Annotated in this window: 52 protein-coding genes; 30 read left to right on the top strand and 22 right to left on the bottom strand. The window is 39.5% G+C overall.

Annotated features, from left to right (window positions below; translation table 11 throughout):
* Positions 1-2 precede the first annotated feature (2 nt).
* Positions 3-428 (bottom strand): thioesterase family protein, encoded by a 426-nt coding sequence (locus RMZ41_RS07820; RefSeq protein ID WP_322645350.1) that lies wholly within the window; start codon positions 426-428, stop codon positions 3-5.
* Positions 429-658: 230 nt separating this feature from the next.
* On the opposite strand from RMZ41_RS07820, the gene RMZ41_RS07825 reads away from it, so the two are divergent.
* On the top strand, positions 659-811 hold the full coding sequence (locus RMZ41_RS07825) for an element excision factor XisI family protein (protein WP_409874916.1): 153 nt from the start codon (positions 659-661) through the stop codon (positions 809-811).
* A gap of 19 nt (positions 812-830) precedes the next feature.
* Here the strand turns inward: RMZ41_RS07825 and RMZ41_RS07830 are convergent, their stop codons facing one another.
* From RMZ41_RS07830 to RMZ41_RS07840, 3 genes are all read right to left on the bottom strand, one after another.
* Positions 831-1,043 carry a histidine phosphatase family protein gene (locus RMZ41_RS07830; RefSeq protein WP_322645348.1) on the bottom strand — a complete coding sequence of 71 codons (213 nt, stop codon included), beginning with the start codon at positions 1,041-1,043 and terminating at the stop codon, positions 831-833.
* Between the two features lie 26 nt (positions 1,044-1,069).
* Positions 1,070-1,375 carry a histidine phosphatase family protein gene (locus RMZ41_RS07835; protein WP_322645347.1) on the bottom strand — a complete coding sequence of 102 codons (306 nt, stop codon included), beginning with the start codon at positions 1,373-1,375 and terminating at the stop codon, positions 1,070-1,072.
* A gap of 80 nt (positions 1,376-1,455) precedes the next feature.
* Positions 1,456-2,190, bottom strand: coding sequence for a DUF1995 family protein (locus tag RMZ41_RS07840; protein ID WP_322645346.1), 735 nt, complete (start codon positions 2,188-2,190; stop codon positions 1,456-1,458).
* A gap of 349 nt (positions 2,191-2,539) precedes the next feature.
* Here RMZ41_RS07840 and RMZ41_RS07845 point away from each other — a divergent pair, with 349 nt between their 5' ends.
* On the top strand, positions 2,540-3,862 hold the full coding sequence (locus tag RMZ41_RS07845) for a D-alanyl-D-alanine carboxypeptidase (protein WP_322645345.1): 1,323 nt from the start codon (positions 2,540-2,542) through the stop codon (positions 3,860-3,862).
* A gap of 522 nt (positions 3,863-4,384) precedes the next feature.
* Entirely contained in the window at positions 4,385-5,602 is a 1,218-nt protein-coding gene (locus RMZ41_RS07850) for an HhoA/HhoB/HtrA family serine endopeptidase (protein ID WP_322645344.1), read from the top strand.
* Positions 5,603-5,881: 279 nt separating this feature from the next.
* On the opposite strand, the gene RMZ41_RS07855 is transcribed toward RMZ41_RS07850, so the two are convergent.
* The 6 genes from RMZ41_RS07855 to RMZ41_RS07880 form a co-directional block, all read right to left on the bottom strand.
* A complete protein-coding gene (locus RMZ41_RS07855) occupies positions 5,882-6,784 on the bottom strand; it encodes an MBL fold metallo-hydrolase (protein WP_322645343.1) in 903 nt (300 codons plus the stop codon).
* Between the two features lie 11 nt (positions 6,785-6,795).
* Positions 6,796-7,179: an aspartate 1-decarboxylase gene (panD, locus tag RMZ41_RS07860; RefSeq protein ID WP_322645342.1), complete on the bottom strand. Its 384-nt coding sequence runs from the start codon at positions 7,177-7,179 to the stop codon at positions 6,796-6,798.
* A 108-nt stretch (positions 7,180-7,287) separates the two neighbouring features.
* A complete protein-coding gene (locus RMZ41_RS07865) occupies positions 7,288-7,800 on the bottom strand; it encodes an inorganic diphosphatase (RefSeq protein WP_322645341.1) in 513 nt (170 codons plus the stop codon).
* A 328-nt stretch (positions 7,801-8,128) separates the two neighbouring features.
* The gene (locus RMZ41_RS07870) at positions 8,129-8,332 is read right to left on the bottom strand and encodes a hypothetical protein (RefSeq protein WP_322645340.1); all 204 of its coding nucleotides are present in this window, start codon (positions 8,330-8,332) and stop codon (positions 8,129-8,131) included.
* A gap of 1,000 nt (positions 8,333-9,332) precedes the next feature.
* Positions 9,333-10,304: a DUF362 domain-containing protein gene (locus RMZ41_RS07875; RefSeq protein ID WP_322645339.1), complete on the bottom strand. Its 972-nt coding sequence runs from the start codon at positions 10,302-10,304 to the stop codon at positions 9,333-9,335.
* Between the two features lie 106 nt (positions 10,305-10,410).
* Complete coding sequence (locus RMZ41_RS07880) at positions 10,411-11,832, bottom strand: aspartate ammonia-lyase (RefSeq protein WP_322645338.1); 1,422 nt, start codon at positions 11,830-11,832, stop codon at positions 10,411-10,413.
* Positions 11,833-12,024: 192 nt separating this feature from the next.
* Between RMZ41_RS07880 and pgsA the strand changes: the two genes are divergently transcribed.
* Both pgsA and RMZ41_RS07890 read left to right on the top strand, forming a co-directional pair.
* Positions 12,025-12,543 (top strand): CDP-diacylglycerol--glycerol-3-phosphate 3-phosphatidyltransferase, encoded by a 519-nt coding sequence (pgsA, locus tag RMZ41_RS07885; RefSeq protein ID WP_322645337.1) that lies wholly within the window; start codon positions 12,025-12,027, stop codon positions 12,541-12,543.
* Positions 12,544-12,635: 92 nt separating this feature from the next.
* Complete coding sequence (locus RMZ41_RS07890) at positions 12,636-13,541, top strand: LD-carboxypeptidase (RefSeq protein ID WP_322645336.1); 906 nt, start codon at positions 12,636-12,638, stop codon at positions 13,539-13,541.
* A gap of 31 nt (positions 13,542-13,572) precedes the next feature.
* On the opposite strand, the gene RMZ41_RS07895 is transcribed toward RMZ41_RS07890, so the two are convergent.
* Complete coding sequence (locus RMZ41_RS07895) at positions 13,573-14,352, bottom strand: class I SAM-dependent methyltransferase (RefSeq protein ID WP_322645335.1); 780 nt, start codon at positions 14,350-14,352, stop codon at positions 13,573-13,575.
* A gap of 529 nt (positions 14,353-14,881) precedes the next feature.
* Here RMZ41_RS07895 and RMZ41_RS07900 point away from each other — a divergent pair.
* The 4 genes from RMZ41_RS07900 (at position 14,882) to RMZ41_RS07915 (ending at position 19,093) form a co-directional block, all read left to right on the top strand.
* Positions 14,882-15,988: a class I SAM-dependent methyltransferase gene (locus RMZ41_RS07900; protein WP_322645334.1), complete on the top strand. Its 1,107-nt coding sequence runs from the start codon at positions 14,882-14,884 to the stop codon at positions 15,986-15,988.
* Positions 15,989-16,015: 27 nt separating this feature from the next.
* Positions 16,016-16,984, top strand: coding sequence for a glycosyltransferase (locus RMZ41_RS07905; RefSeq protein WP_322645333.1), 969 nt, complete (start codon positions 16,016-16,018; stop codon positions 16,982-16,984).
* 126 nt (positions 16,985-17,110) lie between these two features.
* Positions 17,111-17,764, top strand: coding sequence for a glycosyltransferase family A protein (locus tag RMZ41_RS07910; protein WP_322645494.1), 654 nt, complete (start codon positions 17,111-17,113; stop codon positions 17,762-17,764).
* Positions 17,765-17,782: 18 nt separating this feature from the next.
* Complete coding sequence (locus RMZ41_RS07915) at positions 17,783-19,093, top strand: ABC transporter substrate-binding protein (RefSeq protein WP_322645332.1); 1,311 nt, start codon at positions 17,783-17,785, stop codon at positions 19,091-19,093.
* A gap of 409 nt (positions 19,094-19,502) precedes the next feature.
* Here the strand turns inward: RMZ41_RS07915 and RMZ41_RS07920 are convergent, their stop codons facing one another.
* The gene (locus tag RMZ41_RS07920; protein ID WP_322645331.1) at positions 19,503-20,243 is read right to left on the bottom strand and encodes a hypothetical protein; all 741 of its coding nucleotides are present in this window, start codon (positions 20,241-20,243) and stop codon (positions 19,503-19,505) included.
* A gap of 215 nt (positions 20,244-20,458) precedes the next feature.
* On the opposite strand from RMZ41_RS07920, the gene hemE reads away from it, so the two are divergent.
* From hemE to RMZ41_RS07935, 3 genes are all read left to right on the top strand, one after another.
* The gene (gene hemE, locus RMZ41_RS07925; protein ID WP_322645330.1) at positions 20,459-21,520 is read left to right on the top strand and encodes a uroporphyrinogen decarboxylase; all 1,062 of its coding nucleotides are present in this window, start codon (positions 20,459-20,461) and stop codon (positions 21,518-21,520) included.
* Positions 21,521-21,726: 206 nt separating this feature from the next.
* A complete protein-coding gene (locus RMZ41_RS07930) occupies positions 21,727-22,683 on the top strand; it encodes an NAD(P)-dependent oxidoreductase (protein WP_322645329.1) in 957 nt (318 codons plus the stop codon).
* Positions 22,684-23,146: 463 nt separating this feature from the next.
* A complete protein-coding gene (locus tag RMZ41_RS07935; protein ID WP_322645328.1) occupies positions 23,147-24,745 on the top strand; it encodes a B12-binding domain-containing radical SAM protein in 1,599 nt (532 codons plus the stop codon).
* A gap of 154 nt (positions 24,746-24,899) precedes the next feature.
* On the opposite strand, the gene RMZ41_RS07940 is transcribed toward RMZ41_RS07935, so the two are convergent.
* Both RMZ41_RS07940 and RMZ41_RS07945 read right to left on the bottom strand, forming a co-directional pair.
* Complete coding sequence (locus RMZ41_RS07940; RefSeq protein ID WP_322645327.1) at positions 24,900-26,168, bottom strand: tetratricopeptide repeat protein; 1,269 nt, start codon at positions 26,166-26,168, stop codon at positions 24,900-24,902.
* Positions 26,169-26,455: 287 nt separating this feature from the next.
* A complete protein-coding gene (locus RMZ41_RS07945) occupies positions 26,456-27,124 on the bottom strand; it encodes a 2OG-Fe dioxygenase family protein (protein WP_322645326.1) in 669 nt (222 codons plus the stop codon).
* A 240-nt stretch (positions 27,125-27,364) separates the two neighbouring features.
* Between RMZ41_RS07945 and sfsA the strand changes: the two genes are divergently transcribed.
* On the top strand, positions 27,365-28,090 hold the full coding sequence (sfsA, locus tag RMZ41_RS07950; RefSeq protein ID WP_322645325.1) for a DNA/RNA nuclease SfsA: 726 nt from the start codon (positions 27,365-27,367) through the stop codon (positions 28,088-28,090).
* 155 nt (positions 28,091-28,245) lie between these two features.
* Here the strand turns inward: sfsA and RMZ41_RS07955 are convergent, their stop codons facing one another.
* Positions 28,246-28,647: a fasciclin domain-containing protein gene (locus tag RMZ41_RS07955; protein WP_322645324.1), complete on the bottom strand. Its 402-nt coding sequence runs from the start codon at positions 28,645-28,647 to the stop codon at positions 28,246-28,248.
* Between the two features lie 789 nt (positions 28,648-29,436).
* Here RMZ41_RS07955 and modA point away from each other — a divergent pair.
* The 7 genes from modA to RMZ41_RS07990 all read left to right on the top strand — a co-directional run bounded on the left by modA (position 29,437) and on the right by RMZ41_RS07990 (position 34,300).
* A complete protein-coding gene (gene modA / locus RMZ41_RS07960) occupies positions 29,437-30,243 on the top strand; it encodes a molybdate ABC transporter substrate-binding protein (protein ID WP_322734352.1) in 807 nt (268 codons plus the stop codon).
* A 66-nt stretch (positions 30,244-30,309) separates the two neighbouring features.
* Positions 30,310-30,927, top strand: coding sequence for a DUF642 domain-containing protein (locus RMZ41_RS07965; RefSeq protein WP_322645322.1), 618 nt, complete (start codon positions 30,310-30,312; stop codon positions 30,925-30,927).
* Between the two features lie 257 nt (positions 30,928-31,184).
* Positions 31,185-31,874: a DUF642 domain-containing protein gene (locus RMZ41_RS07970; RefSeq protein WP_322645321.1), complete on the top strand. Its 690-nt coding sequence runs from the start codon at positions 31,185-31,187 to the stop codon at positions 31,872-31,874.
* Between the two features lie 334 nt (positions 31,875-32,208).
* Positions 32,209-32,427, top strand: a complete 219-nt coding sequence (locus tag RMZ41_RS07975; RefSeq protein ID WP_322645320.1) for a hypothetical protein — start codon at positions 32,209-32,211, stop codon at positions 32,425-32,427.
* 72 nt (positions 32,428-32,499) lie between these two features.
* Positions 32,500-32,910 carry a 2TM domain-containing protein gene (locus RMZ41_RS07980; RefSeq protein WP_322645319.1) on the top strand — a complete coding sequence of 137 codons (411 nt, stop codon included), beginning with the start codon at positions 32,500-32,502 and terminating at the stop codon, positions 32,908-32,910.
* A gap of 466 nt (positions 32,911-33,376) precedes the next feature.
* The gene (locus tag RMZ41_RS07985; RefSeq protein WP_322645318.1) at positions 33,377-33,700 is read left to right on the top strand and encodes a phasin family protein; all 324 of its coding nucleotides are present in this window, start codon (positions 33,377-33,379) and stop codon (positions 33,698-33,700) included.
* Between the two features lie 78 nt (positions 33,701-33,778).
* Positions 33,779-34,300: an FKBP-type peptidyl-prolyl cis-trans isomerase gene (locus tag RMZ41_RS07990; protein WP_322645317.1), complete on the top strand. Its 522-nt coding sequence runs from the start codon at positions 33,779-33,781 to the stop codon at positions 34,298-34,300.
* 72 nt (positions 34,301-34,372) lie between these two features.
* Here RMZ41_RS07990 and dnaB read toward each other — a convergent pair whose 3' ends face one another.
* From dnaB to gloB, 3 genes are all read right to left on the bottom strand, one after another.
* Positions 34,373-35,716, bottom strand: coding sequence for a replicative DNA helicase (dnaB, locus tag RMZ41_RS07995; protein WP_322645316.1), 1,344 nt, complete (start codon positions 35,714-35,716; stop codon positions 34,373-34,375).
* Positions 35,717-35,829: 113 nt separating this feature from the next.
* Entirely contained in the window at positions 35,830-36,288 is a 459-nt protein-coding gene (rplI, locus tag RMZ41_RS08000; protein WP_322645315.1) for a 50S ribosomal protein L9, read from the bottom strand.
* Between the two features lie 229 nt (positions 36,289-36,517).
* The gene (gloB, locus tag RMZ41_RS08005) at positions 36,518-37,291 is read right to left on the bottom strand and encodes a hydroxyacylglutathione hydrolase (protein ID WP_322645314.1); all 774 of its coding nucleotides are present in this window, start codon (positions 37,289-37,291) and stop codon (positions 36,518-36,520) included.
* A 490-nt stretch (positions 37,292-37,781) separates the two neighbouring features.
* Here gloB and RMZ41_RS08010 point away from each other — a divergent pair, with 490 nt between their 5' ends.
* The 9 genes from RMZ41_RS08010 to RMZ41_RS08050 all read left to right on the top strand — a co-directional run bounded on the left by RMZ41_RS08010 (position 37,782) and on the right by RMZ41_RS08050 (position 48,469).
* Positions 37,782-38,705: an alpha-1,2-fucosyltransferase gene (locus tag RMZ41_RS08010; RefSeq protein ID WP_322645313.1), complete on the top strand. Its 924-nt coding sequence runs from the start codon at positions 37,782-37,784 to the stop codon at positions 38,703-38,705.
* A 53-nt stretch (positions 38,706-38,758) separates the two neighbouring features.
* The gene (locus RMZ41_RS08015; protein WP_322645312.1) at positions 38,759-39,601 is read left to right on the top strand and encodes a putative nucleotide-diphospho-sugar transferase; all 843 of its coding nucleotides are present in this window, start codon (positions 38,759-38,761) and stop codon (positions 39,599-39,601) included.
* A 25-nt stretch (positions 39,602-39,626) separates the two neighbouring features.
* The gene (locus tag RMZ41_RS08020; RefSeq protein WP_322645311.1) at positions 39,627-40,793 is read left to right on the top strand and encodes a glycosyltransferase family 4 protein; all 1,167 of its coding nucleotides are present in this window, start codon (positions 39,627-39,629) and stop codon (positions 40,791-40,793) included.
* A gap of 231 nt (positions 40,794-41,024) precedes the next feature.
* Entirely contained in the window at positions 41,025-43,346 is a 2,322-nt protein-coding gene (locus RMZ41_RS08025; protein WP_322645310.1) for an ABC transporter ATP-binding protein, read from the top strand.
* A 5-nt stretch (positions 43,347-43,351) separates the two neighbouring features.
* Positions 43,352-44,563: a glycosyltransferase gene (locus tag RMZ41_RS08030; RefSeq protein ID WP_322645309.1), complete on the top strand. Its 1,212-nt coding sequence runs from the start codon at positions 43,352-43,354 to the stop codon at positions 44,561-44,563.
* A 17-nt stretch (positions 44,564-44,580) separates the two neighbouring features.
* The gene (locus tag RMZ41_RS08035) at positions 44,581-45,543 is read left to right on the top strand and encodes a glycosyltransferase family 10 domain-containing protein (protein WP_322645308.1); all 963 of its coding nucleotides are present in this window, start codon (positions 44,581-44,583) and stop codon (positions 45,541-45,543) included.
* 3 nt (positions 45,544-45,546) lie between these two features.
* Positions 45,547-46,524 (top strand): Npun_R2821/Npun_R2822 family protein, encoded by a 978-nt coding sequence (locus RMZ41_RS08040; RefSeq protein WP_322645307.1) that lies wholly within the window; start codon positions 45,547-45,549, stop codon positions 46,522-46,524.
* Positions 46,525-46,527: 3 nt separating this feature from the next.
* Entirely contained in the window at positions 46,528-47,418 is an 891-nt protein-coding gene (locus RMZ41_RS08045) for an Npun_R2821/Npun_R2822 family protein (protein WP_322645306.1), read from the top strand.
* A gap of 16 nt (positions 47,419-47,434) precedes the next feature.
* Positions 47,435-48,469: an Npun_R2821/Npun_R2822 family protein gene (locus RMZ41_RS08050; protein WP_322645305.1), complete on the top strand. Its 1,035-nt coding sequence runs from the start codon at positions 47,435-47,437 to the stop codon at positions 48,467-48,469.
* Positions 48,470-48,523: 54 nt separating this feature from the next.
* Here the strand turns inward: RMZ41_RS08050 and RMZ41_RS08055 are convergent, their stop codons facing one another.
* From RMZ41_RS08055 to RMZ41_RS08070, 4 genes are all read right to left on the bottom strand, one after another.
* Positions 48,524-49,405, bottom strand: coding sequence for a hypothetical protein (locus RMZ41_RS08055; RefSeq protein ID WP_322645304.1), 882 nt, complete (start codon positions 49,403-49,405; stop codon positions 48,524-48,526).
* Between the two features lie 387 nt (positions 49,406-49,792).
* Complete coding sequence (locus RMZ41_RS08060; RefSeq protein WP_322645303.1) at positions 49,793-50,161, bottom strand: hypothetical protein; 369 nt, start codon at positions 50,159-50,161, stop codon at positions 49,793-49,795.
* Between the two features lie 28 nt (positions 50,162-50,189).
* Positions 50,190-51,914, bottom strand: a complete 1,725-nt coding sequence (locus tag RMZ41_RS08065) for an AarF/ABC1/UbiB kinase family protein (RefSeq protein WP_322645302.1) — start codon at positions 51,912-51,914, stop codon at positions 50,190-50,192.
* Positions 51,915-52,545: 631 nt separating this feature from the next.
* Positions 52,546-55,212 (bottom strand): M1 family metallopeptidase, encoded by a 2,667-nt coding sequence (locus tag RMZ41_RS08070; protein WP_322645301.1) that lies wholly within the window; start codon positions 55,210-55,212, stop codon positions 52,546-52,548.
* 553 nt (positions 55,213-55,765) lie between these two features.
* On the opposite strand from RMZ41_RS08070, the gene RMZ41_RS08075 reads away from it, so the two are divergent.
* Entirely contained in the window at positions 55,766-57,451 is a 1,686-nt protein-coding gene (locus tag RMZ41_RS08075) for a DUF3352 domain-containing protein (protein ID WP_322645300.1), read from the top strand.
* Positions 57,452-57,671 lie beyond the last annotated feature (220 nt).

Genomic DNA, 57,671 nt, shown 5'->3' on the forward strand with positions numbered 1-57,671 from the left:
TTTTAGGTTGTAACACCTGGATTTTTGATTTGCAAAAATTTGTCTAACATGATACTGGGAATTGGTCGTGGGCGCATTGTCTGTGCATCCACCCAAACCCACAGCGCCTCTGCCGTTACTAACAAATCATCTTGGTTTTGTTTACGAATCTCGTAGCATCGGAAGGCACGAGTCCCGCGCATTTCTTTCAACCAGGTAGTAACTTCCAGGGTATCGCCTGCTACTGCTGGACGTAAATAGTCAATTTCTACTCGCCGCATGACAAATACGCCGCCTACTTCCCGATATACATCCAAAGTTAAGCCCAGGTATTCTGAATGCTCAATGGCTGCTTGTTCGAGATAATTTTGGTAAACGGCGTTATTTACATGCCCAAGGGCATCCATTTCATAGTGTCGGACACGTAGCAGAGTTTTGAACGGTTGCATTGGTTAGTTGGTAGTATGGCAATACTTGTCGGTTAAAGGGAAAAGGGGAAGGGGAAAAGGGAAAGAAAAAACCTTTAACCTTTTCCCCAAATCCAATTCCCAGTTAAAAATGCTTTACCCGAGCAGTATTGGATAGTATGGCACTGTTTTTTACACTTCAGCATAACTAATGCGATCGTCAAAATGCTTCAGAATCAACGCCATTAAATTGCTATGCGTCACGATTGCAATTGTGTTTATTTTTTTCTGTAATACTTCATCGGAATGGTACACAAGAGAATGTAGGCGAGCAACTAGCGGCGATGGGAGTACCAAAGCATGATATTGCAGTCCGGTTTCATCCGCCCTATATCCGGCAGTATACAGATTATGCTGTAAGTTAAAGGCTTGTTATTAAACTACCTATAAAAATCTCATTGGCTCTAGGTGTTTTGCACCATTGAGAAACTGTACGCGATACACATCTGGATTGCTCAGTTTTTCCCATTCAGCATAACCAATGCGATCGTCAAAATGTTTCAGAATCAACGTCATTAAATTGCCATGCGTCACGATCGCAATTGTGTTTGTTTCTTGCTGTAATAGTTCATCAATTACAGCTATGCCACGCGCCATAGCAATACGACTTGACTCACCACCATCTAGAATAAATCAAGATTGGTAAATGACTCAGCCAATCGCTCACGCCAATCATCAAGCGGTGTTGCACACAGTACGCGCTCAATAAGTCGATTATCAGTCTCAATTGAGAGGCTCAGACGTTCAGCGAGTGGAGCAATTGATTGATATGCTCTCATAAATGGACTCGAGATAACCCGCTCTATCCCCAAACCGAATAACAAATCAGCAAGAGCCATCGCTTGGAGATTGCCTTCTGATGTAAGAGGCGCGTTAGGTTCCTGTCCAACTGCTTGGCAATGTCGCACAATATACAGTGTTTTCAGCATCAAGTTTCTGTTTTGAGAAATAAAAAACTCAAAATGAGGCAGCAGACGCTCGAGTTTCCTCCTGCTACCTCTACCTTCCGCTAACTACTCAAAGCCTTTAAAAAGCGTTGCAAACTTTTAAACACATTGGGTTTTTTCGCAGGTGCAGTGTCCGTTGTTGTTTGCGGTTGTCCTTTTAAAAAGATCAGATCCAACTCATCACCCGATGGTTTTGTGGGTAATTCGGCAATTCTTTGATATTCGCCGCCAGTTTCTAGCCAAACTTCCCACTGTCCTGGGTAGGAGCGATATAAGGCACTTTGATCGTCTATGGGGCGCAGATAATAACAGGATTCAATGGTATTGATTAAACGCAGGCGAATTTGTCTTGCTGCATAACCAATGCCTACAGTTCCAGAATCTTCTAGACGGGGATTTAAAAAGACTACAGGGCGATCGCCTATTACTTCACACAACTTTTCCACCTGCGGTACTTCTACGGAAGTGGGAGCAATGAATAAGAAAATTTCATCCTCTGGCTGAATTTTTGTTTCCAAGGAAGCAGTCCTTCCCGTACCAATATCTACAATTTGAAATGGTGCGTCAGCCCAATTGCGGCGGGCTAGGGCGGCAGCACCAGCGTCAGCAAAGAAAATCTTCAAACGGGAATCATAATCCGTAAACACGGGCAAAAATTGTTCCGCCACGGGCATAAACTTGAGTTCTGGGAACAGGAACTCAACCTGCAAGCGAGTACAACCATCTGCAAGGGCAGCTTGGACAGCTACACGAGATTGGGCGATCGCATCTTCAAGACTGTTAGGAAGTTCACTCATAGTTTATGATGTCGCTTTAGCATTATTCCTATTGTTTCAGTATTGGCTCTGATTGAGTAGTCAGACGACGAGGATCAACTAAACATGGATGTCAGAATCAAGATGACAAAAAAGCTATTTCCAGAAGAGAAAAACACCAATTATCGAAAATTAAAGGGTTTAAGACCCCTACCTCTAAACTTAGCCTCATTTTCAGTCGGGGTTTAAATCACCGTCTGAAAATGTCTTTAATTTTGAACTTTGAATTTTGAATTTTGAATTGTTAATATGGCTCAGTACTGATTATCGTAAAAAGCCTTGTATATTAGCACAGTAAACAAACGATCATATCCTGACAGAGGAATAAAATATGCTGGAATTATTGGGTTCAGGTTTGGTGTCACTTTGGCTAGAAATGGCCGGGGTACAAATCAAGCCTCAAGATGCCTTAGATGCTTTGACTTGGCAAGGTAGCCCTGGTTTGGTTCTTGCCCCCGATCCCAATCCAACTGGGGCAACCACGGTGCAGGAATATCTGAAAAAGCTGATCGCATCGAAAGTAGTGGGGCAAAATCTGGCTGAGAGTCAGGGTATTTGGATGCAGTCAGGGCCGATGCTGATGGCAAATCACCAAGGTACGACACCTCTGCCGGCTGCCTCTTTAACCAAAATTGCTACTTCATTAGTTGCTTTGAAAACTTGGGGCCCAGATTACCAGTTTGATACTTTGGTAAGTATCACCGGGCCAGTGGTAAATGGAGTTGTGCAAGGCGATTTGGTGATTACAGGCGGTGGCGATCCGATGTTTGTTTGGGAAGAAGCGATCGCTCTTGGTAATACTCTCAATAAAATGGGCATCAAGCAGGTAAAAGGGAATTTAATCATTAATGGCAGATTTGCCATGAATTTCCAACGGCAGCCGATGCTGGCGGGTATGATGCTCAAGCAAACCCTAAATCGTGCAACTTGGGGTCGCCCTGCTATTTACACACACTCAATCATGCCCAAGGGAACGCCCAAGCCTCAAGTTGTGATTGCGGGTACGGTGAAAGTTGAGGCGCAACCAAACCCTCAACAAAATTTGTTACTGCGTCATCGATCGCTACCCTTGAAGCAACTGCTCAAGGAAATGAATGTTTACAGTAACAACGATATGGCAGAGATGCTAGCAGAGTCCGTGGGAGGAGCAACTGTAGTCCAATCCACTGCTGCTAACCTTGCAAGAGTGCCACAAGTAGAAATTCAGTTAATTAATGGTTCTGGACTAGGCCCGGAAAACCGTATTTCCCCCAGGGCTGTTTGTGCGATGTTGATGGCTATTCAAGGAGAGGCATCTGCCCATCAGCTAAATCTGGCTGACTTGTTCCCGATGTCTGGGTTCGATCACCGGGGAACACTACACTCCCGACATATTCCTCTCTCTACTGTAATCAAAACTGGCACTCTTAGGGATGTCAGCGCTTTAGCTGGAGTCATGCCCACACGCGATCGCGGTTTGGTTTGGTTTGCTATTATCAACCGTGGGGCAAATGTTTGGGGTTTGCGAACTGAACAAGACCAACTCTTGCAAAGTGTTGTAAAACAATTACAATTACCTCTAACCGTTCCTACTGCCCTGACTCCCCACTCAGCCATCAATTCTTTACCGCAGTTAGGTGCAGCTAGTCGGAATGAAATTTTATTCAAAGGTTAGTTCATTATCCGCTTGGGTTTTGAACCAAAAGTGAACATAGGTTTCCAGTATCTCTTTTTTATCGGTGTTAAACAATTTTGGATTTGAGATTGATTCTAAGAGTAAATCTACTGATTCTGTAAGATGAAGGAATAATTAATAACTACTTTGAAAATTGTAGTATTGTTAGCAATCTAAAACTTTTATCGATGGGTAAGAACCGAACTTGTAAAGGGTAAATGTCCATAATAGCTTTTGGGCTAAATTTTCTATTAACTTGATTACAGGTAGCTCGTAAAATGCCCTAACCACAGTATTGGAAAGAGCAGGCTAAACCTGAAGTAAAAATAACTGTAAATAGATTTGTCACATCAAGAGGACAGAAAGCAGAGGAGCAGGGAGTAGGGGAGAAGACCCCAGATATAAATGTATTGGCTCTGAAACCCTTGATTTCAAGGAAATTTTAGAATCTTTCTTCCCTGCTCCCTCTCACTCTTTGGTCACGACTAAGCAACAACTAGCCTTATAAATTAGGTTGTGATTATGCGATTTCTCAAATTACCCAGGTCTTCACATCAATTCAGTACTCATGTTTTAGCGATCGCGCTAGGAGTATTGTTAACCGTTAGTACATTACAAGTATTACCCTCCCAAGCCGAACCCGCACCCTTAGTAACTGCTGGTGATAATTCACAACTGATTGCTCAACGACAATCACCAGCGACGGCTGCGATCGGTAGTACTAGTTTTGTTACAGCAGCAGTGAATCGTGTTGGTTCAGCAGTTGTTCGCATTGATACTGAGCGGACAATTACTCGTCGCGTCGATCCATTTATGGAAGACCCCGTTTTCCGTCGGTTTTTCGGTGACGGTTTCTCTCAACAGATGCCGCCTTCTGAGCAGTTACGTGGTTTAGGCTCAGGTTTTATTATTGACAAGAGCGGCTTAGTTATGACTAACGCTCATGTGGTCGATAAGGCTGATAAGGTAACAGTCAGACTCAAAGATGGTCGTACCTTTGAAGGGAAAGTTCAAGGTATTGATGAAGTCACAGATTTGGCAGTTGTCAAGATTAACGCCGGTAACGATTTACCAGTCGCACCTTTGGGTTCTTCTAGTAGCGTACAAGTAGGAGATTGGGCGATCGCAGTTGGTAATCCTTTAGGATTTGATAATACCGTTACTTTGGGAATTGTCAGTACTCTCAAACGTTCCAGCGCTCAAGTCGGCATTAGCGACAAACGCTTAGACTTTATTCAAACCGATGCCGCCATTAACCCAGGTAACTCTGGCGGGCCGCTATTAAATGGTCAAGGTGAAGTCATTGGCATTAACACAGCCATTCGTCCCGATGCGATGGGTATTGGGTTTGCCATTCCTATTGATAAAGCGAAAGCGATCGCAACGCAACTGCAACGTGATGGCAAAGTTGCTCACCCTTATTTAGGTGTGCAAATGCTAACTTTAACACCCGAACTGGCAAAGCAAAATAACACCGATCCCAACTCTCCGATTCAGATACCAGAAATTAGTGGTGTTTTTGTTATGCGAGTTGTCCCCAATTCTCCAGCCGCATCTGCGGGTATCCGGCGCGGCGATGTAATTCTGCAAGTTGATGGTAAAGCTATTACTAGTGCTGAACAATTGCAGAACGTTGTAGAAGATAGCCGTCTTGGTCAAGTATTACAGGTAAAAGTGCAACGGGGGAATCAGACACAGCAGCTTTCAATCCGCACAGCTGAGTTGCAAAATGCTTCATAGAGAGGCACATCTATATCTGTTATTGGTGTAAATTTAAGGGGTGCATAGCTAGCTGTGCTACCCTACTGCGCTTTGTCTGCAAACGAGATCCGCTAAAATATAACAAGGGACTGGGGACTAGGGACTGGGTGAAAAGTCTTTTTGTGTCTAAGTTTCATCATCTGTTGATGTCCTAACCACCAAGGCTTGTGCTATACCTCATAAATGTAAAAACTGGATAGTTTTTGCGGTATTTTACTCTCCTGGGTTCCCCCTTAGCGATGCTCTTGCAAACGAAAATCACTTACCAACAGTTAATACTAGACCTTCATGGGCTAATAGTGTTTCAGGGAAAGCAGATTTAACATGCCCTTGAACCTGGTCAAGAAAATCATCATGGTCATCAGGGTGATGATGAGAAATAGCTAACCGTTTCACACCCGCATTCAAAGCTGCATTCACCGCAACTTGCCAGAGTAAATCAGCAGAATCATGGTTGTGAGAAGTCGGGGGAGTATAAGTGGCATTGGCAATCAGCAAATCAACACCTTTAATAAACTCTAAAATTCGCTCTCGCTCTACTTGATCGGCATTTTGGTGCAAATCTGTGACATAAGCAACACTATAGCCTTCCCAAGTAACTCGGTAGCCAACTGAGCGCTGAGTTTGATTGATTAATGCCATTGTAATTGTGACATCATCTAGCTTTACATCACTGTCTGGAGTCAGATTGTAAAACTGCAATTCCGACTGCATTACCTGCAAAGGATAAGGAAAGTGTGGCTGGAGCATCTGATCGTACAGACATTGTTTGATTGAGGCTCCATTTGAGGCAGCTGTGCCGTAAATATGAAAGGAATTTTCCAGAGTAAATGCGGGAGCAAAAAAGGGAAACCCTTGAATTCGGTTTGATTGGCAGTTGGTAAAAAATAAATGGGCTTGGATTGGCTGTTGTAGTTCTTGCCAAGTTTTACCTAGTATGCGTAAACCAGTACCGCCATCAAAAATCAAGCGTTTCCCACCTACAGCCATTTCTACACAAGCGGTATTACCACCATAGCGGTGGGTGCTGGTGTCTGGGGTGGGAATCAAACCCCTTACACCCCAAAATTTCACAATAAATTCACCTGCTGGGCTACTTGGCAGGGTAGTAGACTTTTCAGGTATGTAGCTCTGGGAATCCGACAACTCAAAATTTGACATTTTCCTTGAAATTAGACCTTCACGAGCAGGTCATCGTAGCGTCGAACTTCCAACAACCTGTTTTTTTCGTCCACAATAACTACTGTAGGAGAGTAACTTTTTAACTCTTCTGGAGTGAACTGCCCGTAAGTCATTATAATCAAGCGATCGCCAATAATGCCTAGACGTGCTGCACCCCCATTTAGCTCAATTACTCCTGAATGGGCTGGAGCCGGGATCGCATAAGTAATAAAGCGTTGACCGTTGGCACTATTAACTACTTGCACTTGCTCATAAGGTAAGATACCAGCTTTTTCCAAAAGCATTTCATCAATGCTGATACTACCCACGTAGTTGAGATTTGCCCCCGTCAGGGTGCAATTATGAATTTTTGCCAAAAGGAGAGTCCGCTGCATTTTGGTTTAGGATTGGTGGCAGTTTTTGCGATCCGTAACAGGAGAGACGCGATTAATCGCGTCTATACAGGAGTTAGGAATAAAAATTCATAACTCCTAACTCCTCTATTATCCTCTATAAGCTTTGACGGATTTTTCTACTAAAGCTGCAACCTTGTCTACATCTTGCCAACCGAGAATTTCAGTCACCTTTTTTTCCAAATTTTTATAACTACGGAAAAATTCGGCAATTTCTTCTAAGCGGTGTGGTGCTAGGTCATTCAGGGATTTAACCTGAGTGTAACGTGGATCTTTGTCAGGAACACAAAGGATTTTCTCGTCGCGATCGCCACCGTCAATCATCTCTAAGAAGCCAATCGGACGTGCAGCAATAATACAACCTGGGAAAGTTGGCTCATCAATGATGACCATACCATCTAGGGGATCGCCATCATCAGCCAAAGTATTGGGTACAAAGCCGTAGTCATAAGGATATTTTACCGAGGAATAAAGTACTCGGTCTAGAGCAAAAGCTTCTAGTTCCTTGTCGTATTCGTATTTATTTTTACTTCCACCAGTAATTTCAATCAGAACGTTGATTAGACCGGGTTTCGGTTGGGCAGGAATACGAGATAAATCCACAAAAAAGTCCTCTGATAACAGTGAATCATGGGGGCACTTTGTCAGCTTCGCTCCCCGTGTAGAATTTTAGGGCAATATGGATCTCTGATGGGGAATTGGGAATGGGGAATTGGGAATGGAGAAGAGAATTGTTCAATAATTCTTCGTCTCCCTTGTCCTCCTCATCTCACCACTCCTCTGAAAAATGGAAAAAGCGTTGCGAATTTATTTCGCAACGCTTTTCCAGGAGGGTATTATTTTCTTACACCTTTGTATTGCTGTTTGAGGGATTTATGCCCTTACTCTGTCAAAACAACTGACACCTGGAGTCACACAATACAAATTCAGGTTATTCCTGATTAACTACATTCACACCTACAGAGGTATTTTGGATCAAAGGTTGTTGATTATTTTGAACATTAGTTGAAGAATAGTGAGCTATGACAAATACGGGTAGGGTAAGAGTCAATAGAGCGATCGCAGTTCCCACAATGTCTGCCAAACGTTGGGAATATGTGTCGGTAGAATTGGCAGACTGGCTATTTGAATTCATACAAAATTGAAGTTCTTCGTAACACTGTATGGGTCTACTCTCTGATTGAGAGCCTTAATGATATGTTAGCTATGTTTAAAATGTAAAATGTGTAGCATTCTACAACTTAAACCAGTTCTATAACTGTCATAATAGCCTTTTTATACATGGAGTTCTTAATACAAAGTTACAAGTAAACAAATTATGTTTTCTTTTGTAATTAATATTTTGAGATGTTTCCCTGTATGGTGTAATCATTCGCATACGCAAAGCCAAGTTAGACAGCATCATGAATTACATTTTTCCGCTGTTTAAAGATTAATTAGCAAAACATATTTGTTCGATACTTCATGATTATAACATCCTAAAATACCTTTGTTAATGTCATTTTACTGTAATTGCTAATTTGTGATATAGGACACAAAACCGCAAAAGCACTGAATATCTATCCGTGCTTTTGATTGTTAATACAGTAGTTATACACATAAATATTTGACACCAGAGAATAAATGGTGGAATAATTTTTGTAACCAATCATAACTACCGAATAAATACAGATACCTCGACTATATTGTTCAACATGAATTCAGCAATCTTACTAAAGAAATATTTAAGAATTTCAATTTTCTAATTTGTGTAGTATCACAGTCTTTTTGTCAATCTATATATAGGTAGAGTAAAGAATATTTTAGAAGGTGGCGTAGAGGGTTATTGTCAAACTTTGCTCATATCTCAACGAAATACCCAATCCCAATTTCCACATAGGAAATCTGTATAACTTTTGCGATCGAGCAAAATCTAAGAACAAAAATTGTCTAACAAATTCATTGGTTAAAAAAACCGCCACTAATATAGTAGGGCGGTCTGGTTAAGCAATCGGAGGGTAATTACAGATTACTCTGCTAATAAATGAAATTGCTGTAACGAAGTTTGCACTAAATTGGGGGTTGGGAATTGGGAATTGGGGGTTGGGAATTGGATATGGTTATTCTCTTTTTCCCCAGTCCCTAGTCCCCAGTCTCTAGTTTCTTCCGTAAACACTAATTGGTTCTTTGATAAATCTGGTGTAAAGATGCTTAAACGTAGACTTAATTACGCGGGGCATACCAAAATCAATGGGCATCAACTTGTCTGGTAGCCGCCAATCTTCTATTTTTAATAAGTCGGGATTTAAATGTGGAAACTCGATAGCAGCAAGTTCTGGACAAACTCCTAGTCTCTGGGAAGCTGCAACTGTGGGTACTTGTTCGGGAGGAACATTGAGGATTTCTACCATTGCCCGATCTAAGGCAAATATATCTGATGCGGCTGCTAAAATTCCTAGTTGGCGAGGTTCTCCATTACTCGGGCCATTTCCTTCATGACCGATGATGCCATCTAATATGGTTAAGTTAGGGTTAATTGCCCTAGCAGTTTCTACTAACATTTCACCAAATCTATTCGCATCTTTTCCAGCTTCCATGTGCCACCAAGCTTTCATTTTGCCGGGGACGCAACCAAACAAGTTTTTTACGCCTAGTGTTAATGTCAACTGGGCATGTGATTTTACTTTGGGTAGGTTAATCACTACGTCTGCTTCCATTGCTTCTTTAGATAGTCGCAGATGGTTAAAATTATCACTGACGGTTTGATAACGCTGACCTTGAAAATCTACGATGGGAAGATTGAGTTCTTCTAAAATAGGCAGATAGCCGTTTGCGACTGCTACGCCCTTGGCACTGCCAAAAGCAGGACTATCGCCCAAAAATGGCTTACCGCCAACCTCAATTACCATCTGGGCAACTTCGTAAACTAGTTCGGCACGGGTGATACACTCTTTACCAGGACGCGACCCTGTAAGTAGATTGGGTTTGAGTAAAACGCGATCGCCTTTTTTTACAAATGCTGCTATTCCTCCAAAAGGTTCTAGGAGAATGACTAAGGATTCTCGTAAAGCCTCTCGTTCGTAAGATGTAGCCCGAATGAGACTAACAGATGGTTTTTGAGTTTGCATAGATTGGAATGGGGAATGGGGAATGGGGAATGGGGAATAATTATGCCCGATTCGCAATTGGCAATTCCCAATTGGCAATTATCAATTCCCAATTCCCCATAATCTATTATTCTGTTTTGAGCGGTAAGATACCACTCATTTGTTTTAGATTTAACACTGTGGCTAAGTCTGTTTCACTCATCAATCTGCGTTCTAGAACAATTTGCCGCAGGGATTTACCAGTTTCTAAAGATTCTTTCGCTACAGCAGCAGCATTTAAATAACCGATGTGGGTATTTAGTGCGGTTACTAAAGCTAAACTACCTTCGGCATAAGCTAAACAACGTTCCTCGTTTGCAGCAATTCCCTTGATGCAACGTTCGGTGAGTGCAGCGATGGTATTGCCGAGAATTTCGATACTGTGAATCAAGTTATAGGCAATCAGGGGCATCATCACATTTAATTCTAATTGTCCGGCTTGTGCGGCTAATGCGATCGCACTATCGTAACCCATCACCTGGAAACACACCATTGATGTCATCTCTGCCATGACGGGGTTATATTTCCCTGGCATAATCGAGGAACCGGGTTGCACTGGGGGAAGTTGAATTTCTTTTAAGCCTGTTTTTGGCCCCGAATCCATCAGCCGCAAATCATGGGATATTTTGGCTAAATCCTGCGCCAAGTTGCGTAAAGCACCGGAAACGTTTACAAATGGGGCCATACTCTGCATAGCTGCCATGAGATGGGGCGCAGGTTCTAAAGGAGTATCAATCAATTCTGAAAGAACTTCTACCACACGGGCGCGATACAAAGGATGAGTATTTAACCCTGTACCAGCTGCACTACCTCCTAAACCCAGCACCATCAAATCACCAGAGGCGGTGTAAATCCGGTTTTGATGTTCTGTAAGAATTTGCGCCCAAGCCCGAAAATTCTCACCCAAACGCACGGGTACAGCATCTTGTAAGTGGGTTCTGCCAGATTTGACGATATCTTGAAATTCTACAGCTTTATTTTCTAAGGCTGCGATCGCATCATCTATTGCTGGGTGTAATGTCTTGGATAATGCCAATAATCCACCAATCCGAATGGCAGTCGGAATCACATCATTGGTAGACTGTCCATAGTTAACGTGATCGTTAGGACTAACACGTTTATAGTTGCCCTTTTCTTCACCCAGAATTTCTAAAGCGCGATTTGCCAGAACTTCGTTGATATTCATGTGGTGGGATGTTCCAGCACCCGCCTGATAAACATCCACGACAAATTGATCTCGGAACTTCCCAGCCAGAATTTCATCAGTTGCTTGGATAATCGCCTGACTAATATCTTGGGGAATGCAATTTAGCTCTCCATTCACGATTGCTGTAGCTTTTTTAATGATTAATCCAGCATCTACGTAAGTAGGTAAAGGCTTGATACCGCTAATGGGAAAGTTTTCGATTGCCCGTAGTGTTTGAATGCCGTAATAAACGCTACTAGGAATTTGGCGATCGCCCATCGAATCGCGTTCGATGCGAAATTGGTTGTCTGTGTGTTCAGTCATAGTATTGTTTTAAGAGAGCTACAGAAAACAGATTTTCCCATGCAGGCACACTCAGATACACTAATCTGCATAGATTTTGCATATTTGCTTGACTGCTTGTTGCTTTACACTTGTTAATTTTGAAGTTTTATTTATGAATTACGAATTACGAATTACGTTAGCGAAGCGGGGCGTAGCCCATTACGAATTATTATGACCATACCCAACTGGATTACGTTCTCTCGCCTATTGGGGATACCATTTTTGCTTTACGGTTTATATAATCCTACACCTCAAGCTCAGTGGATATGTTTTGCGATTTTTCTCGTTGCTGCATTAACTGATTGGCTAGACGGCTATTTGGCGCGGAAACTCAACCAAATTAGTGAATTGGGCAAATTTCTCGATCCCTTAGTGGATAAACTTTTGGTACTTGCGCCGTTGCTGGTTTTTATTGAACTAGGAAAAGTGCCAGCTTGGGGAGTGTTTTTGATTTTAGCGCGAGAATTAGCGATCGCTGGTTGGCGGGTGAATCAAACGACGATTACCGGTGCGAATATTTGGGGTAAACTCAAAACTGTTAGTCAAATAGTTGCGATCGCACTTTTGATTGCACCTCTAGCTGAAGTGTGGCGAACTCCCTCTTTGATTGCCTTTTGGGTTTCTGTGGCCCTGACTTTAATCTCTGGAGGTATTTATCTTTTGCCTCAAAAAGCTAGCACTGCTAATTGAAAACACTTACACAGACACGATGAATCGCGTCTCCTGACTCCTTGTACAGACGCGATTCATCGCGTATCTCCTCCTCACCCCTAACTTTTTTCATGCCATCCCCAATCTTACCACCCCCCCTAAAATCTGGAGACTTACTACGAATAATTGCCCCTAGTGGTGCTTTGCGAGAATTTGAGGCATTTGAACGGGGTGTAGAAATTTGGCGATCGCGCGGCTACCAATTAGAAATCAGTCCTCAGATAGATGACAAATGGGGTTATCTAGCAGGAACAGACGAAACCCGCCGTCACCAATTAGCAACAGCATGGCAAGATCCCGATTGTCGCGGTATTCTCTGTTCTAGAGGCGGTTTTGGCAGCACCCGCATTTTAGAAAATTGGAATTGGCAACAAAACTCAGCCCTTCCCAAGTGGCTTATAGGCTTTTCTGATATCACAGCTTTATTGTGGAGCCTTTACATAGCAGGAATTTCCGGCGTTCATGCTCCTGTGCTGACAACTTTAGCAGATGAGCCAGATTGGTCACTTGAGCGATTATTTGATTCGGTAGAAGGTCGTCCTCTTGCGCCTCTCAAAGGTTACGGGTGGGGTGGCGGCGTAGTGACTGGTACTTTATTACCAGGTAATCTCACAGTGGCTACTAATCTTTTAGCTACACCAATCCTGCCACATCTGGATGGTGTAATACTGGCGTTGGAGGATGTCACAGAAGCACCTTATCGCATCGATAGGATGTTGACACAATGGCGTTTGAGCGGTGCTTTGTCTCAAGTCTGCGGTATTGCTTTAGGCGGTTTTACTCGCTGTGAAGCGCCGCCAACGATATCTAGCTTTAGTGTAGAAGAAGTATTGCGCGATCGCTTGGGTGATTTGGGTATTCCCATTGTCTCTGACTTACCTTTTGGACATGATAATCCCAATGCAGCCTTGCCAGTAGGTGTAGAGGTAACTTTAGATGGGGATGCGGGAATATTAGCGATCGGGCATCCCCATTAAGTTAAAATCAGATCCGCATCTGATTGAACACTTATAATCCACTCACAGAATAATGTTGTAAATGCTCTGGTAAATTCCAATTAATTTTGGGATCAGGCTGATGTTTTACTGGTTCAACATTCCCACGCCAAGCAGCACCCATAATTTGCATAGTTTGGTAAACGATTGTATTCCAACCTTTTTCCTTTAAATAATCTAAGCCTTGCGCTACATCAGGGGAAGTTAAATCATGAAATAAAATTAAAGCATCGTCCTCTGCCAATGGTTCACAAACAATCGTATCATTGAGTGGCGCTGGTGATTCATGATCGCCATCAATGAAAATTAATGACCACTTGTATTGTAATTCTTTAGCTAACTCTTCTACCTTTTGTGGGCTATAACCAGCTACTAAATTAACTGAGTCGAGAACATTAGCCATTCGTAGGGAATTACTAACACTTTCATAAACATCTTCTCTGGCTAAAAAAGGATCAATTACATCTAATTCCACGCCACCTAATGCCAGATGACAAGCAGACCAACCCCGCAAACAACCAATTTCTAAAGCTTTTTTCCCGGCAAATTTGAGTGCTGTATTATATAAAATATGCGCTTCATCTCGATTAAGGAACCCTATAAACGGTTCATCTCTATCCACATACCATTTATGGGGAATATCTCGACGTAAATAAGACCAATAACAGTTATTGATGTCTCCAATAATCATATTGGGGAAAAATGAATCAGGATAAACTATCTCAAATTCAGGTGAAATATAGTCCCAACTAGACAAAGAGATACTTGGAACAACTTCATTAGTTTTTGCCATTATTTATTTTTCTCCAAAGATTATTAATTATGTACTATTTTTATTAACTTTACCAATTAAATTACGTAATTTAGGATTAACAATAACATACTATACGAATCCGGTTTGATTTAGAGAAAATATCCGTAGGATGTGTTAGCGATAGCGTAACGCATCAAACCCTTGATAATAGTGCGTTACGAACTCCGTTCTAACACACTCTACAATACCTAATTCCGTTCAAAAATCAAATAGTAATCCTTATATGGTTCAATAGTTAATACTGAGATCAACTCGAATATCCAAGGTAATCGCTCTAGTATGTCCCTGAAACAATTAGAAACATTGCCCGATGGACTGCTAGAGAAGGCAAAGCAACATTAGCCTCTTTGAAACGTAGGGAAGTTGAGAAAGAGATTTTTCCACGATTGCTAAATTGGTATTCTAGATTCGGGTGAAAATAAATGCGATGCAATTATAGATAAAATCCAAAATAGCTTATAATACCCAAGTTATCCTCCTTATTAGAAAATTTTGAGTTATTAACTATATGCCAAAACAATATGTACCCAATGCCTTTTTAAAAATTGAAGATTCACAGTTATATGCGATTTTTGCTTGGAGTCAGCGAACCGCAGAAATTATTCCATCCAAATCATGGTTGACAATCCTGGAAATATTTATCCACGAACATTCATTAGAAACAGCTTACCAAATATTTCAAAAAATTAAATCAGAACCTATAGTAGAAAAAGTGATTCAGGAGATAAAAAAATATGAGCAACTTCTTCAAAATGCTCTAGTTTTTTTAGCAGATGGTAGCCTGACAATTTTTGGTAAAGGCTTTCGGAGTTTTATCGAAAAGGAAATGCAATATGAACTTGGTTCATTAAGTAGAGAAACTTACCAAGTCTTGCCACAGTTATTTTCTCAATATAAATTAGAAGATGACTTAGAATCTATTGAGAATATAGAAGACTTTCGTAAATTAGTAGAACGTCTAGAAAATCTTGGTTTACTATCTCCTGCTACAGGTTCAATAGATTGGGGTGATTTGAAAAAACCAGTTCCCATTTGTCAAGCATTTGGATTAACAAGAGGAACACCCGTCGATAGATACTACCTCAGCAAATTTATTAAAGAAATTCAAACTCAAATTGGTGGCAATATCTTAGAAATAGGAGGAACACCAAAAGATAAAGATTTTTATCAAATTAATCAAGGCGCATCATATCAGATTCTCAACTTAGAAGCAGGCCCAGGAGTAGATATAGTTGGGGATGCTCACGATGTATCTGTTATTAAACCAGAATCTCTTGATTCAGTAATCATTTTTAACGTCTTAGAACACTGTTATGCTCCCTGGGTAGTGGTGGAAAACATCCACACTTGGCTAAAACCTGGTGGAAAATGTTTTGCGATGGTACCAAGTGCAATTAGAGTTCATGCTACTCCTGTTGATTATTGGCGACCTTTACCTGATGCTTTCGCCTGGATGTTTAGAAACTTCTCACAACAGAAGTTGTATGTTTATGGCAATCCTACCACTGTAATAGCTAGTTATCACGGAATAGCCGTAGAAGAATTGACATTAGAAGAACTAGACGCTTATCATCCAGATTATCCTGTCGCAACTTGTATTTTGGCTGAAAAGTAAATCTAAATGTGTGAGGAGAAATTCTTTATGAAAATTGCTCTTGTCGCTTGGGGCTATGTCCCTGAGCCTCCATTATCGCATTCTGTTTTAACTGTAATCAATGAATCCAAAAATTTTTTAGAGAAAATTGGGCATCAAGTCGATATCTTAAATGAGAAAGATGTTAATGCAGTCATAGAATATATTAATAATAATAATTATGACTTTGTGCATTTACACGCATACAGCTTTGTGAGCGAATTTAATCAAAAACTTAAACAAAAGTATTGCTTTACCTGCCATGATGGTTATTTGTTTAAAACAGATAAATGGAATGAAGAATTTAGAGATGCATTTCAACATTATTTTGCTGCACCTGGGATAATTGCTCTTTCTCATTTAACAAAAGATTTTTTACTAAAAGCAGGCTATTCTGGATACATATCAGTGCAAGTGAACGGTATTGATACTCAAAAAGTAAATTTTCAAGCTAAAGGTAATAATAAAGCTATTTGTTTAGGTTGGATTCAACCAAGAAAACAGCAGAAATTACTAGCAAAAATCATAGATGGAAAGATTGCAATAGATTTTGTCGGACCTCTAGATGATCCTGATTTTGTTGAAGGAACAACGACAAAATATTTAGGTGTATGGAGTTTAGAAGAAGTTTATTCTCGGCTCACAGATTATAGCTGTTTAGTTTTAATTAGTGAAGGAGAAGTTGCACCACTCGTAGTATTAGAAGCAATGGCAGCGGGTTTATGTATCGTTGTTTCTGAATCTGCTAGTGCCAATTTACATCACAAAAAATTCATTAGAATTTTGCCAGATAATATTTTAGCCGATACAAGCCCAGAAGCTAAACAAATTGTTACTGATACAATTAGCGAGATGATTGAGAAAAACCAATATTATCGCCAAGAAATTTTAGAATATATTCGAGAAAACTTTGATTATAGCCGGATAATTTATAATTATAATGATATTATGCACGACTTTATAAATTTACACACTTAAGGAGTAATTTTCAGACCGCTAATAAATTTGCTATGTTCAAAACAGCTTAATATTTTGCTCCTCAATAATTAAAAGTCCCTCTTTTATTAGTGGGATTTATGTATGAACAATTATGATGATTTAACAATGGAAACTGTAGTTTTTGATTTCAATCATGAAGTATCAATTATCCTCTGTACTTACAATCGAGCAAAATATCTAAATAATTGCATTGATAGTGTTATTGCTCAAAGTTTTAAAGATTGGGAACTGATTATAGTTGATGATGGCAGCCAAGATAATACTTTTGAAATTGTCAATCCTTATATTCAAAAATTTCAAAACATCAGGTATTTGAAACATCAAAATAGGAAGCTATGGTATGCTAAAAATGCTGGTATTCAAGCATCCTTTGGTAAATACATAACATTTCTGGATAGTGATGATGCATACGAGGTAAATCATCTGGATGCGCGAATTGAATATATGAAAGCTAATCCAGAAGTTGATTTGATTGAAGGTGGATTCGCAACAGAAGAAGAGGTTTTAGTTGCAGATTATTTTCAACCAGGAAAAACAATTAATCTCAGAGAATGTGTTTTAGGCCCAACATTTTTTGGTAAAAGACACGTATTCTTTGAGGTAAAAGGATTTAATAATATTGCTTATGGAGAGGATACAGACTTTTGGTATCGGGCAGCAAAAATCTTCAGAACTGAAAAAATAAGTGAACCTCAAACTTATATTTATACAAGAGCAGAAACTAGTATTACCAAAAGTGTTTTAGAGAATATTTCTTAATCTTATTAACTACCTGGTATGAAAAATATCCTTTTTCCATCCCAAATGAGCCATTATTTGCGCCGGGTTATTGCTTCTGCTTGGCAGAGATTACTTCTAGGGATTGTCCTAATAATATTTTTATCTGGTTGTCAGGGAATAGCACAGAAGGACGATGGAGTAACTCATTTAACTTTATGGCAAGCAATAAATCCTCCGGCAAATCGGGATGTGTTTGAAAAACTGGTAGACAAATTTAATCAGACTCATCCTAATATCCAGGTAGAATCTGTTTTTTTAGCTCAACCACAATTGCCAAAAATATTAACAGCAGTTGTGGGTAATGCGCCTCCAGATATCCTGGCATTCTATCCGCAAATTACAGGTCAGTTAGCAGATTTAAGAGCAATTATACCTTTAGAAGATTGGCTAGAAAAATTGCCGTTAAAATCAGAAATTAGACCTAACCTACTTGAAGAATTGCAATTAGACGGGCATCTTTGGTCAGCCCCATTATATACAAGCAATATAGGCATTTTTTATAGACCTAAGCTTTTTGAAGCTGCGGGAATTACGCAAATGCCTAAGACTTGGGAAGAGTTGAAGCAAGTTGCTAAAAAGTTAACCATAGACCGCAATGGCGACAAGCGACCAGAACAGTACGGAATTGTACTACCTTTGGGGAAGGGAGAATGGACAGTTTTTAGCTGGTTCCCTTTTTTATTGAGCGCTGGGGGAGAAGTACTAACAAATAACCGACCAGATTTAACAAATGCTGGAGCGTTGAAAGCTTTACAATTTTGGCAAGAGCTATTAAAAGATGGTTCAGCAATGCTTTCTTCTCCAGAACGGGGTTATGAAGAGGATGCTTTTATAGCGGGTCGCGTTGCTATGCAAATTACGGGGCCTTGGACTTATATCACTAAATCTAAAGTTGATTACGATGCATTTCCCATACCTGCAAATGTTGATAAAGCTACGGTGACAGGTGGCGGAAATCTCTATGTGATGAAGACAACACCAGCAAGAGAAGAAGCCGCACTCAAGTTTTTAGAATATGTTTTGAGCGAAGAATTCCAAAAAGAATGGAGTATTGGAACCGGTTTTTTACCAATTAATCTTAAAGCTGCTGAAAGTGAAGCTTATCAGCAATTCATGAACCAAAAGCCTTGGTTAAAAGTATTTATGGAACAAGTTCCCTTAGCTGGCGCTCGACCTATTATTGCTGGATATAGCCGTCTTTCTGACAGTCTTGGTCGAGCTATTGAGGCTACATTACTGGGTGAGTCTCCCGAAAAAGCTCTCAAAATAGCACAAGAACGTTTAGAGACTATTTGGGATAGAAATTAAATGGGACTGTGGGATGAATTGGGGCAAAGGGAGGAATTTAAAAGTTGCTAAATCATGCCGCAAATATGCAACGCCATAATTAACTATTCCCATTATACTTACTAATATTCCCATTATACTTACTAAATTTATAACTTTGACCTTTTTTTAATTAACAATTAATTAAAAATTATTATTATTTTTAATTAATTTAGGGTACAAGCCCCAACTGAATCTTTGATTGAGTGGTCTATAAGACGCTCTTAGACTCGCTAATGCTACGCAATCAGTAGGGGGTTCAAGCCCCCACTAATTGCAATTTTTAATTAATAATTTTTAATTTTTAATTTGGAGCGAAGCGACTTGGCCGGGTTGGAGAATGCGCGGGCGAGTCATAAATATTAAAATTATGGGAATATATCGACAAAATTCAGGGAGAAGTTCCAGTTTTGCGATGTAAATTTCTTTTCAATGTACATAAACCAATTGCTGGTATAGCTCCCAGAATCGCTGCTGTTAGTCCTTGTCCACTCCAATATAATATGGGAGTCCGGTAGGTTTCTGGAATCACATTTTGCAGAATAAACAGCAACCAAACCAAAATAGTAATCAAGAAGAAAGAGATTGAGGGTAAGAAATTCCACCACCAAATATCTGTTGTATATCGCCTCAATACCAGCCACTGGCAAATACCTAGCCAAATACCAGAAATTATATATGCGATCGCAGACAGAAACCCAAAAATAAAAGTTTCTTCAGGCGATGATGATAAGGCAATGGTTGAAATGTAGTTAATCCAGGCTGTAGAAACGCCGTTAGCAATCAGCCAACCAACGCTAGTTGCAAATAGCCATTGCAAACCTGGTAAATATCGATAAAGGACAAGGCTCTGGTCAGCAGCAAAAATCACAGCAAATACAACATTACTGAGGCTTCTCACCAAAATGCTTAATGTTTGTGGTTGGATAGCAATGCTAGATGAAAAACTTTGAAGAATAATTTTCTCTAAGGCGATACTGGCAACTCCACCCACAACCCATCCGATGAGCGTCATTAAGGTAAACTGAATAAAGAACATCTGTCGCTGCGATCGCGGAATCAAAAACTTTCCTGGGTTAGGCTCATTATTAGCAGATGCAAGGTGATCGGGACTGTTAGAGTCAGTTTGCATATTAGGGGATTAGGGATTGGGGACTGGGGATAGGGAGATGGGGAGAAATAATCAATGCCCAATTCCCAATTCAATATTGATTCCTGTTTTATCCTATTTCCCCCTTCCCAGTCCCTAGTCCCCAGTACCCAGTCCCTTTTATTCTGAAAAAGCGTAATCCCGGAATGATAAGCTAAACAGTGGCATAAAAATTGTGACTTAGGATGAAGTGATAAATGGGTGTTTCATCAACAACTCCTCATCTCTTACGGGCTGCTCGTGGTGAAGTAGTAGATCGTCCCCCTGTATGGATGATGCGACAAGCGGGACGATATATGAAAGCATATCGAGACTTAAGAGAAAAGTATCCTTCGTTTCGCGATCGCTCGGAAATTCCAGATGTAGCAATTGAAGTTTCCTTGCAACCGTGGAAAGCATTCCAACCAGATGGAGTAATTTTATTTTCTGATATTGTCACCCCACTACCTGGTTTGGGTATTGACATGGATATCGCCGAAGGTAAAGGGCCAATCATTCACTCGCCACTCCGCACTCAAGAGCAAATCAATGCTCTGCATCCCTTAGAACCAGAAGCAGCTCTACCATTTATCAAGACAATTTTGCAGGCGTTGCGTTCCGAAGTCGGCGATAAATCTACGGTGTTAGGTTTTGTGGGTGCGCCGTGGACTTTAGCAGCTTATGCAGTGGAAGGAAAAGGTTCTAAAACCTATTCCATCATCAAAAATATGGCATTCTCAGACCCGACGATATTGCATCAACTGTTATCTAAATTAGCAGATGCGATCGCCATCTATGCCCGCTATCAAATTGACTCCGGCGCTCAAGTTGTGCAAATGTTCGATTCTTGGGCGGGTCAATTGAGTCCTCAAGATTATGACACCTTTGCTCTACCTTATCAAAAGCGGGTTTTCCAGCAAATCAAGCAAACGCACCCCGATACACCTTTAATTTTGCTAGTTAGCGGTAGTGCGGGTGTGTTGGAAAGAATGGGGCAATCTGGCGCTGATATTGTCACTGTAGACTGGGCAGTGGATATGGCAGATGCACGAGCCAGATTAGGCAAGCAAATGAAAGTTCAAGGAAATCTCGATCCTGGCGTGTTATTCGGCTCTAAACAGTTTATCCGCGATCGCATCCTCGATACCGTTCGCAAAGCTGGCAATTGGGGTCATATTCTCAATCTCGGTCACGGTGTCTTACCAGAAACTCCCGAAGAAAATGTTGCTTTCTTCTTTGAAACCGCAAAGGAATTGAATCTTGCAGGAGTTAAGAGTTAGGAGTTATGAGTTATGAGTTAGGAGTTAGGAGTTATGAGTAGAGACGCGATTAATCGCGTCTGTACAAAAGTTATCAGTTGCAAGATGCAGAGTTATTTTTAACTCATCATTTTTAACTTCTAACTTGATTCATAACTTCTGATTCGGAACTTTTAACTTTATTCTTAACTCTTTAGTTTTAACTCCTTACGTTTAAAAAACTTTCTATGAGCCAGAAACGGATTTTAGTGACTGGTGCAAGTGGTTGTGTAGGTCATTATTTAACAGAAGCCTTAATTAAGGAAACAAATCACGAACTATATCTGCTAGTCAGGAATTCAAATAAACTGCAAGTTGATATTAAGGCACGTTCGGGTATCAACGTTTTGCAAGGTGATATGCAAAATATTCGTCAGTTTGCCGATTTGCTATCTACAATTGATACGGCGGTACTCACAGCCACAGCTTGGGGTGGTGATAATACATTTGATATTAATGTCGTTAAAACTATAGAGTTGTTGGAACTGCTAGATCCAGAACGTTGCCAGCAGGTGATTTATTTTTCTACAGCTAGCGTTTTGGATCGCAACAATCAACCATTAAAAGAAGCCGGGGAAATTGGGACAGATTACATCCGTTCTAAATATGAGTGCTTAGAGAAAAAAGAAAAATTAGCGATCGCACCCAAAATTACCACAGTATTTCCCACTGTAGTATTGGGCGGTGATGCGAATAAACCCTATTCTGCTGTCACATCTGGTATTACAGAAGTTACCAAATATATTAATTTGATTCGTTTCTTAGAAGCAGATGGCAGTTTTCACTTTATCCACGCACAAGATATTGCCACTGTAGTTCAATATTTAATCGAGCATCCTGCCAAAAACGATCAACCACGTTGGCTGGTTTTAGGTCAAGCACCATTAACCGCTAATCAAGCAGTGAAACAAGTTTGTACTTATCTGGGCAAAAAAATTTACTTTCGCATTCCCATATCTATAGCATTGGCTAATTTAATTATTGTTCTGTTTCGCATTAGAATGGCTGCTTGGGATAGATTTTGCATGAACTATCGGCATTTCACTTATGAAAAATTCATCAATCCCGATAGTTTCGGCTTGCCAAATTATTGTGCAACCATGAGTGATGTTTTAAAAATTAGTGGCGTTAAACGTGCTGATTAATAAAATATCTATTACTTGCTAATGATGGCGATCATTTCTTGCAAAGGTAAGCCCACACAAGCTGCCAATTCTTCTGCCTAAGTCCTAGTACGGTTCGGATAAGGTTTTTTGATGACACGCTCTAGATGACAAAGACACGATTTATCGCCGTCTTTACAATAATCAGTCCTTTGTAGAGACGGCGATTTATCGCGTCTCTTGCCTTAACCAAACCGTACTAGCCTAAGTCCTACTGAGATGAATTTAGTTTGCAGCCTGGTGGTAGTTAGAGAAACCAGAAATTAAGAGATTTCTGTTTCAATATGCTTTTATTTTTGCCGATTAGCTGCAAGAATTCCAGTCGCTAGCCGCTTATAAAAGGGAAAAATATCAGTGGTAAGATAAAACAACTTTAATAAAAAGTCAATAGCTCTTAATTTTCGTTAGAGTGGGATAACAATCAAAGTGTGAGGATTGATACTACATGCGAATCTTGTTAGTGTATCCAATATTTCCCAAAACCTTTTGGTCTTATGAAAAAATCTTAGAATTAGTCGATCGCAAGGTTTTATTACCACCTCTAGGTTTAGTAACAGTAGCAGCGATTCTACCCCAAGAATGGGAATTTAAGCTAGTCGATCGCAACATCCGCCCAGCAACAGAGGAAGAGTGGGCATGGGCAGACATAGTAATCCTCTCCGCGATGATTGTCCAGAAACAAGATTTACTTGACCAAATCCAAGAAGCCAAAAAACGGGGCAAGTTAGTTGCAGTTGGCGGCCCTTACCCTACCTCTGTACCTCACGAAGTTGAAAATGTTGGGGCAGATTTTCTAATTCTGGATGAAGGGGAAATCACTTTGCCCATGTTTATTGAGGCAGTTCAACGGGGAGATACATCTGGAACTTTCCGCGCCACAGAAAAACCTGATGTCACAAGCACACCAATACCCCGCTTTGATTTATTAGAATTAGATGCTTATGATATGATGTCGGTGCAGTTTTCGCGTGGGTGTCCCTTCCAGTGCGAATTTTGCGACATTATTGTTCTATACGGGCGCAAACCACGCACCAAAACTCCAGCACAACTGTTAGCAGAGTTAGATTGCCTCTATAACTTGGGTTGGCGGCGGGGTGTATTCATGGTAGATGACAACTTTATTGGCAACAAACGAAATGTGAAATTGTTGCTGAAAGAGTTAAAAGTCTGGATGGCAGAACACAAGTATCCTTTCCGATTTGACACTGAAGCTTCAGTTGACTTAGCGCAAGACGCAGAAATGTTGGAGTTGATGGTTGAGTGCGGTTTCTCGGCGGTGTTTTTGGGAATCGAAACACCGGATGAAGATAGTTTGCAAATGACTAAGAAGTTTCAAAATACTCGCAGTTCTCTAGCTGAGGCAGTGCAAACCATCACCAAAGCCGGATTGCGCCCAATGGCTGGGTTTATTATCGGTTTTGATGGCGAAAAAGCAGGTGCAGGCGATCGCATTGTCCGCTTTGCAGAACAAGCAGCTATTCCCTCAACTACCTTTGCCATGTTGCAAGCGTTACCCAATACTGCCCTTTGGCATCGCCTGAAAAAAGAAGGACGACTGCGGGAAAACGAAAGTGCCAACATCAACCAGACAACATTGATGAACTTTCTCCCCACTCGTCCTTTAGAAGAACTTGCTAGAGAATATATTGAAGCGTTTTGTACTTTATACGACCCAGTAAATTACTTGGATCGTACCTATCGCTGTTTCTTAATGATGGGTTTGCCGAGTTGGAAAGCGCCAACGAAAATGCCAGAGTGGGTGGTTGTAAAAGCCTTGTTGATTGTGATTTGGCGACAAGGAATCAAACGGGAAACCCGTTGGAAGTTCTGGCATCATTTATTCAGTATTCTCAAGCGTAACCCTGGAGTGATTGAGCATTACATCTCTGCTTGCGCCCACAACGAGCATTTTCTAGAATATCGCCAAATTGTGCGCGATCAAATTGAAAGTCAGCTAGCAGAATATCTAGCACAAGGGACTGAACAACCTTATGTGCTAGTGAAAGAAAAAGCCGAGGAAAAAGCTGAAGCGGTAGTTAGTTAAGTGTTTTGACGATGGAAATCGACAAATGATTGATCGCATTTTCACCCGTATAAATAAGTGTACGGGTGAATTTACGTATATAGTTAGTGGCATTTACGAATGAAAGCAGTTCTTGCAGAGGCGAATTTTCCCCTGCCCCCTGCCCCCTGCCCCCTCATCTCCCGCGATCGCGTTCTAAATCATCAATAACTCTTTGCAAATACCACTCGTCTGACATTCCAGGGTGATAATCTTGTTTCTGCTGAATCAATCTTTCAGCAATTTCCCAATATCCCCCAACCATTCGCAAAAGTCGCTGATGTAACAGGTTATATTTTTGCTTTGTTGACTGGGGGCTAAATTTTTGGATCTTTTCTAGACTACTTAAAACTTGTTGATAATTTCCCCAGTCTTCTTGTTCGCAAAAAATACTTGCCGCCCGTTGATAATCTTCCACAGCATTTTGCATTTCTTCTAAACAAGTATAGGCAATGCCGCGATTGTAATAAGCTTGAGCATCATCAGGATTTATTTGCAACGCTTGGGTGTAATCTTGAATTGCACCAAGATAGTTACCCGTTGTCCGATAGGCATTACCTCTGGCGATATACACTAGAGGATCTTGTGGTTGCATCTGGAGTGCTTGGTTAAGATCCGCGATCGCACCTTGATGATCTCCTAATATAGAACGGGCTTTACCTCGGTTGCGGTAGACAATGGCATCTTGAAAATTTAATCGCAATGCTTGATTAAAATCTGCGATCGCTTCTCGATAATTTCCCATCTTACAACGCACAACCCCACGACAGCAGTAAGCTTGGGCATCTTGCGAATCGGCTTTCAATACCCAGTTTAAATCTGCCAATGCTTCTTGGGTATCCCCCTTTTCAGCCTTTTCTAATAATTGCGTGAAATAATCATTGGTGGATAAAACTGGTGCATTGGTAGAACGCGATTGTTGTACAACAGGTAATTCTTGGGGTTGTAGTTGTTTAATTCGTTCCAAACACAGACGACAATTCTCTTTATCTTGTTGTTCTAAATATAACCCAGCAGCTTTTTTAAAATTAGCGATCGCATCTTGAATATAACCCTGTTTGCGCCGCACTATTCCCCGCAGATTATAAGCCGCAGCATAATTTAGATTGAGACGAATAGCGCGTTCAACATCTTCTAGCGCCCCCGGTAAATTTTTCAGCGCCACCCTAGCCAATGCACGACAATAATACGCCTCCACACTCTCAGGATTAAGTTTCAGAACTTCGGTATAATCCGAGACAGCCTTAAGGATTGCTCCTGAGTCATAATATGCCAAACCCCGTTGCAAGTAAGCTTCGGTAAAGTAAGGTGTTAGTTGTAAAGCATGGTTAAATTCCTCAATTGCTCCGGCGTAGTCTTTTTGCCTAGCCTTTTCCAATCCTCTATTGTAGAATTCGTCATTCATAGCATTTTAGTTAGTTGAATTCCAGCAAGCTTGCTTCGTAGCCTAACCTATCCACTCCCTCTTAATATTTTAAGTATTCAGCATGGCTTTGGTTGATTTCGGATTTGCAGCGAATTAAACGAACAATCCCGGAAATTTTATCAGAGGGATATACAGCAAAGTTACCATATCAGTTAATAAATCACTATCAGCCTGATTATTTCCAATTCCAAATAAAAAATTGGGGAAATGATTAGATTCAATTCCCCATATCTCATAAATTGTCAAATATTTGCAGTTAACTAGAATTATTCTGAAAGTAAGCTAGGAGAAGTCAGTACAAAAACATCCCAACTTCCTTGAGCGTCAGTTTGTGGTTTTATGGGATTGGCAAAGTGGAAAAACTCATGATCGTTAACTAATAAAAGTTCCCCCGGATTTAGAACTTTGCTAAATACAGGTTTTTCTTTTTTGGCGGTATATAAATGTGTTTCTCCACCTTGAATATTATCTCTATTTACTGAAAATAAGCCAATAAAATCAGTACCATCTTGATGGATACCTTCAGGCGCTGGATTACTAAAATTGTCTGGCGAACAACTAATCCTAATTTGATGAACTCCGATTTCAGCTTCAGGATGAAGTTTACAAGAATCACTAAATGCTAAGACAAGATTTCTAAAAATATCAAGCTCTATGAGTGCATCATCTAATTCTGCAAACTCTCTTTTTATGTCGCCCACTAATGGATTATATTCTTTACTTTGAAAGAAGTAGCCATGAGGTAATTTGATTAACCCATTTCCAGAAACTATGAACCGAGATAATCTTCTGGAACGATAATTGCCTTTGATATAAGGGTCAACAGGCATATTACTAAAAAATGGCTTAAAACCTTCGAGATTGATTGAATTTACCTTTCTTAGAGTAAACAGAAAAGCATATTCTAATTCCGTCGCTGTCCAGACTTTTTGCATAGGATTTACCTCCTTGCACGTTGAAAGTCTCCCGGATTTTTTATGGGAGGCTTATAATCCTTAGTGTATGCTACTTTTTATTACTATGTTGTCAATTTGACTACAAAAGTTGACAATTCATGATATGTAAACTTGCTTGATTTCTGACATAGGGCGGAGTCGCTGCTAAAGAGATTTGCTGTTGAGAGTTAGGTGTGTAAGGAATCAGCGTATATTTACTAGCAGCAACAAGGTTTTATAATGACAGATTGGCTTTATCGTTACCCGCCTTTGTATCCTGGTATTTTACTCAAGCGTTACAAGCGGTTTTTTGCTGACGTTCAACTTACTTCTGGCGAAATAGTGACAGCACATTGTCCCAACACAGGGCCAATGACTGGAGTATCAACTGTGCAAAGTGCTGTACAGCTTTCTAAAAGCGATAATCTTAACCGCAAATTGGCTTACACTTTAGAATTAATTCAGGTACATGACAATGAGCCAACTTGGGTAGGCATAAATACTTTTTTACCCAATCGGGTGGTAAAGTTAGCTTTGGCGCAACATCTTTTCCCGGAATTGGGCGAATATAGCCAAATTAAGGGTGAAGTGGTTTATGGGCTAGATAAAAAAAGTCGAGTGGATTTTTTCTTGACGGGGAGTGATGAGGAACGCCCGATTTATTTAGAAGTGAAAAATACAACTTTGTCTGAGGGAAGATTAGCTTTATTTCCCGACACGGAAACTACAAGAGGACAAAAGCACTTGCGAGAACTAATGGTGCTACTACCTCTAACTCGTGCGGTGATGCTTTACTTTATCAATCGCGGTGATTGTACAGAGTTTTCCCCTGGCGATCGCACAGATCCTGTCTATGGTAAATTATTACGGGATGCGATCGCTCTTGGTTTAGAAGTCTTACCTTGCCGTTTTGACATTTCCCCCGAAGGTATCCGTTATCTGGGTTTGGCAAAACTAAAAATTTGATTACACTTAATTAAACAATAAATCCATCTAGATATTGTCTAGATGGATTTGTTGGTAGTTGGTGTTTACTAAAAAACATTCAACCAGATTTTAATAAAGAAACGACTATAGGTAGTCGCCGCCCCAGAAATAGCATTTGCTATTCTGAAGTTTGCTTATGCAGGAATTAAAACTGTGTCAATTACGTGGATGACACCGTTATCAGCAGCAACATCTGGTGTTGCAACTGTTGCATCATTGATTTTTACACCATTAGAAGCGTCAATTTTTACATCTGAACCTTCAACTGTTGTAGCTGTCTTCAGTTTAACTACATCAGCAGCCAGTACTTTACCTGAGACTACATGATAGGTCAAGATTTTCTTCAACTTTGGAATATCTTGAAGTAATGCGTCTACTGTACCTGCTGGAAGCTTGTTAAACGCTTCATCAGTGGGTGCGAAGACGGTAAATGGGCCATCACTGTTCAGTGTATCTACTAAACCAGCTGCTTGGATTGCTGCAACTAGAGTAGTGAAAGAACCATTATTAGTAGCAGTGTCAATTATCTTGGCCATGTGCTTTACCTAGTTCTGTGTAACTTGTTACAAATCTAAACTATTTGTTTAATAAAATCTATCTATCGTTGGGCGTATGCAAAATCAAATTTTTTATTGATAACATAAAAGTTTATATATATTTTTATACCAATAGAGAATTATGTGTAGTTAGTTTGGGCGGATGAGTTAAAGCATTTCGGCAAGCTCAATGACCTCACTAAGTATTACTTTTTTTATATACATCGGTAGGTGCGATCGCACTTCACTAGTACCAACCAGTCCTGAAAATACCAACATAATTAGTTAAACGCAATAGTTATGTTGGTAATCATAAATTTTTAGATATTTTCTTTACGTTTGGGTATTTTACAAAAAACCTATATAAAATAAGCCTTTTTGGGTTTTATAAAATTTAAGATGCCCTCGCATAGCTTTTTGTCAGGATTTATTAACCAAAAATGTTGGTAATAAATGTATTTAACTGATATTATTTCATCACTAAATACATTTCACTTTCTGTTTGTGTAATTTTACTTGGAAATAATAAACGGCTCATTACACCAATGCTTTTAGCAATTGCGATCGGCCATTTATTTCCAGAAATTTGTCATGCGTAGAAATTACGCCAAAATCCTCTCTAGCTCAGATTTATCCATATCCTCTGCATTCTGTGTAGTTGATTTTTCTGTTGCCTGTGCGTAAGTCAGGTATGTCAAAAATGAGACTTTTAGGTAATATTTTCCCCAAACTATAACTTTCATGAACAGAAGAAGACTTATTGCTTGGATTGCTACAGCAGTTACTAGCATGATGCTAGTAATAGGCTCCCAGTTTATCAATTTATCGCCAGCAAACTCTGTAACTACCCTTAGAGTGTTTGCGGCTGTCAGCTTGACAAACGCACTTAATGATATAAAGACTCAGTACCAAACCGCTAACCCAAGTGTCAGCATTGTTTATACCTTTGGTGCTTCTGGTACTTTACTTAGCCAAATACAAGCAGGAGCAGCAGCAGATATTTTCATTTCTGCTGCCACCGACCAAATAGATGTCTTGCAGGATGCAACCCCAAGTAAATTGGTTGCAGGTAGCCGTAAAAATGTTGTCAAAAACCGTCTAGTTTTGATTGCTCCTACAACACCTCCTGTTAGTGCTGGTAGTGCTGCTCTCACTAGCTTCAATGGTTTAACCAACGCCAACATTACTGGTATTGCCATAGGTGATTACACAGGTACTCCCCCACTTGTGCCTGCGGGAAATTATGCCAAACAAGTTCTTACTAGCCGAGGTATTTTCACCACTGTTAGTCCTAAAACATACCTCGCTAGCAATGTGCGTAATGTTTTAACTGCTGTTGAAAATAAAACTCTTGTAGTTGGAGGCGTAAGTAAAACTATTGATGCAGGTGCTGTTTACAAAACCGATGCCGCCATTTCTACCAAGGTAAGAGTCGTAGAAACTGCCCTAACAACAGAGAGCGATCCGATTGTCTATCCACTGGGCATACTCGCCAACACTACAGTTTTATCGACAGCACAGAGTTTTTCTACCTACTTAAGTGGTACTACTGCCCAGAATATCTTCAAAAATACTTACGGGTTTATCTTGCCTTAATCACCACAAAGTAAATCAATCAAGTCCTCGCTGTCGTTAATTTTGAACTATTTGGAGTTATGTCTTGTGAAGTTCACCAAAAAACTCTCAATTATTTTTTGTAGTTTGACTACTGCTCTCCTTCATACTGCTGTGATTACCAATACTTATAAGTCAGCAGCACAAGCAGAAGGACAAGAACTAATTACTAACGGGGGATTTGAAAACGATCCACTCGTAGATTCTAATAATCCCAACGCTACAAATCCTAATATTACAGGATGGGTTAAAACGGGCGATCCGATTGATACATCAGGTACTAGAATTGACAATTTTTCTAACACTGGTAATCAAGGTTTATCGCTTGGTGGATTTTCAGCCTTGAGTTACATATCACAGACTATCCCTACAGTTGTTAATCAGCGCTACAAACTTACTTTCTATTTCGCATCCACAGAGGAAGCACCTGATCTGGATAATAAATTTAAGGTTTTTATACGTGGAGACAGAGTTTGTTGGAAAAAAAATACTTCTCACCAACCCTACACGCTATACACGTTTTATTTTAAAGCGAAAGAAACATCCACCGAGATAAAGTTTGCTTCCAGAGCCAAGTATGCATTTTTATATCTGGATGATGTGAGTGTCAAATCTACAGAACAACAAGGGGAAAATTCTGTGTGTGACGATCTTCAGAACGAATAAACTACAGATCGCAAGCTAATCCTCATCTCTTAAAATCCCAAGCCATATCTGGCTCTATAGTGTTGATAATACCATTTAATTTAATCTAATTAAAAAACTCCATCATCGGTTTATGGATAGATTATATATGGTGAATAGTAACTCTTATCAACCTGGATAAAGTGTTTATTTTTTTTGACACCAATTAGAGCCAGTATAAATGTAACTATCAACTCGTTTGAATTGTCCTAATCTGGAATTATTTGGAGTCAATTTTCATGAAATTAACTAAAAAACTTTCAATTATTGTTTTTAGTTTTACTACTACCTTAGCTAGCAATGCTGTGATTACTAGTACTTATATTCCAGTAGCACAAGCACAACAATATAATCCTAACTATGTTCAAGATCCTCAAGACCGTGTTTTTAACGGAGGATTTGAAGTTGATCCCCTCGTAGATCCTAATAATCCCAACACTACAAATCCTAATATTACAGGATGGAATAAATCTGGTGATCCGATTGATACATCAGGAATTAAAATTAGCAATTTTCCTCAAAGTGGTAATCAAGGTTTAGCGATTGGTTCATTTGTCAATCCTGCTTACATATCCCAGAATTTGACCACAACTATCGGTACTAACTATAATCTCAGTTTCTCTTTAGGAACGGATGAAGATAGCAGTCAAGTTGATAATATATTTCAGGCATTTATCGATGAAAGTGAAGTTTTTGAGAAGACAAATAGTATAAATGTTGCTGGAAATCCCTTCACACAATATGACTTGAGTTTTGTGGCAACAAAATCATTTACAGAGTTGAAATTGGGTGGTAGAGCTAGTTATGGTTTTTTATACTTAGATAGTGTGAGTGTAAAACCTGTGCCTGAACCATCAGCTATTGGAGGAATAGCAGTTACTGCTGGGTTATTGGGAATATGCCTGAAGAGAAAGAAGGCAATTAGCTAAAAAGAATAGTTCTTTTTTGTCATCGGAAAACAATAGAGCGTAGACGCATAGCGACTTGTCGTTAAACATCGCTACACAATCTTAATGGAAAAGGTGCGATCGCTCTATTGTTTCTATAGTTCACTCAAATTTGATAGTCTAATGCAACTAAAACTCTGCCAAAATGCTCATTTGCAGGTAAAACTTCCAGAATTTTTTTCTGAAAATATGCGTAGAATGCGTTACGAACTCCATTCTAACACACGCTACAATACCTAATTTTCGTTCAAAAATCAAATAGTAATCCTATATTTATCTAAAACTTATGTGTCTATTGCATCAAAATCCGATGCAAATGTCGTGGTTTTTAATTAACATCAAAAACACCCTTTCAAAAGCGATAATTTCACCTCTGCAATTGTCAATATTTTCTGACACTACGAGCATTCAACTTTATAAAAGCAATATAGAGGTATTGACAAATACAGTAGCCCTAAATCAGTTATGGGAAAATAATAAGGTTGTGAATGTCACTAAGTATTGGGTGCAAAATGTGGAGGCGATCGCTAACTGAATTTCACGAAGCCTATCGAAAACTTCATGAAATCAAAAGCGCATTTACACACAAACTTATAAGGGAATTAAAATGACTTACGATTCAGAAGATGTGCAAAAAATCCTTGAAATAGCACTCACTCGTAAACAAAAAGGAGAATTTTCACGAGAACAGCTTATAGAAATGGCATCTGAGTTAGGTATTTCTTCTGATATTTTGGAAAAAACTGAAAAAAAGTGGTTAGTTCAACAAGAAGAGGAACGGTTGCGACACACATTTAATACTTTCCGACGAAGAGCTTTTTGGGGGCATTTTGTTTCCTTTTTAGCAGTGAATTTATTCCTCATTCTCTTGAATTTAATCACTAGTCCTAGTTATTTTTGGGCTATTTTCCCAGTATTAGGATGGGGGTTAGGACTATTTTTTCATTGGTGGAGTGTTTATCAGAGTAAATCAGAGGATTATGAGATAGCCTTTCAAAAATGGAAATCACAAATTTAGCTAAAAGTCAAGTTAAATTGCGATAATTTTTTGTGGCGATCGCTTCACGAGTCACTGTGGCAGAAGTTAAACTACCCTTCACAAGCTGTTCAACTAGGGGCAATTAATGAATTGCCCTAAGAAAAAATCAGGGTTCTGGCTATTATTTGCGTAAGTTCTGTAGTTCATTCATATAGAGCGAACTGCATAACTTATGTGGGGTTGAGGCTATTGCCAACCTCTTTAGGGAACTCCAAAAAATAAATTATCCCATTTCTGGACTTCACTAGGACTTTCCTTCCCCCTGACCCTAAATCCGGGGCATCCTGAAACTTGAGTCCTTCTATAATCACACCTGTAATCTGTGTGTTTGCTAATTTGCCAAAATAGAGATGTAGGCTAGAAGAACTAGGCTTTTAGCATAGCTTGATTGCCTACACTCAGAAGCAAAGGTCGGCTGGTTTGAAACAAGTAAGAGGAAGGGAATATGGATAACAGCAACTGGTTGCAACAGTTAATGATGGTGGGTCTTGGTACAACGTCTTTAGTAGCGGACAAACTGCGCCAAGTTAGTGATGACTTAGTTAAAGACGGTAAGCTTAATCCTGAGCAAGCCAAGGCAGTTATAGACGATCTTGCCCAGCAGTTAAAGTCAGAGCAAGGAAACTTTGATGTCCAAATGCAACGACAAATGCGAAATATGATGCAAGATTTGGGCGTAGCTCGACAATCGGAAGTGGACGAACTGCGGGGTAGAATTGACCGTTTAGAGCGTCAATTGCGCGATTTAGAAAATAAGCTTTGGCGTTAAGATGTCCTTTGTGATTTAAACTAATTGTGTCCTATTGGTAATCTTTTTGCCAGGATACCTAAGTAAGGAGAACTGATTTTGAAACCAATTTTCCTCAGCGTGGCGTTCATGCTGGTGTGTGTTGTGCTTTTGGTTGTAGGGCAAGTAAGCAGTAAACAGAATACTGCCATTGCTGCTCAGTTAACCCAAACGCCGCCAGAGGCCACAACTGTAACTGAAAACAATATCTTAATTGCGAGTAATCCTATGTCTGATGCTAATGCCGTAACCACTCCCTCTGGATTAAAGTATGTTGAGTTAAAAGAGGGAACTGGGGCGACTCCTCAACCAGGACAAACGGTTGAAGTTCACTATATCGGCACTTTAGAAAATGGTACTAAGTTTGATAGTTCACGCGATCGCGGCCAACCCTTCAGCTTTAAAATTGGCATTGGACAGGTAATCAAAGGTTGGGACGAAGGACTTAGCACTATGAAAGTAGGCGGCCGTCGTAAGTTAATCATCCCCTCTGAGTTAGGCTATGGCGCGCGTGGTGCTGGTGGCGTGATTCCACCTAACGCCACTCTGCTGTTTGATGTGGAATTGCTCGGAGTTAAGTAAAAACTAGGGAATTGGGCATGGGGCAGAATTAAAATTATCTCTTTTCCCCATTTCCCATTCCCAATTCAAAGGCTAAATTTTTAAATTTTGAAACTTTGTAAACTGGGGATTAAACAAAAGTTTCGCTGTGCCTGTAGGGCCGTTGCGGTGTTTAGCTATAATGACTTCTGCGATGCCGCGATCGGGAGTATCAGGAGAGTAATATTCGTCACGATATAACATTATTACTAAATCTGCGTCCTGTTCGATCGAACCTGATTCTCTCAAATCTGACAACATCGGACGCTTATTAGTACGCGCTTCCACCCCGCGGCTCAACTGAGATAAAGCAATGACTGGTACAGATAATTCACGCGCTAAACCTTTGAGTTGACGGGTAATTTTTGATAATTCTTGTACGCGATTATCGCCTGCTCCTTCCATCAATTGCAAGTAATCTATTACAATTAATCCTAATTCAGTTCCAACTTCAGCTTGTAGTCTTCTTGCCTGACTACGCATTTGTGTAACTGTAATATTCGGCGTGTCGTCAATATAAATCGGCATCTCGGAAAGGATACCAATAGCACGGCTTAGAGGTTCCCACTGTGTTTGACTGAGGCGACCAGTTCGCAGATAACTACTTTCAATTTGCGCTTCACTAGCTAATAAACGTTGCGTCAGTTGCTCTTTAGACATTTCTAAACTGAAAACAGCAACTGGTAATTTATAAGAAGCGGCGATGTTATGAGCAAGGTTTAGGCAAAATGCTGTTTTCCCCATTGATGGGCGACCAGCGACAATAATCAAATCAGAACGCTGAAAGCCACTGGTCATGGCATCTAAATCGTAAAATCCGCAGGGAATTCCAGGTAAGGCAATACCTTGATTTCGATCTTCAATATCCTGGAAATTATTAATTAGAGTATCAGAAATATGAACTAAACCCGATTGGGGACGCTCTTGAGTTACGCCGAATACTTTCTGTTCTGCTTGATCTAAAACAGTTGGTAACTCGGTTTCTGTCTCGTAACCAAGATGTACAATTTCATTGCCAGCTTTAATTAACTGTCGCCGCAGGTATTTTTCCATCACCAACCCTGCTAAGGCATCAATGTTCACGGCTGACACTGTGCGGTCTACCAGAGTTGCTAATTTATTTCTGCCGCCTATGCGAGCAAGCATTTCATGATCGGTCAGCCAACTTGTGACTGAGAGCAAATCTGTGGGTTTACCTTGGGTGTGGAGCCTCACAGCTGCTTGATAAATATCTTTGTGAGCGCTAATGTAAAAAGCTTCAGGAAGGAGGCGATCGCTAACTCGACTAATCGCTTCTGGATCTAACAAAATACCCCCCAAAATCGCTTCTTCCGCCTCAATATTTTGTGGGGGGAGGCGATCGCTACCATCGCCTTTAAAATTCAGTTCTTCAGCCATAAACGATTTTAGTTTTGACGATTTTGCTAGAGACGCGATTAATCGCGTCTGTAGAGGAGTTAGGAATATTATTCACTCCCTCATCCCCCTCATCTTTGCGTCCCCCTTCTGAGTTAACTAGCGACGACTTGAATATCGATTTGTGCTACTACATCAGAATGCAGCTTGATTTCGGCTTGATAAGTACCAAGGTGGTTAATATCAGGGATGGTAATTCCACGCCGATCCACTTCTTGACTGGTGGCTGCCTTAATTGCATCTGCAACATCTTGGGTGGTGATAGTACCGAAAATTGCTTCGTTTTCACCAACTTGTTTGGCAATTGTCAAGCTGCCAACTTTTTCAAGAGATTCTTTTTGCTCAAGAGCTTGTTGTCTGAGTTCTAACTGCCGTTGACGCTCTTGCTCACGACGGCGTTCTACTTGCTTGAGAATACCAGGAGTGGCATTAGTTGCCAATTTCTGGGGAATCAGATAATTACGAGCGTAGCCAGGAGCTACTTCCACTAAATCGCCAGATTTCCCCAGCTTGCTGATATCTTGATTTAAAACTAACTGTACGCGTTTCGCCATCGTTTTTCCTGTAAAATCTGATTAATTTGGGTAAGGCTTGATAGCTCACAATGTCACTGCTGTATTCCAAGCTTCTTTGCCTACACCCTAAAGCTTACAGATCGTAGCGAAAGGAAGGGGGCGATCGCAACTATTCCCACTAAAAAATTGAAGCAATGGGGAATGGAGCAGGGGAGCATAACTATACTCAATTCCCAATTCCCAATTCCCCATTCCTAATTCCCAATCCCTAAAAGTTATTTTTCATTTCCCGTATCCGCGCGAAGGTTTGCACCCCATCGCTACTGTTAACAGTTAATTGTAATGATGACTGATCCCAACGTAAAAAGGGATTGGTGCGCTTCTCCACTCCCAGAAGCGAGGGGATAGTAGCTTCTCCCCGACTACGATAAGCCTTCACTTCATTAAAGCGCCTTTGTAAGTCAGGATTGTCGCCATCCACAGTTAGGGCAAATTGCAGATTGTTCAAGGTGTATTCGTGGGCACACCAGATGCATGTATTATCAGGTAGAGAACGCAGTTTGCTTAAAGAGTCTACCATTTGGGCCGGTGTTCCTTCAAATAAGCGACCGCAACCGCCAGAAAATAAGGTATCGCCGCAAAATAAATCACCTATCTCACTAGCTTTTTCGGGGGGAAAGTAGTAAGCGATATGAGCGCGGGTATGTCCAGGAACGAAGATAACTTCACCTATGCGGTCTGCAAACTGGACGCGATCGCCTTGTTGCAAAAATACCTGCTGTTCAGGAATTCTACCACGATCCTCCGCTCCTCCATAAACTATCAGTTGGGGGAATTGTTTGATTAATTGCTTATTACCACCTACATGATCGTTATGATGGTGCGTGTTGAAAATTGCTACCAACTCAGCTTTTAATTCGGCCAGTTTCTTTAATACTGGTTGAGCCTCGGCTGGATCGACAACAGCCGCGATATTTTGTTTCTCGTCATGTAATAAGAATATATAGTTGTCTGAGAGTGCTTCCAGACGGATTATCTGCATTACCTGTGCCTCTCTTATAAGTAGAACGACTGAGAAAAACCAAACTATCTTAACAAAATTAAATTAGACTAAAATCCTCTTCCCTCATGCCTCCTGCCTAATCCTGATGATAAATATTCACGCCAATCTACTTAAAATAGATGTTTGGTATTCAGTAACAAGGCTACTTGCACAAACTACATCAAGTATTTATACTTTATTCAGTATAACTGAAATTTAATATTAATTATAATATATAACTATATTATTCTAGTAAATACACTTAAAATAATCAAAATAAATTGCAATTTATCAGTGAATTTTCTCTGGTAATAACCGCAAAGGCAAAGTTATATTAATTTTGTAATTTGCTGTTTGTTAAAGAAATATATATAAATTCATTTATTGGATATATCTATCTTTGTTTATTAAAATTAATTTTATGTGGATAATTTTTAATTTGGAAAGCTTCAGCCAATATTATTAATTTTAATTCTTTTAGGCTTTATGTATGTTAATTATTTCTGCAAAGTCTGGACAATTAGGAAACAGATTATTTTTATTTGCTAATTTTATAGCATTTGCCATTGAAAACAATTTCACAGTTATCAACCCAGCTTTTGAAGAGTATGCTGATTATTTTGTATCAACCTCTCAAGACTTTTTATCTTGCTATCCCCCTCCAGTAGTTTCAATTCCAGGAAACAGATTTCTACACAAAATTTACTATAATTTTAATCGTTTTTTAGCTGAAAGTGGTCGTTTTAATACAATTAATATTAAGCGCGATCAACCTTTTAGCTGGAGTAATCCAATTATTGCCAAACAGTTGCAATCAGGCTCTCTAAACTTTTTTCAAGGATGGATGTTTCGTGATGGATGGTTTGTAGACGATCTCTCAAATCTCCAAAAACATGGAGAAAAAATTCGTGCTTACTTTCAACCTTTAAAGAAGTATCAGCTTAATGTAACAAATCTCATATCACAGATACGTGGCGAGACTGATGTGATCGTTGGAGTCCATATCCGTCATGGGGATTACCAAGAACATCAAAACGGCAAATATTTTTATTTATTTGAAGATTATTTAAAGGTTATGGAATCAGCTAAAGCACTATTTCCTAACAAAAAAGTTACATTTTTAATTTGCTCAAATCAGAAGCAAAAGGAGGATTATTTACAACATTTATCTTATGTTTATGGCAATAATCATATAATTGAGGATATGTATTCTTTAGCGGAATGTGATTACATTATTGGCCCACCTAGTAGTTATAGCATGTGGGCATCATTTTATGGCAAGCGACCTCTCTATATGATTAGGGATGTAAATAAAACCTTAAAAATCGAAGATTTTGTTCAGTTTTATCAATGGCAAGGAGTTTTTTACTCTAACGATGACTGGAGTAAAAGTTTTTGGGAATGGACACATTAAATTAGTTCGACGTACTAGGATTAAAAGTAAGAATTATTTAACTTATTTTATTTATGAAGACAGAAAGCAGAGGTTTTATTACAATCTTAACCGGACTTTACTCTTTTCAAGATTGTATTCATTTTTTAGCGGCAGTTAGAAAATTTCATCAAGAACCGATTGTTATTTTAATTGACCAAGTTCCGGTAGTTCTTTATCCACTACTAAAGGCTTTTAAAAATGTAATTTTAAAGCCAGCACCTGCAAATGAGAATACTGTATTAGCATCAAGGGAAGCGAAACTAGCTCTATACAAAGCATCTGAGTTTGATAAAACAATTTATCTAGATTCAGATATTTGTTTACTTTCAGATATCAATGATGTCTTTGAATATTTAGATGAATATGATTTTTTATTAACTGAAGATGTCCAACCTGCTATTGTTAAAGCCACAAACTTATTGCGTGGTAAACAAGAAGACCTTTTGCCAAATGTTTTGCCAATTCTGCAATCGGTAGGTTTACCATTACAAGCAGATAGCGTGCAATACAATGGCGGTTTTATGGCTTTTCGGAAAACAGAAGTAACCAAGGTGTTCTTTGAAGAATTTAAGCGTTATTTTGAAATTGTCAAAAATAATCAAGATAAATTACTCTTAAAAGATCAAGGTGCTTTTGCTTCTGCGATCGCCTCTGTACGTCCTCATAAGAAAATACTGCCACCCACGTACAATTATCTCAGTAAGTGGCAAGATGCTTATAATATTCAGGATCAAATTAAAGTTCTTCACTGTACCTATCCTTATCGACCTCAATATGCTAAAAATATTAGTCGCTCTTTATATACAAGGGTTTTTGACAGATGCGCTAAAGTATTTTTGCCGAATCAAGTTACAAATCCTTGGCGGACTAAATAACTTATCAATAGGAAAATAGGTGATAATGAAAGAAAAATTAAAGATATCACTGCTAGTCTGGAATTTATCAACTAACGATGGGTTTATCCGTGCATATTTATTAAAAAAAGCCCTCCTAAAGTTAGACTATGAAGTGCAAATAATCGGATTTTTATTTGGTAAGGAGTTATATAAAGCGATTTCTGCTGAAGATCGAGTATATTCTGTCACTGGTTCAACTTATCCAGAATTTTTTAAATCTATTAGTAAAATTCTCAAAATTATTGATGGAGATATTATTTATGCAATCAAACCTCAGCCAGCAAGTTTTGGTGTTGCACTTTTAAAAAAGCTCTATAGCAAAATACCAGTTATTTTAGATATAGATGACTGGGAACTTAGCTGGCATGGTGGCGACAAATGGCATTATCGTCCTACACTCAAACAGTTAGCTAGAGATTTACTTAAAAAAGATGGAGTTTTAAGATACCCTAATCATCCTTTGTATTTAAAATGGATGGAAGGTTTGGTGAGTCAAGCTAATGCAGTAACAGTACATACTAGCTTTTTGCAGCAGCGTTTTGGCGGTCAGTTTGTTCCCAACGGAAAGGATACCTCCTTATTTGATCCTGCTAGATACGATTCTGAAGAAAGCAGAAGTCGTTATGGTTTATCTGAATATCGTATTTTAATGTTTCCTGGTGCGCCAAGACCTTATAAAGGTTTAGAAGATGTTCTCATAGCGCTGGATAAAATTAATCAGCCAGATTTAAGGCTAGTAATTGTAGGTGGCAGTCCTTATGATGATTACGATCGCCAACTTCAACAACAGTGGGGACGCTGGATTATCAAATTACCAAATTATCCAGCTGATGTAATGCCTGATTTGGTAGCAGCGGCTCACATTATAGTTGTCCCCCAACGAGATACCCCAGAAACTCGCGCTCAATTCCCCCTGAAGTTGACAGATGGAATGGCAATGGCTAAACCTGTATTATCAACGCGCGTTGGAGATATTCCCCAAATTTTAGGTGAGACTGGCTATCTAGTTGAGCCTGCTTGTCCTGAACAGATTGCTGAACAAATTCAACTGATTTTTCAGAATTTAGAGTCAGCAAACCAGCAAGGTGTCAAGGCCAGAGAAAGATGTGTGGAACACTATAGCATAGAAGCTATGGCTTCTGTGCTGAAGTCGGTAATTGCTCGGTTGTGAATATTAATAGGAGATAGTGTATTTTAAAAAGGATTTTCATTCCTTCTGTGTGCCAAAGCATCTATAGTATTAGACCTAGAAAAACATCGAAAAACTGATGTTGTAGATGTAGCTACGTATGAAGGGCGTTAATATATGAAATTTATTTAGTTTGATTTATTTTATAATTAGCGATTTTAGCAATTAATTTGTGAATAATATTAAGAAGTAAAAGTGGCATAGAAATACCCAATGTCTACCAAAACGCTACTACTAAGATTCGCTAAACCCTATCCAGGTTTGGTTTTTCTAACAATATTGTTAGGATTTTCTGGAGCTTTATTTAATGGGATTAGCACAGCTTTAATTGTGCCAGTGATTTTAAAAATTGTGGGGCAAGAAGTAAATTTAAGTACCGCACCCCCCATACTCAAAACGCTGATGTCTCCCTTTGATAAAACTCCAGAAAATTACCGTATAGGAGTCATGGCCGGGGCAATTATATTAACAATTTTTTTAAAGAATTTAGCTACTTATGCCAGCGCCTTAGCATCGAGTTCTTTAACCCGAAAGCTGACATCAGATATGCGCGAAGCTGGGTTAAAGCTATTACTAGAAATTGATATAGATTATTATGCCAAGACAAAAGTTGGTGATTTAATCAACTGTCTTGGTGGAGAAATTGGCAGGGCTGCAAGTGCTATAGGTAGTACAGTTAAAATAGTTATCCTGGGAATTACAATTTTAGTTTTTGTTGGTTTGTTGTTGTCAATTTCTTGGCAGTTGACAATTGCTGCTACACTTTTGCTGTCGTTGGTGACGTTAATAAATCAGTATGCTATTTCTCGGTCTAGAAATTTTGGTAAACAGCTGAGTGAGATGTCTAGAGCATATTCAATCTCTGTGCTGGAGACTTTGAATGGAATCAGACTGGTAAAGGCGACGGGAAATGAAGAAAAAGAATATCAACGGATTAAAAAATTAATTCGCGATCGCGAGTTAGCAGATTTCCAATCTCAGGTTAATTCAGAAGCAATCACACCTCTAGGTGAGGTGATGGGTATTACAGCTTTACTACTGATTGTACTTTTGAGCAAAACTTTCTTTGCAGACCAAGTTTCTTCTCTTTCTACGGTACTGCTGACGTATTTATTAGTGTTGCTGCGAGTGTTGCCATTAATTTCTCAGTTAAATACTATTCGCAGCAACTTTGCCAGTACTGCCGCTAGTGTGGATGTGACGAATGAGTTTTTAAGCCTGCACGACAAACCTTTCATGTCCAAGGGTAAACTTCCCTACACAAAATTAGAAAAGGGAGTATCTTTTAATTCTCTTTGCTTTGCCTATCCTGGCCATGAAAAGTTGGTACTCAAAGATGTGAATTTATATTTACCGCGTGGTACAACCTTAGCGTTGGTAGGCGGTTCTGGTGCTGGTAAATCTACTTTAGCAGACCTTTTACCCCGATTCTACGACCCGATCGCTGGCAGTATTACCATTGACGGCACTGATTTGCGGGAGTTCGATCTTGTATCCCTACGGAAGCGGATGGGCATTGTTAGTCAAGATACCTTTCTTTTTAATGACTCAGTGCAGAATAACATCGCCTATGGGCGAGCAGAGGCTACTGAAGATGAAATTATTACAGCGGCCAAGCGGGCAAATGCTTATGAGTTTATTAACAAATTGCCTCAAGGATTTGATACCTTAATTGGCGATCGCGGCGTAATGCTATCTGGTGGGCAAAGGCAAAGATTAGCGATCGCCCGCGCCCTGCTGCAAAATCCCGAAATCCTGATTTTAGATGAAGCCACCAGCGCTTTAGATACCGTTTCCGAACGGTTAGTCCAATCGGCACTCGACGATCTGAGCCGCGATCGCACCACCCTAGTAATTGCTCACCGCCTTTCAACAGTCCAAAAAGCCAATCAAATAGCCGTGTTAGATCAAGGACAGGTGGTAGAAGTGGGAACCCATGAAGAACTTTTAGAAAAGGGTGCTTACTACTCACGCCTGTACTCAATGCAATTTAGCGATCGCCCTAATAAAAACTTGATTCAGACAAAAATTATTAAGGCAATGCGCTTAAACTCAAAGAAATTTGTTGATCGTCCTGAAGCTGCTCCTAAACACAATCAAAGCTTGCTCCGCGTCTCTCATGAAATTCGGACACAGTTGAACTCAATGATTGGGTTACTGCGTTTATTACTTGACGATCTGGTAGACGATTCTCAAGAACGGCACAAATTAATTGAAGACTCTTACAAATCAGCCTGGAGAATTCTCAATACCATTGATATTTTTGAGGATGTGATTAACTTACAAATAAAGGGGCAGATTCTCTCCATCTCTGACCAAAATCAAAATGTAATCAGTAACTATTATCAAAGCTTTAATCATTTATCTGTTGAGTTTAGAAATTCTCTCAATCTCATACTTAGCTCTCTCCGCTATCTAGCAGATAATTTTATAGATGTTCCCCAAGAGCCAAATGAATTAGTTAGTGAAAGTTATGAATCTGCTATATGTCTTATGAATTATTTAGAAAAATTTGAGAATAGTATTAATGTCTAAAAATTATGAAAAATCATACTTTAAAACAATATTATGTTTTTTTTATTAATGAACAATTGCCTCAGCCAGAAGCTCACCTAGTGCAGTCCACAAATGCAGCTAATGCAGCTGCTAACTTGGGATATTCAACAGTTTTAGTATACCCTGACAAAGGAGCGAAAGCTAGCAATCCGGTTAATTTAGTGCGTCCTTTTCAACCGAGAAGAACACCAACAGAACTTATTGAATATTACAACCTCCATGACAAATTAAAAGTTGCTCCATTACCAATGCCTTGGCCTATTGACCATTTTTCGAGTAAGTTTACTGACTCTAATACCATTGCAAGCAAGTATTATTTACCATTTCACATACTTCCAACTACTAAACTTGTTCACAGTCGCAACTGGAATTTTGTCAAAGCTGCTATCAAAAATGGCATTCCAGCAATTTATGAACACCATCACCATGAAGACAAGCCATTTGAGGCAGAAATTGTTAAAAATCCGCTTTTCCAGATTGCTGTCACAGTTGTAGACACCATCCGTGAAAGCATGATTAAAAATGGAATGCCGCCAGAAAAGGTAATTAAGCTCCATAATGGCTTTAATAGTTTATTTATGCAGAGACAACCAGAAAAAGCGGCAGAATGGCGTAAAAAACTATTGCGTGATGAAAGCCAATATTTGGTAGTTTATGCGGGAGCTTTACAGCAATTTAAAGGAATTGATGTACTAATTGATGTGGCTAAGGAAATGCCCAATGTACAATTTGCCTGTGCAGGTGGTAAGCCAGCAGAAGTCGAATACTATGAGCAATTAGTAAAAGAAAAACAGGTTTATAATATTAAATTTTTAGGCTATGTCCTGCATAATGAGTTAGCATCTTTGCTACAAGCAGCCGATGTTTTAGCTCACCCCCATTGTTCGGGAAAAGCCGCAACTTTCACATCTCCCTTAAAGCTATTTGACTACTTTGCCTCTGGGACTCCCATTGTAGCAACAGAAATTCCCTCATTAGTTGAATTTAAAGATACTCATTCCATTACTGCTTGGTGTGAACCAGATAACCCCAGCAAATTTGCTGAAAGTCTGAAGCGGGTTTTAGAAACTCATCCCAGAAAAATAGAGGGTTATTCAGATAGTATTAATTTTGCCAAGCAGTTTTCTTGGGAAAATCGAGCGGCAAAAATTCTTAGTTACGTTGATGAATCTCTACTTCCCCAACTAGTAAAATGACAAATGACTAATAACAAATGACTAATAACAAAACTGTAGGAATGATTAGCAGCTATCGGGGTTTAGAAACTAGAGCCGATTGGCTTTGGCAACAAACCCCGCATCAATTTGGAAGTTGGGGCAATATACAAATGCAGGCATTAGCAGCAAAACCAGATTTTCTGCTCATGTATCAATTTGATTTTCCCAAAGCAGCACCGCAACAATCTTGGTTAGATAGCTTACGTAAACGGCAGAAAAAGCCAGTAGTAAATGTTGATTCTTTACTGCGTGATGTCAACAAAGAACGAATTATTTATTTATTAAGAGAACCGCCTTTAGATGAAATTGTAGAAATAAATAATCATAATTATCAACAAGCTCAGAAGTATTGTGGTTACATTTCTGGCCCTGATGATTTTGCTCCCACTCCTGACTATATGCCTGCTATTTGGTATCATTCCAATTCATTTCAAGATTTAAATGAATTGCCACCGCCCCAGAAGGTTGCCCCATGTAGTTGGATTACTTCAGGAATTAACCGCACAGTCAACCATCGCCAGCGTTTAGATTTTTTACAGTCCCTACAATCTAATGATATTAAGTTTGATTTATATGGGAGAAACTTACCAGAATCGGCGAAAAAGTCGGGAGAATTGAGTAACAAGTGGTATGGCATGGCTCCATACTATTACAATTTGGCTATTGAAAATTATGCTGATAATAATTGGTATGTGAGTGAGAAACTTTGGGATAGTTTACTTGCCTGGTGTTTACCAATTTACTATGGTGGCCCGGCTGCTGATAAATTATTGCCACCAGGTAGTTTTTTGCGGTTGCCTAGTTTAGATGAAAAAGGCATTGCTTACATCCGAGAGGTTACAGCTACCGCTGATGCTTGGTATGCTGCCAAAGATGCGATCGCAGAAGCACGTCAAATCATTTTACATAAATTAAACTTGCTTAACTGGTTATCAAACTTTGTTGCTCAACACTCATAAATTATGAATGGGATTTGTACTCTTGGCAATGACTATGTTTTCGATCAACTAATTGCTTTACTAAACAGTATTGATGTGATATTGGGTAAAGAAATTCCGGTTTGTATCTATCCTTTTGACGATCAAACACAACGGATTGCTGATGAAATTGCTAAACGCCCGAATGTATTTCTTTACGATAATCAAGAATCAATCAATCGCTGGGATAAGTTCATGCTAGAGGCTAGTCCTGCTAGTATGAACAAAAATAAATACAGAATTTATGGCGGTCATCGAAGATTTTGTGCATTTGATGGGCCATTCGATCGGTTTGTTTATTTAGATGCCGATACTCTAGTGATGAATTCACTAGATTTGGTTTTTCAAAAATTAGATGAATCTAACTGTGTGGTCTACGATTTTCAGTTTAAACATCCAGATAAAGTTTATAATACTAATTCAGTTAAATTGCTACAAGTTTTTGATGAAACTCGCATTAAAAAAGAAATATTTTGTTCAGGATTTTACGCTTCTAAAAAAGGTCTATTTGAACAAGATAAATTAGAAAAACTATTATCTTATTTGAGAGCAGGTGAGAAGGAAATACTTTATCCAACAGGAGATCAACCAGTTCTTAACTATATGTTTATGAGGTCTGGTATTCAAGTTTATAACTTTGCACATCACTTACCAAATCATCAAATTACAGGCAACGCTGTTATTTCTGAGCATTTTGAAGAAAAAGATAAAATTCTTTATGACAAAGGCAATCGACTGACTTATCTCCATTACATTGGTATTCCTCCTAACATCAATCAAGCAGTCTGCGCTGGAGAAAATATTGAGTTTCCCTATCGAGATTTATTTCTCTACTATCGTTACCTACACGAACCAGATAAGCGTCCAGTATTTCAAAGCCCTCCTAAGAATTATAATGATGCTCCTGTACCAAACTTACTTACCAGAGCTTTGCGAAAATTGAAGTTAATTAACCAAGGATAATTTATGAGCAGGGGAATTTATATTGTTGCTAATGACCGCGTTATCGATAATGCGATCGCTTTACTAAATAGCATTCGTTACTACGATCCAGAAGTAACTATTTATCTCATACCATTTAATGAAAATTATCACAAGGTAGCAGAGCAGCTTGCTACCTTACACAATGTACAAATTTTCCCAGATTTAGAACTTATTGATAAATTTACCAAACGCATCGGAGAAATTTTTGATCGAGATTTTCTCGCCTTACCCAATAAAATGCGTAAACTGGTGGCGTGGTTTGGGCCTTTAGATGAGTTTATTTATATTGATACAGATATTGTCGTTTTTGAAAAAATCGCTGACAATTTAGACAAACTTTCAGAAGTCGATTTCTTCTGTTGTGATTACCATCATGCTAATGACAAGCTGCGAAATATCTTTTCCCCATTTGTCAAAGAACAGCAAATTTTTTCAGATACCCAACTTCAAGACGTTTTTAATAGCGGTTTTTGGGCTTCGAGAAAAGGAGTTATTACCGAAAAACAAATGGATGAAGCTTTGCAAGAGTGTGCAGCGCATCGAGAATATTTCGATTTTTCTGAAGGAGTTACAGACCAACCAATTTTAAATTATCTTGTTCTTAAACTGATTGCCAAACGTGGAAATCTCGTTAAGATTCCTGGGGGAGGGCCTGGTAGTTGGGCGGGTTCGCAAAATTTCCAACAGCAAGACTACGCCCTATATGACCGAGGACAACGACTAAAATATCTCCACTGGGCTGGTACGCGCATGAAAACTGGTAGTCCCTATTGGCAATTGTGGGAACACTATCGCTATCTCCATGAAGGTAAATTTGCCTTTATTTCTAAACTAACTCGCCGTTTATTTCCCTTTGTTGTTGCCCGCACTTAATATTAGGAGTATCCCAATGATTGATGGTATTTACATCCTCGCCAATGATGTTGTTTATGACCAACTAATTGCGTTGCTGAACAGTATAGAAGCTAATGCTGGTAGGAAAATTCCTATTTGTATACTTCCATATAATCAGCGCTTAGACAAAGTAAAAACAGAGATTGCATCCAGAGATAATATCACTTTATTTGAAGACTCTGATTCCATAGCTTATTGGGATAACTTTGCGACTCAGATATGGAAAAATTATCCTAGAGCGCAAAAAACTTGGCGAGAATGGGGCTTCCCAGAACTATATGAGTTACCCATGCACCGGAAATTTTGTGCTGTGGATGGCCCTTTTGATAGATTTATTTATTTTGATGCAGATACCTTGTTAATGGGGCCTGTAGATTATGTATATGAAAAATTATCTACATCTGATTGGGTAGTCAATGATTTTCAATATAAGTCTGACTTAAAATTTATTTTTGATGGCTCACCAGAGCAAATCAAGCAAGTTTTCCGAGTTGAAAACTTGCAAGCTAAAGTATTTTGTGCAGGTTGGTTTGCTAGTAAGAAAAATATTTTTTCTCCAGCGATAAGAGCCGACTTAATTGGCAAATTAACATCAGGTGAAGCTGATGTTATGGCTTTTTTAGCACCTGACCAATCTTTGTTCAATTACATGGTATTGAGAAGTGGCATTTCATATTATAATTTTGCTTTTCATGACTGCGAACAAGCAACTGGTAATCACTGGAGTTCTCAATTTGATGTGGTAGATAATATCCTCTACGACCAAGGGCGAAGGTTGACATATCTACACTATATGAGTATAAGTTCATCAAATTTTACTCAACTTTGCGCTGGTGAAGATGTTAATATTCCATATCGAGATGCGTTTTTGCATTATAGGTATTTAAAGTCTCCAGAACAAAGACCCAAAAGCTTTAAGCGTCAGAGTCCGCTAATACGCTTACAAAAGACTACTACAAGTTTTTTGAATCAAAAAGTAAACAATATTAAGCTTAACTATCGGAATTTCAAGGATAAAATTACTAAATAATTAAGCAAAATTGGGCTTAAACTTTTTTGCGTTTATAGTTGCTCTTCTGCCTAATTATCGGTAATAAAAATTAAAGTTTTTTAAAGTCATAATTCTTAAGCGCAGTAAATTATATAAATACTTAATAATTTTATTGCTTTTAAGTATAATTCTATCTCCAATGAAGCGTTCGGGGTATTCTAGTTTTGCTTGTTGCTCAAAATATATTGCCATATCCTCCATTTTGGACTCTCCCTTTTTGATTCTGACAAATTCAACTCTATTCTTAAAGAAAGAGATACCCTCCATTGCACTCCACCTAACAGGTAAACCAGCTTTAGCAGCTGCTAAACCTATTGCATTCCCTTCGGAGTCATACAGCCCATTCAACTCACAATAAGAGGCAATAATTTCCCAATGTTTAAGAAATTCTATTTCCTTTCCAGAATCTTTTGTGACTGCAAATAAATATTCGTACACAAAGTTAATATCTTCATTTTCTAGTTCTAGATTTAACTTTGAAGCAGCCTTTTTAGCCACATTAAATTCTTTTAAAAGTTTGGTATCAGAATTACCCGCTAGAACCTTGGCATACTTTTTAGGCATGTTTTCACATCCCCTTGCAGTAATTCCTGGTTTTGAAATCCATTGCGGATATTGGGGAACTGGTTCCAAAATTCGCATATCTGCATCAATAAATATGCATGAATTAAATAGAGATAAACCTTTGGCTATTGCAAATCTTTTATCATGGTAAAACTTAACACTTTGCTGTTTATGCTTAAATGCTAAAACGTTAGACTGTTGGCTAAAGTTGCTCGGACAATCAGTTAGAACTATAAAAGAAGTATTAGGTGAATATTTTTTGATGTCTTTTGCTAATAACAATGCAAGGTCGCGGTAGTTCTTACCACATGCTAAAGTACAAAAACAAAATCCTTTTTTGTCTTGAGTCATAGCTTTTCACACTCTTTCTAATCTGCAAGGACAAAATTCTAAACAAGGTAAAGCATACTTTGATTTATAGTTACTATCCCTTTGGATAGATATATTGTTAATGCAATTTTCAGTATTTATACGTAATTTTAACGCAATTAAATCTTAAATTTATGAAATAACAAGAAAAAATAAGTATTCACCACTAGTTAACGATCTCATTTTTAGTAGATATCATTGCTGGCGGTGAGAATGTACGGTAATTTATATATTGGTGGAAGCGTTCTACTATATAAGATACTTCCAGTTAAAAAACATGCCTTTGTAGGTTAGCACAGCTGTGCTAACCTACAAATTTACAAATAATTTAGGATAATTTATTTTTTGGAAGTGCCTAAGAAAAAGAATCTAAACATCTAAATCTAAAGATTGCATACCTTCGCGTTCTATAAAGGTCATCATACTTCCTAGTTGCAACCAAACTAGCAAACAAGTAAACAGACTAATTGGTAAACCAACTCCTAAAGCTAAGGAGTTGGGAAAGCCAAATATTGCTAAACCGGAAGAGAGAAATAGACAAGTACCGCCGGTTATGCCGATAAATGGCACAAGTAATTGTTTCAGTGAGGAACGTGGCTTAGTATTTTCTCCTCGTTCGCTTGGCCAATTCTGCACAATTACTTTCAAAGTGCCAGATAATGCTAAACCAGATGTTAATGCTGTCAAAAAGCCAACAAGTAAGAGAAAATAAGGTGGTTGCAGAGGAAAATAGTACATTAAAACTCCTGATTTATATTAAAAGTTTTTAGTTTTTAATTGCTGACTGGTTTCCTGTAAAAGGCTCAAGGAATGCAGCTTTTGGGAGAACAGCGGCTGCACTTTCTCTAGATAAATTTGTTAAAATGCCGATCGCTACATTTAATAAACGATCCGGTTTTAAGTCATCTTTAACTAGGTTCCACAGGCGTTGGACATCTTCGGTGTGGAGGCGGTCATCTTCGGTGAGAGCCAGTACCAACTGTCGCCGCAAAAACTTGCCTTCTTCGGACATTAAATATTGGAAACCCATCTGGGCTGTAGGCAATACGTCAAAGTTGTTATCACTTCGAGCGATCGCAATTAGATTCTCTAAACGCTGCCACTGAAATTTACCATCTTTGAATAACACATTCAATAATCGCCGCCGTAATTCGGGCGATTCCCCTGTCAGCAACCGCCGCGCTATATAGGGATAACCCACTTCCACAATTTTAAAATCTGGGTTGAGGCTCAGGGCAATACCTTCTTGAGTCACCAAGGAACGAATAATCAAAGCAAATTTTGCCGGAACTCGGAAAGGATATTCGTACATCAGTTCCGAAAATTCATCGGTAATGGTTTTGAAGTTAAAATCCTTGACATTTTTGCCAATGGCGTTTCCTAGCACTGCTTCTAATGCTGGCACTATCGGACAAATATTCGTGTCTGGAGTCAAAAATCCTAATTTTACAAAGTCTTCGGCTAAGTCGGTATAGTCTTTATTCACTAAATGCACTAGCGCATCCACTAGCGTTTCTTTGCTATTTTCTTCCAACTGATCCATCATACCGAAGTCAATATAAGCCATCCGACCATCGGGTACAGCAAATAAATTACCCGGATGGGGATCAGCATGAAAGAAGCCGTGTTCTAGGAGTTGTTGCAATCCTGAAGTAACGCCAATTTGGATAATCGCTTCGGGATCTAAACCTGCTTCGCGGATACTTTTAGTATCCGTTAGCTTGAAGCCGTTAATCCATTCCAGAGTTAAAACGTGGGTGTTGGTATAACGCCAGTAAATTCCTGGAACTTTAACTTGTGGGTCGTTGCGGAAGTTGGTAGCAAATTTTTCGGCGTTACGCCCTTCATTTATATAGTCAATTTCTTCAAATAGCTTCGTACCAAACTCGTCTACGATTAAACTTAAGTCGTGACCGAGATTGAGTGGCAACCAAGGAGCTATCCAACTCGCCCCCCAGCGCAATAAGTAGAGATCGCGCGTAAGAGTTGGGCGTAAGTTGGGGCGTTGTACCTTCACTGCGACTTCTTCGCCAGTGAGCAGACGACCACGGTATACTTGGCCTAAGCTTGCAGCAGCAACTGGGCTAGGTGAGAGTTCGCTAAAAATTTCATCAATTGGACGGTCTAGCTCGGTTTCGATAATTTTGTAAGCGATCGCATTATCGAAAGGTGGTAACTGATCTTGTAACTTGATCAGTTCTTCTAGAAAATCCTTACGGATTAAGTCTGGTCTGGTGGAGAGGGCTTGACCAACTTTAATAAAAGTCGGGCCGAGGCGGGTGAGCAGTTCTCGCAACTGGATAGCTCGTTTACCTTTGTTCTGCTCAACTTTGTCTTGCCATTCGTCCCACTTGAGACTAAATATAAATCCTGCAAAAGAGGAGATAATTCTCAGCAGTCGCCCCCACGCTAGCCAGGGACGGTAACTATAATAGCGAGCGATCGCATCTGGATTATAGAGTTTTAGTTGAGCAGGTTGATACTGACCCACGCCTTTTTTTGCCTCTTCAACTGAAAAATTTACAATTATTGTTTTTTTCTTCAACCCACAAGTTAGTTGCAGGTAAAGGATAGCGGTAGTCTTCTATCTAAAAGAACTCAAACTCTGCCTTTTCGGGATACTGTTCGAGGTAGTTTTAGCCTATATTACTGCCGAGATTTGTTTATCTTTTTCTTAATTATACTTTATAAAACTACAACTACTTCTCCGTCTTTTCGGTGATTTTATCTTTTCTTAACCTTATTTTATATAAATACAAGTGTTTATATATATGCAAATTAAGCAGGACATGATAACTCAGTAATCATGTTTGCTATCAGCTACATATAGCAGTAGTAAGTAGTTCGCTCTAAATTAGACAGGAAATGCTCAGGATAAAGATTTACGACTTATACGGAAGGTCAATGTTCTTGATATTATGTTTATTTATACTCATATTTTTAAGTAAAAGTCCAAAGACTCAATGTGTAAAAAATAACTACTAGAAAAATTAAGTTTTGTTAAAGAGCGTATATTTAGAAGCTTTTTGAATAATAAAAACTACAACATTAAATACAACTTTGGTAATTGGTAGTGGTTTTACCACGATTACCAATTACCAACTTTTAATTATCATCTGGCGCTATTTAGATTTGGCCTCCAAATTTTCTAAACGGCTTCTCAATTCTTGGTTTTGTTGTTTGAGTTGGTCGAAATCTTCACGCAATTGACGCAGGGTTTTTTCTGAACCGATGTTCTTTTGCACCTTGGAAATTTCTTCTTCAGCATTGCGACGGACACGCCCATCGGCTGTTTGTTCAGCTAGCGATCGCAAAATTCCGACTGCTTTGGGTGTTTCCATTTGTCCTAATGCTGCGGCTACCGCCACTTGGGTTAAAAAGAAGGTTTCTTTGGCTAGTTCTGCTAATTTTTCTAAAATCCGTTCTAAATTAACCGGACTTTGACCTACAGAAATCTTTCCTAAAGCGCGAATTGTGGCTAAACGTAGGGGTTGTGGTACACCGATTTTGGTATATTCGAGTAGTAGATTTAAGGCTGCTTCCGAGGTTTTGAATTCAGCTAAACCGGCGATCGCACCACTCCGCAGTACTTCATTCCAACCCGCCTTTTCTTCTAAAATGCCTTTGAGTTGCTTTAAAACCTTGTCTTCCTTGGGTTTTTCTTCCAAATTTGCAGATGCGATCGCCCCAATCACACGAGAAGCTGTTGCTTCCACGTAGTAGCTAGGATCGCCCTTTTGCAACAAGCTTCTCACAACTTTATAGCTTTCAGCAGTTTTGATTTGAGCAAGTGCTTCCACTACAGATCGTCGCACGTAAGCATTTTTATCTTTTAATCCCACAACTAAGCCATCAAAGGCTTGATCTAAATTAATTTTGGCTAGTTGTTTGGCCGCTTCCACGCGCACACCCCATAATGGGTCATTTTTGAGGGATGCAGATAGCGCTTTTGTTGCTTCTAACCCGCCTTTTTTCGCCAAAGCTTCCGCTGCATAGATGCGCGAAATTGGGTCAGGGTCAGATTCTAACTGTGCTTTTAACTCTGCGATTGGATACTCTAAAGCTACTGTTTTCAGGTAATTGTTCTCAACATCAAAGCTGATAAATTGGGGCTTATTTTCTAAGGGAAAGTAAAAGCTTTGTTCTCGTTCGTGTACCCGCACTGTGAAAGTTTTGAGTTGCGTTAGCGGATAGCTAAGGTTTAGCCCGTGCTGAGTGTTGAGTTTAGAATTATTCTTAACTCCTAACTCCTCACTTCTGGCTTCTGCCTGTTGGGTATAGCCAAAACCAATAGGTATTTTTAAATCAAACAAATCCTTACTACCATTTTTACCTTCAGCAGCTTGGGTTTGAGTTACTGTAATTTTTGCCAACTTAGCATCCCCATCCCAAGAGTAAGCTACCTTAAAATCGGGATGACCACCACGATAAACGTATTGGTCAAAAAGGAACAAAAGATTATGTCCGGTAGCTTTTTCAATCGCCCTGAGTAAATCTATTGTTTCTACAGTTTTGTGGGCATTATCTTGGACAAATGTTTGGATTGCTTGCCAAAATAACTCGTCTCCCAATTGGGATCGAATCATGTGATAAACACAAGACCCTTTTTCGTAGATGTGGCGATCGTAAAGTTCAATAGCTTCGCGGTAAATATGTGTTACCATTGGGCGACGATAGCGGCTACTATCTTCGCTAATGTAACGACGAGCTTCTAATAAACGATAGTAAGCTGCTTCTTCTAGACTATATTCCTGTTGTGTCCACATTACCTCAGAATAGGAAGCCATTCCTTCCTTAATCCAAGCATGAGACCAATGCTTAATCACCACCAAATCACCAAACCACTGGTGTGCGAGTTCGTGGACGACTAAACTTTCGGTGTTGCGGTTATCTAAAGCGGCGCGTTCATCTAGCAAACATCTATCTGTTAACAAGGTTGTGGAGGTGTTTTCCATCCCGCCAAAGATGAAGTCATCTACACAAACCTGAGCATATTTCGGGAAAGGATATGGATAACCATACTTTTGGCTCAAAAATTCGATCATCCGGGGAGTTTTACCCATGCTGCGTTTAGCATCTTCCTCTCGCCCCTTTTCTACGTAGTAGGTGACTGGTTTACCCATCCACTCATCCCGAATTTCGGCAAAGTCACCTACTGCTAAAGTCATCAAATAGGTAGGATGAACTTGTTGCTGTGACCAATGGTAGATTTTGTCATCACCATCTTCTGTGGTGTCAATCAGTTCGCCATTGGAAATTGCTACTAGAGGGTTGGGAACACGAACGCGAATTTCGGAAGTAGATAATTGTCCTGGATAGTCAAAGCAGGGGAACCAAAAGCGGGAGTCTTCGTCTTCTCCTTGAGTCCAAACTTGAGTGGGCTTGTTTGGATAGTGCTTGTCTGGTTGGATAAAATAAATGCCGCGTTGCGGTTTTGTCACCGAATAGGCGATCGCAATTAGCAAGCGTTTACCAATCTGAGTTATCTCAGAAAGTTGGATAGAAAGCCGTTCCCCGTCGTAGTCAAAAGTTTGTGGCACATCGTCCACCTGCACAGACTCGATATTCAGGTTGACAGCATCCAAAGTCAAACGGTCAATGCCATTACGGATTGGCAAAAGGCGAATGCTACAACTGCCCTGATAGCTTTGCTTAGGAATATCTAAGCTGAGATCGAGAAAAATATGCTCCACTTGCCCGGGGCGATCGGGGTTGTAGTGTGGTCTTGCTCCCGGTAACTCAAAAAGTTTGTGTCCGTTATTATCTGTATCAAAATAAGACTTCGACATTGATCCTTACTGACCTTGTAATCCTGAAAAGTCTGGCTTGGCTGGATGTAATTAAGCAAAATAGCGGTGTCTGTATTTCCCAAATCAATAGGGCAGTATGGGGGTTAAAATTCCCATTGGGGATTGGAGGATTGAAATTAATCTCACCAAAATTTCCGAAGGTCGGTTGTCGATCCTTGGACTTTTTTCCATATCCCTTCCGCATTTACCTTTCCTGATGTTTTGCACTTTTTTGTCATCGAGTCAAGTGTCTCTTGCACCTCGGTAGATTCATATTAAGTACAAATAGTCCTAATTATTCTTATAACTTAGGATAGCTTGCTGCTGTTGAGCAGGCTACTTTGTTTGAGATGAACAGCATATCATTTGCGGATTCGCTCCTCATTCCCTTGAAGTCTTTTTTAGGGTAATTATTTGAGATTTTTAACTGATAGGACTACTAATTTTATCAGTAAATACCGATCGATGAGCGGAAATTATTAATAAATCCGAAAACTCTACAATGACACTTGTATAAATCTCGGTGACAATCTGACCAAATGAGGATAACAAAATGCCCGAAAGTAAATCAAAGTTTCTTATTCCTGCTGTTGGTGCTGCTGTAGTTATAGTAGGAAGCATCGCGGCTTACATGTATTTGAAAGGCCCATCAGGTGGTAGTTCGGACGCTCTTGGTAGTGCTAAATTAGTACCTTCAACAGCATTGATGGCAACTTATATTACTACTGACCCTCAAGCCTGGGCAAAGTTACAGCAATTTGGCACTCCAGAAGCACAAAAGTTAGTGGCAAAAGGTCTGGAAGATTTCAATAAGCAAATGTTCAGTGACGGTAATGTTACTTATGAAAAAGACATAAAGCCTTGGGTTGGTGGTGTGATGATTGCTGTACTACCACCAAATTCTGTGAAACCAGCACAATTCAATGTGCCCTCTGGGACACCTAGTGTACCAACAAATTTACAGCAGGAATCAAATATCCTGATAGTAGTGGGAATTAAGGATAAACTTAGTGCCTTAAATTTTGCTAATAAATTGAAGTCACAAAAAGGGGCTAAATTCCAGGAATCTGATTACCAAGGTCAAAAAATTATCGAAACTACAGAAAATGGGAAGCCAACGTATAGCGTAGTTTTAAATAATAGTCACTTGATATTAGCCCCCGAAAAGCAAGCTGTAGAAAAAGCAATTGACACCTTTAAAGGACAATCTTCTTTTGCGAGTAAAGAAGGTGCAAGCAGCATTCTTAGCAAAGGAGTGGATGTTAAAAATAGCCTTGCTCAAATTTATGTACCAGACTATGCAGGTATGGTACAGCAATTTGCTGCCGGAAGTCCGCAAGCAAAGCAGTTACCGCCACAAGCTCTGACGCAACTGAAGCAGATAAAATCTGTGGTTGCGGGTGTTGGTGTTGATGATGCAGGAGTGCGGGTAAAAGCGATCGCTAATTTAGATCCCCAACTCAATAAATTTCAGTATCAATCAAGTCCGGGAAATATAGTCGGGCAATTTCCTGTTGATACCTTTGCTCTAATTAGCGGAAATGGCATAAGTCGTGGCTGGGAAACCTTAGTAGAACAGTCAAAAGATTATCCAGAAATGAAGCAAGCTTTGGAACAAGCGCGAGGACAACTGAAACTTGTCAATATTGACCTAGATAAGGATGTTTTTGGCTGGATGAATGGAGAATTTGCCTTTGGTGCGGTTCCATCTAATCAAGGAGTGTTAGCCAGTGTTGGTTTTGGAGGTGCTTTAGTCTTTGACACTAGCGATCGCAAAACTGCCGAAGCCACTTTTACAAAATTGGATACCCTCGCCAAAACCCAACAAATCAACATCGCCAATAGAAATATCGGTGGTAAAGACGTAACTGAATGGCAAATCCCCAAACAGGGAGCTTTATTGGCGCATGGTTGGCTAGATCAAGACACTGTATTTGTGGCTCTTGGTGGCCCAGTTGCAGATGCAATTAGCGATCGCAAAAATTCATCTCTCGACAATAGCGACGCTTTCAAAGCCGTTACTGGTTCATTGCACAAGCCCAACGGCGGTTATTTCTACCTGGATATGGATAAAACTAAAACCGTGCCCTTGGTCAATAGTTTAATCTCATCCGATCCCAATACCATCACCATCCTCAATTCCATTCGTGGTCTTGGTTTTACCGCTAATAGCCCCGATAAATCCACCAGTGAATTAGAGATAGAGATGTTGTTAGCTCTCAAGCCTACTGCCAAATAGGGCATGGGGCATGGGGCATGAGGCAATTCAACTTTAAATTTTGGATTGACGATAGTGTAGCGTAAAGCTTATGTAGAGAAGGCTTTACGCTATCGACAAGACGCTAGGCGCAGTATCTTTTGGATTAGATTTCAATCCAAAATCTCAAATCTCAAATTCTTACTCCCCTGTTCCTCTGCTCCCTCATCCTCCCACTCTCACCCCTACTCACAAAACTTGA

The sequence above is a fragment of the Nostoc sp. DedVER02 genome (assembly GCF_034530675.2).
Lineage (GTDB): Bacteria > Cyanobacteriota > Cyanobacteriia > Cyanobacteriales > Nostocaceae > Nostoc.

Excerpts from the sequence above, each read along its gene's own strand:
- RMZ41_RS07820 (WP_322645350.1), bottom strand. The coding sequence starts at position 428 with ATGCAACCGTTCAAAACTCTGCTACGTGTCCGACACTATGAAATGGAT.
- RMZ41_RS07830 (WP_322645348.1), bottom strand. The coding sequence starts at position 1,043 with ATGGCGCGTGGCATAGCTGTAATTGATGAACTATTACAGCAAGAAACA.
- RMZ41_RS07835 (WP_322645347.1), bottom strand. The coding sequence starts at position 1,375 with ATGCTGAAAACACTGTATATTGTGCGACATTGCCAAGCAGTTGGACAG.
- RMZ41_RS07840 (WP_322645346.1), bottom strand. The coding sequence starts at position 2,190 with ATGAGTGAACTTCCTAACAGTCTTGAAGATGCGATCGCCCAATCTCGT.
- RMZ41_RS07845 (WP_322645345.1), top strand. The coding sequence starts at position 2,540 with ATGCTGGAATTATTGGGTTCAGGTTTGGTGTCACTTTGGCTAGAAATG.
- RMZ41_RS07850 (WP_322645344.1), top strand. The coding sequence starts at position 4,385 with ATGCGATTTCTCAAATTACCCAGGTCTTCACATCAATTCAGTACTCAT.
- RMZ41_RS07855 (WP_322645343.1), bottom strand. The coding sequence starts at position 6,784 with ATGTCAAATTTTGAGTTGTCGGATTCCCAGAGCTACATACCTGAAAAG.
- panD (WP_322645342.1), bottom strand. The coding sequence starts at position 7,179 with ATGCAGCGGACTCTCCTTTTGGCAAAAATTCATAATTGCACCCTGACG.
- RMZ41_RS07870 (WP_322645340.1), bottom strand. The coding sequence starts at position 8,332 with ATGAATTCAAATAGCCAGTCTGCCAATTCTACCGACACATATTCCCAA.
- RMZ41_RS07875 (WP_322645339.1), bottom strand. The coding sequence starts at position 10,304 with ATGCAAACTCAAAAACCATCTGTTAGTCTCATTCGGGCTACATCTTAC.
- RMZ41_RS07880 (WP_322645338.1), bottom strand. The coding sequence starts at position 11,832 with ATGACTGAACACACAGACAACCAATTTCGCATCGAACGCGATTCGATG.
- pgsA (WP_322645337.1), top strand. The coding sequence starts at position 12,025 with ATGACCATACCCAACTGGATTACGTTCTCTCGCCTATTGGGGATACCA.
- RMZ41_RS07890 (WP_322645336.1), top strand. The coding sequence starts at position 12,636 with ATGCCATCCCCAATCTTACCACCCCCCCTAAAATCTGGAGACTTACTA.
- RMZ41_RS07895 (WP_322645335.1), bottom strand. The coding sequence starts at position 14,352 with ATGGCAAAAACTAATGAAGTTGTTCCAAGTATCTCTTTGTCTAGTTGG.
- RMZ41_RS07900 (WP_322645334.1), top strand. The coding sequence starts at position 14,882 with ATGCCAAAACAATATGTACCCAATGCCTTTTTAAAAATTGAAGATTCA.
- RMZ41_RS07905 (WP_322645333.1), top strand. The coding sequence starts at position 16,016 with ATGAAAATTGCTCTTGTCGCTTGGGGCTATGTCCCTGAGCCTCCATTA.
- RMZ41_RS07910 (WP_322645494.1), top strand. The coding sequence starts at position 17,111 with ATGGAAACTGTAGTTTTTGATTTCAATCATGAAGTATCAATTATCCTC.
- RMZ41_RS07915 (WP_322645332.1), top strand. The coding sequence starts at position 17,783 with ATGAAAAATATCCTTTTTCCATCCCAAATGAGCCATTATTTGCGCCGG.
- RMZ41_RS07920 (WP_322645331.1), bottom strand. The coding sequence starts at position 20,243 with ATGCAAACTGACTCTAACAGTCCCGATCACCTTGCATCTGCTAATAAT.
- hemE (WP_322645330.1), top strand. The coding sequence starts at position 20,459 with ATGGGTGTTTCATCAACAACTCCTCATCTCTTACGGGCTGCTCGTGGT.
- RMZ41_RS07930 (WP_322645329.1), top strand. The coding sequence starts at position 21,727 with ATGAGCCAGAAACGGATTTTAGTGACTGGTGCAAGTGGTTGTGTAGGT.
- RMZ41_RS07935 (WP_322645328.1), top strand. The coding sequence starts at position 23,147 with ATGCGAATCTTGTTAGTGTATCCAATATTTCCCAAAACCTTTTGGTCT.
- RMZ41_RS07940 (WP_322645327.1), bottom strand. The coding sequence starts at position 26,168 with ATGAATGACGAATTCTACAATAGAGGATTGGAAAAGGCTAGGCAAAAA.
- RMZ41_RS07945 (WP_322645326.1), bottom strand. The coding sequence starts at position 27,124 with ATGCAAAAAGTCTGGACAGCGACGGAATTAGAATATGCTTTTCTGTTT.
- sfsA (WP_322645325.1), top strand. The coding sequence starts at position 27,365 with ATGACAGATTGGCTTTATCGTTACCCGCCTTTGTATCCTGGTATTTTA.
- RMZ41_RS07955 (WP_322645324.1), bottom strand. The coding sequence starts at position 28,647 with ATGGCCAAGATAATTGACACTGCTACTAATAATGGTTCTTTCACTACT.
- modA (WP_322734352.1), top strand. The coding sequence starts at position 29,437 with ATGATGCTAGTAATAGGCTCCCAGTTTATCAATTTATCGCCAGCAAAC.
- RMZ41_RS07970 (WP_322645321.1), top strand. The coding sequence starts at position 31,185 with ATGAAATTAACTAAAAAACTTTCAATTATTGTTTTTAGTTTTACTACT.
- RMZ41_RS07975 (WP_322645320.1), top strand. The coding sequence starts at position 32,209 with ATGTCGTGGTTTTTAATTAACATCAAAAACACCCTTTCAAAAGCGATA.
- RMZ41_RS07980 (WP_322645319.1), top strand. The coding sequence starts at position 32,500 with ATGACTTACGATTCAGAAGATGTGCAAAAAATCCTTGAAATAGCACTC.
- RMZ41_RS07985 (WP_322645318.1), top strand. The coding sequence starts at position 33,377 with ATGGATAACAGCAACTGGTTGCAACAGTTAATGATGGTGGGTCTTGGT.
- dnaB (WP_322645316.1), bottom strand. The coding sequence starts at position 35,716 with ATGGCTGAAGAACTGAATTTTAAAGGCGATGGTAGCGATCGCCTCCCC.
- rplI (WP_322645315.1), bottom strand. The coding sequence starts at position 36,288 with ATGGCGAAACGCGTACAGTTAGTTTTAAATCAAGATATCAGCAAGCTG.
- gloB (WP_322645314.1), bottom strand. The coding sequence starts at position 37,291 with ATGCAGATAATCCGTCTGGAAGCACTCTCAGACAACTATATATTCTTA.
- RMZ41_RS08010 (WP_322645313.1), top strand. The coding sequence starts at position 37,782 with ATGTTAATTATTTCTGCAAAGTCTGGACAATTAGGAAACAGATTATTT.
- RMZ41_RS08015 (WP_322645312.1), top strand. The coding sequence starts at position 38,759 with ATGAAGACAGAAAGCAGAGGTTTTATTACAATCTTAACCGGACTTTAC.
- RMZ41_RS08020 (WP_322645311.1), top strand. The coding sequence starts at position 39,627 with ATGAAAGAAAAATTAAAGATATCACTGCTAGTCTGGAATTTATCAACT.
- RMZ41_RS08025 (WP_322645310.1), top strand. The coding sequence starts at position 41,025 with ATGTCTACCAAAACGCTACTACTAAGATTCGCTAAACCCTATCCAGGT.
- RMZ41_RS08030 (WP_322645309.1), top strand. The coding sequence starts at position 43,352 with ATGAAAAATCATACTTTAAAACAATATTATGTTTTTTTTATTAATGAA.
- RMZ41_RS08035 (WP_322645308.1), top strand. The coding sequence starts at position 44,581 with ATGACTAATAACAAAACTGTAGGAATGATTAGCAGCTATCGGGGTTTA.
- RMZ41_RS08040 (WP_322645307.1), top strand. The coding sequence starts at position 45,547 with ATGAATGGGATTTGTACTCTTGGCAATGACTATGTTTTCGATCAACTA.
- RMZ41_RS08045 (WP_322645306.1), top strand. The coding sequence starts at position 46,528 with ATGAGCAGGGGAATTTATATTGTTGCTAATGACCGCGTTATCGATAAT.
- RMZ41_RS08050 (WP_322645305.1), top strand. The coding sequence starts at position 47,435 with ATGATTGATGGTATTTACATCCTCGCCAATGATGTTGTTTATGACCAA.
- RMZ41_RS08055 (WP_322645304.1), bottom strand. The coding sequence starts at position 49,405 with ATGACTCAAGACAAAAAAGGATTTTGTTTTTGTACTTTAGCATGTGGT.
- RMZ41_RS08060 (WP_322645303.1), bottom strand. The coding sequence starts at position 50,161 with ATGTACTATTTTCCTCTGCAACCACCTTATTTTCTCTTACTTGTTGGC.
- RMZ41_RS08070 (WP_322645301.1), bottom strand. The coding sequence starts at position 55,212 with ATGTCGAAGTCTTATTTTGATACAGATAATAACGGACACAAACTTTTT.
- RMZ41_RS08075 (WP_322645300.1), top strand. The coding sequence starts at position 55,766 with ATGCCCGAAAGTAAATCAAAGTTTCTTATTCCTGCTGTTGGTGCTGCT.